Raw genomic sequence first — 56,792 nt, forward strand, 5'->3', positions numbered from 1 at the left:
CATCGCCGACCTGAAGGATGCCGAACGCCGGCTGGCCGACGACCGCAGCCGCGAGGGCGCGCTCGCCCGCGATGCCGCCGAGGCACTGGCGCGACTGGCCGAGGAAGTCACGACACTCGACCAGCGCATCGCCGGCGCGACCGAGCGGGTGCCGACGCTCGACACCGCGCTGGCCGATGCCGAGCGGGCCGCGCGCGACGCCGAAGTGGCGCTGGCGCAGGCGCTTGCGGCCCAGGCAACCGAGGCGGCGGAAGCGCGCGTCGCCGAGGCCGCGCTTGCCGCGGCCCGCGCCCGTGTCGAGCGCAGCCAGCGCGACCTGGCTCGGATCGATTCGGAGCGCCGCGCGCTGCCCGATGCCGAACCGCTCAAGGCCGAAAAGCTGCGCGCTGCCGAGGCACGCTCGCTGGCACTGCGCCAGGCCGAAACCGCGCGGACCGGCCTGACCCGGGCCGATGCGACCGAGCGCGGCGCGATCGACAGCCGCGACCGCGCCCAGTCGGCCCGTTCCGCCGCGCATGCCGAACTGGCCCAGCTCGACAGCGAGGCGCAGGCGCTGACGAAGTCGACTCGTCCGTCGGACAAGGATCGCGTGCTCGACAAGCTGCGCGTCGACGCCGGCTATGAACGCGCGCTCGCCGCCGCACTGGGCGACGATCTCGAAGCCGGGCTGGATCCCGGATCCGAGCGCTACTGGTCGGGCGCCGAAGCCCTGCCGGCCGACCCCGCCGAAGCGCAGGGAACCTCGCGGCTGTCCGCCCATGTCCAGGCACCGGCGCAGCTTGCCCGCCGCCTGGCGCAGACGCTGGTCGCAGACGCCGATACCGGCCAGACGCTGGCGGTCGGCCAGCGGCTGGTCACGCTGGCGGGCACGCTGCGCCGATGGGACGGCTATGTCGCCAGATCCGGCGGCGCCGCCGCTGCCGAGCGGCTGGTGCGGATCAACCGGCTGTCGGCGATCGAAAAGGCCCGCCCCGCGGCGGTCCGCGCCGTCGAATCCGCCGATGCCGAACTGGCCCGCATCGACGAGGCGATTGCCGAGGCGCGCCGCAATGCCAGCGACTGCCGCCGGCTGCTCGACGCCTCCGAGACCGCGGGACGCGACGCCGCGCGTGCCGAGGATCGCGCGACCGGCCAGCTCGAACGCCTCGAATCGCAGCGCACCGACCTGGAATCCCGCCGCGCCCGCGTGGTCGCCGAGCAGGACGAGGCCGCCGCCGAACTGGCCCGCGCCGAGGCTGCAAGGACCGCGCTGCCCGACGGCAGCGCCACCCGCGAGAAGGTTGCCCGGCTGTCGTCCGAGGCCGAGACCCGCCGCACCGCCGCCGCCTCTGCCCGGACCGAGCGCGGCACGCTGGAACGCGAGATCGCCCAGGCACGCGAGCGCCGCGCCGCCGCTGCCGCCGAAGCCAAGGGGTGGAACACTCGCGCCGGGGAGGCGGCCCGGCGATCGGCCGAGATGGACAAGCGCGCGGTCGAACTGGCCGAGGAGAGCGAGGCGCTGGTCGACCGTCCCGCCCAGCTCGATGCGAAGGTTGCCGAGGCGGAGGCGGCGGGCGAAGCGGCGCGCGCGGCGAGCGCCGCTGCCCAGGCCGCCGAGCGTGACGCCGAAGCGGCGGTTCGGGCAACCGAGGGTGAGGTGCGCGGCGCGAACGAAGCGCTGACCCAGGCGCGCGAGGCCCGGGCGGGCGCCACCGCACGCGCCGAGAATCAGGAGATGCGCCGGATCGAGATGGGTCGACTGTCGGGCGAGCGGTTCGAATGCCCGCCCCCGCTGCTGCCGCAGCGCGCCGGCTTCGACGAGGCCAATGTGCGCGAGCCGCAGGAGGAATCGACCGGCCACGACCGGCTGATCGCCGAGCGCGAACGGATCGGGCCGGTCAATCTGGTCGCGGAGAGCGAACTCGCGGAACTGACCGCCTCGGCGGAAAGTAGCGCGAAGGAGCGCGACGAACTCAGCCAGGCGGTGCATCGGCTGCGCGGCTCGATCGGGACGCTCAACCGCGAGGGGCGCCAGCGGCTGCTGGCGGCGTTCGAGGCGGTCGACCAGCATTTCCGCCGCCTGTTCACCGCCCTGTTCAACGGCGGCCAGGCGCATCTTGAACTCGTCGATTCGGACGATCCGCTCGAAGCGGGGCTCGAGATCATGGCGCAGCCGCCGGGCAAGCGCCTCCAGTCGCTGACGTTGTTGTCGGGCGGCGAGCAGGCACTGACCGCGGTTGCGCTGATCTTCGCGCTGTTCCTGACCAACCCTGCGCCGATCTGCGTCCTGGACGAGGTCGACGCCCCGCTCGACGACGCCAATGTCGAACGCTTCTGCGACCTGCTCGACACGATGACGCAGGAAACCCGCACCCGCTACCTGATCGTCACCCACAATGCCGCGACGATGAGCCGCATGCACCGCCTCTTCGGTGTGACGATGGTCGAGCGCGGGGTCAGCCGCCTCGTCTCGGTCGACCTTGGCGGCGCCGAAAGCCTGCTCGCGGCGGAATAGCGCCTTGTGCGCGCATCGCGGCTCGGCAAAATGGCCGGGTGGGGGATATTTGGCAAACGCTAGGCCTTGAGCCAACGGATGATCAGCGCGCGATACGATCGGCATATATCCGACGCCTGAAGGAGATCGACCCCGATCTCGAGCCCGAGCAATTCATCGCCTTGAGAGAGGCCTATGAGGCAGCCCGCGGGGAAGCCGAACAACCTGCGTCGGCCGATGCGACGGCACCATCGGCGAGCCTTCGACCCGCCGGAAGCGGTCCGACCATCATCGAAACCTCGACGCCTCAGCGGGCGAGCGATCGGATCGAGACGCTCCTTTCCGAACTCAGCGAACATGTTCTGATCCCGGACGTCCCGGTGGACGAGCCGGCGATCCGGCGACTTCTGCAGGAGCTGCTCTCACCGGCCACCCTGACTCGGGTCGATGATGCCATGCGCATCGAGGATGCGATACTCGATCTTATCGACCTCGGCGCGCTGCGCGCCGAGCCTCTGCTTGGCCCGGCGATACGCGCCTTTGGCTGGCGTGAGCTGCAATTCCCCTCCCCGACCGTGGAATGGGCGTTGGCCATGCACGTCGAGAACAAGATTCTCATCCGTGAGCCTGACCTGAAACCAGCCTATGACGCGCTTCGGAGCCCGTTTTCGAGACCAAATCCCTGGAAGGAGCGGCGGCTCCTGCCGCTGGTTGAGGCGTTGTTCGACCTGTCGGAGAAGCACTTCCCCAACCTGGCGGATGAACTGGACCCCGAAGCCTGGGCGTGGTGGCAGACGCGCCGCGGTCGGCCCCGTCTCCGCTTGATCGACCTGATGCAATCCTTGGCGATCGGATCCGCGGTCTCGATTGCCGCCTATCCGCTGGGATCGGCACGACAGGCGACCGAGGCGTTGCTCTTGTTGCTTACGGTGACCGCAGTCACCCTAGGCGGCGTTCTCGTCAGGCTGCGTTTCGAGAAATGCGCAGGCGAGCGCCGTGGGTTCACGCTCCTTGATATCTTGGCTCTGACTGTTGGGCTGTGCCTGCCGATCGCGGCAGCAGTCACGCCGCCGTCAATCGAAGCCATGCTCATACTGGCGGGCATCGCAGTGGTCACATTCGCGATGATCGGCAACGAGCATCGAAGCGCTGCATCTGTCGCTCTCGACGATGACGACGACTCTGAAGGCAGAGCCGTTACCGGGCCAGCCTTCGCCCTTGGGGTAGGGGGCCTCCTGCTTTACTTGTCGGACATCAAGGTTGGCGCCATGGCATTGGCGCCTCTCGTGACCGCCTCGTTCATCACCTACAAGAGCTTCCTGCGTATCGGGCCTCTCCCGGCAGAGAGGCGTATCCTCCGGATTGCATTGACCGTGATGGTTGTAATCCTTGGGGTCCTCGCCACCGCAGCGGTGGTTTATGGCGGCCTAGGCTACCCACCCTGCCTCATCGCGCTACCGCTGCTGATCCTGGTCCAGCACCTGGCCATCGGGCATGAGGAGGTTCCGATGCTCACGAGCTGGCATGCATGGTGCGTCGTTCCCGCGGCACTCCTCGTTGCAATCTGGTTCCCTTGGGAATCGGAGACGACCACGGGACCGTTGATTCTGGGACTACCCGCCACGTCGCTGATCACATATCGGGCAGCACGCCTGCTGTGGACCCGACGCTGATCGCTCAGCATTCGGGCAGGCGGCTCTTTCCATCAAGAACGAAGCGGCCATCGCGCCAGACATACCGATCGTCGAACGTCATCGAGCCGGTGAAGCGCATGGTGAAGCCCTTTCCGCGCACGATATCGACGATCTTTCCCTCGGCCGAGGTCGCGACGCCCTCGACTGCCCCGCCATTGGAATAGGCGGAACGGATCGACGCCACTTCGGCGGGTCCGTCGGGACGGAGTTCGGCAAGCGCGGTCATGCTGCAGCTATAGCCCTGCCAGGTGCCGCCGCCCTCGGCGACGATCACCGGAAGGCTGGTGAACCGGTCGGACACCGACCAGTCGCCGAGATCCCCCATGCTGCCGAGTTCGATCACCTTGGGGAAGCTGCGGGCGAGCGCGAAGCTGCCGTCGCGCTCGGTCAGGTAATCGACCCGGATCGTGCCGGCATCCGAGTGGCCGGCATCCTCGACATGACCATGGCTGACCAGCACCGGGCCGAAAGGCGCGTCGATCAATCGATGGTCGTCGAACTCCATCACGTTGAACTCCCTCGGGAACCGCGTACCCTTGGGAAAGGCGGCAGCAACCGCGCGGGCAAGGCGCGTTGCCGCATCGGGGGACGGCGAAGCCACCGGTGCGGGGGATGCGCTCGGCCGGGCGCTGGGCGTCCGAAACGGCGCCGGCTCCGACTCAGGCGACCGGGTGGCGAACCAGACGGTGGCGCCGGCGATCAGCGCCACGCCCGCCATCGCCGCCGCAATGGCTCGCCTCACTTGTCGCGCGCCTGCTCGTGGTGGCGAATCACCTCGTCGATGATGAAGCGCAGGAATTTTTCGGAAAATTCCGGATCGAGATCGGCGTCCTTGGCCAGCCCGCGGAGGCGCGCGATCTGGCGCTCCTCACGGCCCGGATCGGCCGCGGGCAGCTGATGCTTCGCCTTGTACGCGCCCACCGCCTGGGTCACCTTGAATCGTTCGGCCAGCATATGGACCAGCGCGGCATCGATATTGTCGATGCTCTGACGATAACGGCTCAGCACTTCGTCGCTCATGCGCGTCCTCCCAAAGCTCCTTTTGCGCGCGGGGGCATCTTGCGCAACCCCGCGCCCTTGCGTTTGCCGCACGCACAGGCCAGAGCGCCCGAATGAGCGCAACCATCCACCGCCTCACCTCCCGCGAGCCTTCGCTGGAGCCGATGATCTCTCTGGTGACGCCGGGGATGAACGCGGTGAATGCGGTGATCCTCGACCGGATGCAGTCCGACATCCCGCTGATTCCCGAACTGGCCGGCCACCTGATCGCCGGCGGCGGCAAGCGGATGCGCCCGATGCTGACGCTCGCGAGCGCCGAACTGCTCGGCTATTCGGGCAATCGCCATCACCGGCTGGCCGCCGCGGTCGAGTTCATCCACACCGCGACCCTGCTGCATGACGATGTCGTCGATTCGTCCGACCTGCGCCGCGGCCGCCGCACCGCCAACATCATCTGGGGCAACCCGGCCAGCGTGCTGGTGGGCGACTTCCTGTTCAGCCGGTCGTTCGAGCTGATGGTCGAGGACGGCAGCCTCAAGGTGCTCAAGATCCTTTCCAGCGCCAGCGCGATCATCGCCGAGGGCGAGGTCAACCAGCTTACCGCGGTGCGAAAGGTCGACCTGAGCGAAGAACGCTATCTCGACATCATCGGCGCGAAGACTGCCGCGCTGTTCGCCGCCGCCTGCCGCATCGCGGCGGTCGTCGCCGAGCGCGGCGAGGGCGAGGAAGCCGCGCTCGATGCCTATGGCCGCAATCTCGGCATCGCCTTCCAGCTTGTCGATGACGCGATCGACTATGTCTCCGACGCGGGGACGATGGGCAAGGACGCCGGCGACGATTTCCGCGAGGGCAAGATGACGCTCCCCGTGATCCTCGCCTATGCGCGCGGCAATGACGAGGAGCGCGCCTTCTGGAAGGCGGCGGTGACCGGCCACCGCAATTCGGACGAGGATTTCATCGAGGCGATCCGACTGGTTCAGGCCAGCCACTCGGTCGACGACACGCTCGCCCGCGCCCGCCATTACGGCCAGCGCGCAATCGATGCGATCGGCGCCTTCCCCTCGGGCAAGGCGAAGGACGCGATGGTCGAGGCGGTCGAATTCGCGGTCGCCCGCGCTTTCTGACATCGACGCCGGGCCTGGCGGCTCGCGAAAAAAGAAGGCCGCCGCATCGGGCGCATCCGACACGGCGGCCCAGGGGGCTCGATTCGGGGTCGAACCTATTGCCCGGCGGCGCGGGTCGCCTGATCCATCAGCGCGCGTGCAGTGCGGATCGCGTCGGCTTCCTTGATCTTGCCTGACTGGACCTCGTCGGCGATCTCCAGCAGGCGGCTGGCGATGACGGTTCCGGCCTCCGCCGCCTCGGTGATGCGGATACCGTTCTTGGCATCGCCGATCCGGGTCCATTCCGCGCGGATCGCCGCCCAATAGCCCTTGGTCGCCGCCCAGTAATCGTCGGCAGCCTTCGACGGATACGCCTCGAACCGGGTATAGCTGTTCAGGACATACTCCTGGACGACAGGCTTCAGCGCTCCGTCGAACTCACCCATCTTGATATTGTCCTGCCAGTGGATCCAGCCGGCGGGCGCGATCTGGTGGCGGTTGATGCCGTAATAGCGGTCATAGACCGGGCCGCGTACTGCGTCGCGTCGGGCCAGCGGACGCCAGGTGCCGTCCGATTCCCATCGCCGCACGCCGCCGACCGTCGTCCAGGCCCCGACCCCGCCATAGCGCGGGCTGTCGTCGACCTGCCACACGGTCTGCGACCATTTGCCCTTGCGCTCGGCATCGCTCAGCGCACGCCAGGTCCAGCTGTCCGGCCCGGAATAGACCAGCACCCGCGCCGGCTCATACTCCCAGTCCTGCCGCCAATGCTTGATCACATGGGTCTTGCCCTCGTGCTCGATGACCAGCAGGTGCTGGAGCGAGATGCGGCGGCCGCTGTCCTCGATCACGCGGACGCTTTCATGTCCGCCCGACACCTTGGCCTCGATCGGCGTGTAGTCGGCCCGCCACGCGGTCGATTCCTGCATGTCGAAGCGGACCTTGTAATTGCCCGCCATTGCCAGGATGTCGGCCCGGTCCACCTCATAGGAGGCGACGGGCGCCGTTGTCGTCGTCTGCGCCGCGGCCGACATGCCGGCTGCCGGAATGACCAGCCACGCAAGCGCCGCGGCCCGGATGAAATGATGCTTCATTGTCCCCTCCTCTTCAGAACCGGAAGCTCAGCGAGGCGCTCGCATTGCGGCCGGGCTGGGTATAGGCGTCCTTGATCGTCGAGCTGTCGGCCAGGCCGCGGACGTCGTTCCACATCGCGTATCTGCGATCGAAGAGGTTGAAGACGCCCGCGCGGACCGTGATGTCCCGCGTCACCTTGAAGAAGGCGGTCGCATCGAGGATCGTGAACGCGCCGGGCCGGTAGCAGGCGGTCGCACAGACACCGCGCGTCTGTCCCTCTTCCTTCTGCGCGGCATGGGTCGCGATCAGCTGGCCGCCGAAACGCCCGGCCGGATCGCGATAGCCGAGGCCGGCGACGACCTTCAGCGGATCGACCGTGGACAGCGAGCTTCGCGAGCCGTCGGGATCGGTCACCTCGCCCTTCGCCCAGGAGATCGACAGGTTGGCGGTCAGGCCCCAGCTTGCAGTGGCGCGGATCCGCGCTTCCGCGCCGCTGACCTCGGCGCGGTCGAGATTGACGAACTGGTAGATCGCCGGATTGGCCGGGGTGAAACCGCCGCCGACCACTTCCTGCGAGATGAAGTCGTCGAAATCGGCGTGGAACGCGGTCAGGTCGACATTGAGCCAGTCGAAGGCGAAGCGCACGCCGCCCTCGATGCTCCTGCTCGTCTCGGGGCCCAGATTCGGGTTGGGCCGCGAGGTATAGCCAAAGGCGATATTCTCGAAGAACTGGTTCACCTGTCCCGGCTCGGGCGCCTTGAACCCATGGGCATAGGTGCCGAACAGGCGGACATGGTCGCCCAGTTTCAGCACCGCGCCCAGCTTGGGCGAGACGCGCTGGCCGTCCTGCTGCGCACCGGTGAAGGCCGGCAGCAGGGGATCCTTCTCCGGCTTGAGATCATACGCATCGAAGCGGAGCGCCGGGTACAGCGTCAGCGGTCCCACCTCGACCTCGCCCGCCGCGAACAGGCCGGCGAGCATATAGTCGGTCTCCGGAAAGGCGCGGGTCGGGAAGACCTCGCCCGCCGGCGGCAGGACACCGTCGCGCAGCCCCTTCTGGTCGGTGAAGCTGAGGTCGCCACCGAACAGCAGCTTCATGCCATTGCCCGGTGCCAACCGCACTTCGCCCGACGCGCCATAGACGCGATTCTCGAACGTGTTCAGCCGCTCGCGATCCGCCGCGGGGGTGCGATCCTCGTCGGTGAACTGCACGTCCTCGGCATCCTGCCAGAAGGCGGCGAGCCGGGCATATTCGACCAGGCCCGCGCCCTGCCAGCTCCAGTCCGCCGCGATGCGGGTGCGTTTGCCGGTGTCGCGCGCCTGGAGCAGGTCGACCGTGCTGCTCAGGCCGGTCTGGACATCGGTATCCAGCCTTGTGTCGAGATATTCGCCGGTCAGCCTGAACCTGTGGCCAGTACCGGGCTCCCAGACGATCCGTCCAAGCGCCGCATTCGACCGGCCGTCCTGCGGGTTGGCGATGGTCCGCGCGGCACCGCGCCCGCCGACCGTCCCCTGGTTCTCCAGCTCGTTATAGTCGCGCCTCGTATAGGCGGCCATGACCGACCAGTCGCCCGAGCGACCGGCCAGGATCGCGGTTTCGGCGAATTCACTGTCGGCGGAGCTGTACGCTGCACGCACCAGCCCGCCGACGCTGTTGCCGTCGCGCAGGAAGTCGGCCGGATCGCTGGTGATGAAGCTCACCGCGCCCGACAGCCCGTCGCTGCCATAAAGCGCCGAGGTCGGTCCGCGCAGGATCTCGACCGACTTGATCAGGCCCAGATCGACATAGTCGCCGCGCCCCGCCGCCTGGGCGCCGAAGGTGAAGCCGTCGGGCACGCGGACGCCATCGACCTGGATCAGGACGCGGTTGCCGCCGATGCCGCGGATGATGAAGCCTTCATTTCCCGCCCGGCCGGTGACGCCCAGCGCCGCGCCGAAGCGGGTCGGCCCACGAGGGACGCTGACACCGGGTTCGAACCGCACCAGGTCCTTGATGTCGGTAGCCAGTTCGTCCGCGATCTGGCGATCGTCGATCACGCTGACCGTGGCGGGCGCGTCCTGCGTCGCGACAGGAATCCGCGTCGCCGTCACCGTGATCTGCCCCGTCTCGCCCGCACTCGCCATATCCTGCGCCTGCGCCGCGCCCGGCAGCGCTGCCGTCAGCGCGACGATGCCGGCGCCGGCCAGCAGCTTCACTCGTTCCCCGATGTTCATTTCCACCCTTCTCGATAATGCGACTGATTCGCATTATCTGCCGGTTAGGCGCTTGCGGGGGCGATCGTCAAGGCTGCGAGCGGGTGGATCGGCGCGCCAATGGCGGGGCGCACACCCCGCCTTGTGCCGGCACGGCGAAGCGCTAGGGTCCTATCCATCGACAATCGAAAGGCTTTTGCGTGGACCGCCGCTTCTTCCTGCACAGCACCAGCGCAGTCGCCGCGCTCGGCCTGTTTCCCTATGCGGCGCGTGCCGCGACCGGCGCGAGCGATGCCGCGCTGAACGCGGCGTTCGATGCCGCCTTTCGAGGATCGCTGCTGCTCTCGCCCGAAAGCGCAACCAGCCTCGGCCTCGACAAGGGCGTCGATGCGGGGCTGAAGTCGAAGCTCAGCCCGCGCACGCCGGAAGCACGCAGGGCCAGCCTCGACCAGTTGCGCAAGAGCATCGCCGCGATCGAGGCGATCGGCCCCGACGGCCTGTCGGATCAGGCGAAGCTCGATCGCGAAGTGGTGCTCTATTCGCTGAAGGGCCGGACCGTCGCGCCCGAGAAATTCGGCCTCGATTCGGCCGTGCGCCCCTTCACCATCTTCCAGCAGGGCGGTGCCTATTTCTCGATGCCCGATTTCCTGAACTCGTCGCATACGGTCACCAATGCCGCCGACGCCGAGGCCTATCTGAGCCGGCTCGACGCTTTCGCCACCGTGCTCGACCAGGAAACCCGCCAGCAACAGGCAGAGGCCGCGCGCGGCGTGGTCGCACCCGACTTCGCGCTCGAGCTGACGATCGGCCAGATGGAGGCGCTGCGCCGGCCCGCCGCCGCGCAGAGCGGCCTGGCCCAGTCGCTGGTCCGCCGCACCAGGGATATCCCCGGCGACTGGGGCAACCGTGCCGCGAAGATCGTCGAGACGCGGGTCTATCCCGCGCTCGACCGCCAGCTGGCGCTGATCCGCACGCTGCGCGCCAAGGCGCGGACCAGCGCGGGCATCTGGGACATCCCGCAGGGCGAGGCGATCTATGCCGCCGCGCTGGAAAGCTCGACCACCACCACATTCACCGCCGACGAGGTCCACCGCATGGGCCTGGAGCAGGTGGCGCAGATCACCGCCGAGCTCGACACGATCCTCAAGGCGCAGGGCTTCACCCAGGGATCGGTCGCCGAGCGGCTGACCGCGCTCAACGTCCGCCCCGAACAGCTCTATCCCGACACGGCGCAGGGCCGCGCGGAATTGCTCGAGGGTCTGAACCAGGGGTTGGCGCACGTCACGTCGCTGCTGCCCAAGGCGTTCCTCAACGTCACCAAGGCGCCGCTCGAGATTCGCGCGGTTCCGGTCGAGATCCAGGACGGCGCTTCCAACGGCTATTATCGCCGCGCCGCGCTCGACGGCTCGCGCCCGGCAATCTACTTCATCAACCTCAAGAGCGTCGGCGACTGGCCGAAATACACCCTGCCCTCGCTGACCTATCACGAGGGCCATCCCGGCCACCACCTGCAGATCTCGACCTCGCAGGAGGCGGAGGGGCCGCTGATCCGCAAGACCACCTTCTTCGGCGCCTATAGCGAAGGCTGGGCGCTTTATGCCGAACAGGTCGCCGACGAACTCGGTGCCTATGCCAGTCCGCTGGAGCGCGCCGGCTATCTCCAGTCCTTCCTGTTCCGCGCTGCCCGGCTGGTGATCGATACCGGCATCCACACCAAGCGGTGGAGCCGCGAGCAGGCGACCGATTACATGGTGAAGACGGTCGGCTTCGCCCAGCCGCGCTCGCAACGCGAGGTCGAGCGCTATTGCACCCAGCCCGGCCAGGCCTGCAGCTACAAGATCGGCCATATCAGCTGGGTGCGCGCCCGCGAGAAGGCCAGGGCGATCGCCGGCGACCGGTTCGACCTCAAGCAGTTCCACGAAGTGATCCGCTCGGGTGCCGTCCCGCTGACGATCCTGGAACGGCTGGTCGAGGAACGTGCGAAGTCGCTCGCATGACGCCGCAATAATCGTTAGGAGCGCGGCCCATGAAACGGCCCAGACTTTCCGTCGTCATCCCCTGCTATAATGAAGAGGCCTGCCTCGAGATGCTGCATTCGCGCGTCTCGGCAGCGGCGCGCGACGCGGTGGGCGAGGATTTCGAGATCGTCCTGATCAATGACGGCTCGCGCGACGGCAGCTGGTCGGTGATGCAGCGCTTATCCGAAGGCGATCCGCACCTGGTGGCGATCAACCTGTCGCGCAATCACGGGCACCAGCTCGCGCTGACGGCCGGGCTCGACCTGTGCTCGGGCGAGGAAATCCTGATCATCGACGCCGATCTTCAGGACCCGCCCGAACTGCTGGCCGACATGCGCGCGACGATGGCGGCGGAGGGGGCCGACGTCGTCTATGCGGTGCGCCGCAAGCGCGACGGCGAGAGCTTCTTCAAGCTGGCGACCGCCGCCGCCTTCTACCGGGTGCTCGACCGGGTCACCGACACGCCGATCCCGCTCGACACCGGCGACTTCCGCCTGATGACGCGCCGCGCGCTCGACGCCTTCCTGTCGCTGCCCGAACAGGCGCGCTTCATCCGCGGCATGGTCGCCTGGGTCGGCTTCCGCCAGGTGCCGTTTCTCTACGACCGGCAGGAACGCCATGCCGGCGAGAGCAAATATCCGCTCAGCAAGATGATCCGCTTCGCGCTGGACGCGGTCACCGGCTTCTCCACCGCGCCGCTGCGCTTCGCCAGCCATGTCGGCCTGGCGCTGACCGCAGCGTCGGTGCTGCTGATCCTCTACATCGCCATCGCCTGGCTGACCGGCAGCGTGATCCAGGGCTGGACCTCGACGATGCTGGTCGTCGTCATCCTCGGCGCGGTGCAGATGTTCGTGCTGGGCATGATCGGCGAATATCTCGGCCGCCTCTATGTCGAATCGAAGCGCCGCCCGCTCTATCTGGTCGCCGACGTCGCCGGCCCGGTAAAGGGTCACGCCCGGCTCGGCTACCGGTTCGAGGATAGCGACGAGGCACAGCATTTCGACCCGAGCCCGACCCCGTCCGAGCCCGCCGCCGCCTCGACGATCCCGCCGCTCCCCGATCCCCGTCGTCGCACGCCGCGCTGAGGCCGGCGTGCCTCAGCCCCTGGGCGAGGCGAGCACGATGATCGACAGGCCCGGCGTCATCGGCACGCGGCCCAGCAGATGCCGCTCGATGCGGAAGATCGCCTCGAACGCGGTGTTCAGCGCCTTGGGCGGCGGCGAATCGTCGCTGTCGTCCTTGCCGGTCAGCCTCCCCGCCACCCGCGCCGCGACCGCGGCCGGGAACAGCAGCGAATTGAACCAGCGCAGCTTCGTCCACCCCAGCCCCGCCTTGGCCAGCGCCGCCGTCAGCGTTCCCTTGGAATAGCGGCGCTTGTGGTGGTTCACGACATCGTGCGCGCTCCACATCCACTGATGCGCCGGCACGGTGATCAGGATCTTGCCGCCCGGCTTCAGCAGCTTCGCCATCGCCGCAAGCGCCGCGACATCGTCCTCGACATGCTCGACCACGTCGAGCACCGCGACCAGGTCGTAGCTTCCCGGCTGCACGCCCGTCAGCTCGGGCAGCGGCGAACTGCCGACCGGCTTGCCCAGCCGTTCGCTGGCAAAGGCGCGCGCGGTATCGTCGATCTCGATCGCGTCGATCTCGCCGAACTGCGCCAGCATCGGCAGATTGTGCCCCGTGCCGCACCCGATCTCGAGCACCTTCGCATCGGCGGGCAGCTGGCCGTAGCGTTTCAGATAGTCGGCCAGGATGTCGCGGCGGGCGCGGTACCACCAATGGGTGGAATCATGCGCGGCCATGCGGTCGTAGACGATGCGGTCCATGTTACTTGAATACCAGATAGCGGTTGAGCGCGAAGGTGATCAGCGGCGTGATGAAGATCACCGGCAGCAGGGGCACCCAGGTCGGCTGGTGCAGCGGCCCGGTGAACACCCAGGTGAAGCCGGCGTTCATCGCCATGCCGGCCGACTGGACCAGGAAGAATTTGGACTGGGTGCCGACGCCGCCATCGGCCTCGTGCCCCTTGAAGCTCCACCGGCTGTGAAAGACCCAGCCGAAGATCACCGCGACCAGGAAACCGGCAACCGACGCGAGCACCGGCGGGATCACATAGGTCGCCAGCGGCCAGTAGACCGCGGCATAGACGACCGTCGACAGCCCGCCGACGATTGCGAAGCGGATCAGCTGGCCGAGCACGCCGCTGTCGCGCAGCGTTTCGACCCGTCTAATGAGTGCAGTCACTGTTTGCCTTTGCCTCTTGGCGCGAGCGCGCGGTAAAGCGTCGGCCGATTTAAGGGAAGCAGTTTTGAAGCTCGGCACATCCGGCGGTTTCCGCCTCGACCAGGAACTCGATCGCAACTGGCTGACCTGGGGGCTGCTCTGCTGGGTGGCGGTGGTCCTGTGGTTCCTGTGGGATCGCCAGGGAAACATCTACTGGCTCGCGCTGGGCGATACCGACGACAATATGCGGCTGATGCAGGTCCGCGCCTGGTTGGGGGGCCAGGGCTGGTACGACCTGACCAACTATCGGCTCGATCCGGCGCTTGGCGGGTTCAACATCCACTGGTCGCGGATCGTCGACCTGCCGATCGCCGGGCTGATCCTGCTGCTCCAGCCGTTCATCGGCACCGCGGCGGCGGAGAAATGGGCGTGCGGCATCGCCCCGCTGCTGCCGCTGTCGATCGCGATGCTCGGCGTCGGGCTGACCGTGCGCCGCCTCGTCGCGCCGATCAGCTGGCCGATCGCCTTCATCGTCCTGATGGGCTGCACGTCGACGCTGATGATGTTCGCGCCGATGCGCATCGACCATCATGGCTGGCAGCTTGCCTGCCTGGCGATGACCGTCGCGGGCCTGGCCGACCCGGCGCGGGCGCGCGGCGGCGCGACGGTCGGCCTGTCGAGCGCGGTATCGCTGAACATCGGGCTGGAGATGCTGCCCTATTGCCTGATGGCCGGGGCGATCATCGCGCTGCGCTGGATCTGGGACCGCGAGGATGTGCGGCGGATGCAGGTCTATGGCCTGACCCTGGCCGCCGGCTGTTCGGGCGGGTTCGCCGCCTTCGCCTCCTACGCCAACATGGCGATGCGCTGCGACGCGCTGACTCCGGTCTGGCTGACCGTGATGCTGGCGGCGGGCGGATCGCTGTTCGCGCTGGCGTGGATCAACCCGGCCAATCGCTGGGTCCGGCTTGGCTTGGCCGCATTGGTCGGTGCGGCAATCGCGGGCGGGTTCGCCGGCCTGTTCCCGCAATGCCTCGGCCGGCCCGAAGGCGTGTCGCCCGAACTCCAGCGCGTCTGGCTCGACAATGTGCGGGAAGCGCGGCCGATCTATCGCCATGCGTTCGACGCGGCCTTTCCGATTGCGGCGCTGCCGGTGATCGGGGTGATCGGCGCCGCAGTGGCCACCTGGCGCGCGCGCCATGGCGACGCACTGGTCGGCTGGGCGGCGATTACCCTGTTCACCGCCTTTGCCGGCTTGATGCTCCTCTGGCAGATTCGCGCAGGACCCGCGGCCCAGCTGCTCAGCGTCCCGGGCTCGACCGCCCTGGTGTGGATCATCGTCCCCTGGTGCCTGCGTCAGCGCTGGATGGCGGTGCGGATCATCGGCTCGGTGCTTGCCTTCCTGCTGGTTTCGGGCCTGTTCGCCGGCTTTGCGCTCAAATATCTCCCGCGCGACGCGGCCAAGCCCAGCAAGGCCGGCGTCAATCGTTCCAACCAGGCAAGCGCCGCCTGCGCGCGGGCCACCTCGATGAACATGCTGCGGGCGATCCCGCCCTCGGTGCTGTTCACCCATGTCGATCTTGGGCCGCGACTGATCACCATGACCGCGCATAGCGGCATTGCCGGCCCCTACCATCGCAACGGCCGCGCGATCCTCGACGTGCATCACGCCTTTGGCGGCACCGCCGCCGGCTTCCGCCCGATCGCCAGGGCGCATGGCGCGCAATATCTGCTGATCTGCCCCAATCTGGCGGAAACGACCGTCTACCGCGCGCGCGCGCCGCAGGGTTTCTACGCCCAGCTCGCCCGCGGTTACGTGCCTGACTGGCTGATTCCCGTGCAGCTTCCCAAGGGCGCGCCTTACCGCTTGTGGCGGATCGACTATGCCATGCCCAACGGCCCTGAACCCGACTGGAAGCGTCCGGCTCCGTCGGCGACGCCTAGCGCGGATCGACATTCGGGATTCCCAAATGGGCTGATCGCTGATTCATAGGCATCCGTGTTGAGACGCGGAGCAAGTGATGTCGGTCAAGCGGTACGAACTGAGCGATGCGCAGTGGCAACGGATAGCATCGCTGTTACCTGGCAAGGTGGCGGATCCGGGGCGCTCGGGCACCGATAACCGATTGTTCGTAAACGGATGTTTGTGGGTGCTGCGCTCTGGCGCGCATTGGTGCGACCTGCCGGAGCGCTATGGGAAGTGGAAGAGCGTCCATCGCCGCTTCAGCCGATGGTGCCATGCCGGCGTTTGGGAACGGGTATTCGATGCGTTGACCGCCGACCGGGACAATCACTATCTGATGATCGACAGCACGATCGTCCGGGCACACCAGCATGCGGCGACCGGAAAAGGGGGGCGTGCGACCAGGCGCTGGGGCGTTCCAGAGGCGGACTGACGACCAAGGTCCACATGCTGGCCGACGCGCTCGGTCGCCCGCTGCGCTTCATCCTCACGCCTGGCCAAACCGGCGACATCACCCAGGCCCCGGCTCTGCTCCAGGGGCAGAGCGGCAATGCCGTGCTTGCCGACAAAGCCTATGACAGCAATGCCTTACGCGCCATCATCGCAGAGATGGGCGCCGAGGCCGTCATCCCCTCAAACCGCTCCCGAAAAGTCGCCATCCCCCATGACCCAATCGCCTACAAACACCGCAACCGCATCGAACGATGCTTTGGCCGCCTCAAGCATTTCCGGCGCTTTGCCACACGATATGATCGTCGCTCTATCCACTTCGCCGGCTTTATCCATCTCGCCGCCGCCATGATCTGGTTACGTTGAATGTCGATCCGCGCTAGTGCAGGCCCGCCGCGCGCCCCGCAACCAGGCTTGCCCGGATCCCGTCAATGACGAACTGAACCGCCAGCGCCCCCAGCAGCACGCCCAGCAGGCGGGAGATCACCGCTTCGATCTTCGCGCCCACGATCCGCATCAGTGCAGTCGAGGCAAGCAGCGCGGCCAAAGTCAGCGCCAGGATCACGACCAGCGCCGCCAGCACGACGACGCTGCGCCCGGTGCCGCTGTTCTGCGACATCAGCAGCATGATCGACGCGATCGATCCCGGGCCGGCGATCATCGGCATCGCCATCGGGAAGATCGAGACGTCGGTCACTTCCTCCGCCTTGATCTTCTCGGCGCGGTCCTCACGGCGTTCGGTGCGCTTCTCGAACACCATTTCCAGCGCGATCAGGAACAGCATGATGCCGCCGGCGATCTTGAAGCTTTCCAGGCTGATGCCCAGCGCGCGCAGCAGCGCCTCGCCGAACAGCGCGAAGACCAGCAGGATCGCCGCCGCCACCAGCACTGCGCGCACTGCCATCGCCCGGCGATGAACAGCGGTCGCGCCCTGGGTCAGCCCGGCAAAGATCGGCGCGCAGCCCGGCGGGTCGATAACGACGAACAGGGTAATGAAGGTAGAGACGAACAGTTCGATCATTTCGGAGCCCCCACCCGGTCCTGGATGACGGACTCGAAATCCTGCCCGTTCCACATATAAACGTCGAGCGAGCGGCTGCCGTCCGCCGCGACCTGCCACATCCAGGCAAGCGTGCCGTCGCTCGATTCGCCGCCGTCGCTGACGACCGAGGGATCAACGGGGTCCTGCGCCCGCGAGATCGGCGTATCGGCGCATGTGGCGACTCGCACCTTGGGTTCCGCAGGCCGCAGGCGCGGCGTCGTCAATGCATCGCCACCGTCATAGACCCATTTGTGATGCCCGTCGGCCTGACGGACCCAGATGGTCGTGAAAAATCCCTGGCTCTGCTGCAGCTTCCACGGCCCGGTATTCACCGCCGCACTGCCGTCGCATGCGACATAGCTTTCTGCCGGCCACCATTCGATCGCGTTCGGCGGATCCTTCTTCGGCAGCGCCTCGTGCGCCTTTTTCGGCTGCGGGGTGAAGATCACTGCGTCAGGCGTCGAATAGCGGCGGAACGCGGTCCATTGGCCATCGGTCTGCGCCGCCTGGGCAAAGGCGCGCTCCGCCTCGACCGCCGTCTCCGGATCGGCGGCGATCAGCAGCAGCGCCAGTGTCATCATCTCAGATCGAGTCTTCGTCGAGTGCCACGCCCTCGCGCCGATGCGCCGCGACCAGCGTGTTGCGCAGCAGGCAGGCGATGGTCATCGGCCCCACCCCGCCGGGAACCGGCGTGATCGCGCCCGCGACCGATGCCGCGCCGGCGAAATCGACATCGCCGCGCAGCGCACCATCGACGCGGTTGATCCCGACGTCGATCACCGTTGCGCCCGGCTTCAGCCATTCACCCTTCACGAAGTCGGCGCGGCCGACTGCGGCGACGACGATATCGGCATGGGCCAGATAATGCGGCAGGTTGCGCGTGCGCGAATGGGTCAGGGTGACGGTGCAGCTCTTCGCGGTCAGCAGCGCCGCCATCGGCTTGCCGACGATGTTCGAGCGCCCGATCACCACCGCGTCCAGCCCGGTCAGGTCGCCCAGCCGATCCTCGAGCAGCATCAGGCAGCCGAGCGGGGTGCAGGGGACGAAGCCCGGCAGCCCGGTGGCCAGCCGCCCGGCATTGAACGGGTGGAAGCCGTCGACATCCTTGTCCGGATCGATCCGCAGCAGCACCGCTTCGCTGTCGAGATGGCCAGGCAGCGGCAATTGCACCAGGATGCCGTCGACCGCGGGATCGGCATTGAGCTGGTCCACCAGCGCGATCAGCTCCTCCTGGCTCGTCTCGGCCGACAGGCGATGCTCGAAGCTTTCCATGCCCGCCTCACAGGTCATCTTACCCTTGGACCGGACATAGACGGCCGAGGCCGGATCCTCGCCGACCAGCACCACCGCCAGACCGGGGGCCCGGCCGGTGGCTGCCGCAAAGGCGGGGACCTGCTGTGCGACACGCGCCCTCAGGCCCGCAGCAAAGGCTTTTCCGTCGATCAGTTCTGCGCTCATGGCGCAGTCCCATAGAAGCTTGCGGCCCGCGCCGCCAGCGTCTCGGGATCGCCGGCGACGCGTAATCGCTTCACCCGCGCCGTCTCTCCGGCGATCAGCGTCACGTCACGCTTGGAACGACCGAATGCCTTGGCGACCAGCGGAACCAGCGCGGCATTGGCGGCGCCCTCGACCGGGGCGGCGGCCAGCCGGACCGCGAAATGCTCGTCGGTCCCGGCGGCGAACGCGTCCCGCCCGCCGCGCGGCGTCACCCGGACGTGTATCTCGATCCCGTCGGGCCGCACGCGCCACGGCCCCCGCCCGGACATTGCGCGGTTAAAGAACCGCGCGGGCGATCGCGGGGATGATCGCCGTCTGAAGGATCAGGATGATGACCAGCACCGCCATCGGCGCGAAATCCAGCGGCCGCGTGTCAGGCAGGATGCGCCGCAGCGGGCGGTAGAGCGGGTCGGTCAGCTTCTCCAGCCCGGTATAGAGCGAGCGGACGAAGTCGTTGTGCATGTTGACGACGTTGAACGAGATCAGGATCGACAGGATGACCTGAACGAAGATGATCCACCAAAGGACGTTCAGCAGGATCTGAAGAATTTGGATCAGGGCGAGCAAATCTGGTCTCCAGTGACATCCCGGTCTCGCGAACCTAGCGGAAAGCCGCCCGCGCCGACAAGGTGTTGTATTCGACTACGACACATGGTCATGGTCCGGTTGAATTCAAGCGTGGACCAGCGTGCCCGCGCCGCGCCGCGTGAAGATTTCCAGCAGCATGCCGTGCGGGATGCGGCCGTCGAGGATGACTGCCGCGTCGACACCGGACTTCACCGCGTTCACGCAGGTCTCGACCTTGGGGATCATCCCGCCCGAGATCGTGCCGTCGGCCTTCAGCGCCTCGATCCCCGCCGGATCCAGGTCGGTCATCAGCTCGCCGGACTTGTTCAGCACGCCCGCGACATCGGTCAGCAGGAAGAATCGCGACGCGCGGCACGCGGCGGCGATCGCGCCGGCCATCGTATCGGCGTTGATGTTGTAGGTGTGGCCATCCGCGCCCAGCGCGATCGGCGCGACCACCGGGATGAACCCCTGCCCGGCCAGCGTGGTCAGGATCAGCGGATCGACCGCCACCGGCTCGCCGACGAACCCCAGGTCGACATGGCGCTCGATCCCCTGCAGCGTGTCGGCCTCGTCGCGCTGTACCTTCCGCGCGGTCACCAGATTGGCGTCCTTGCCCGAAATGCCGACCGCGCGGCCGCCCGCCTCGCCGATCCAGCCGACGATTTCCTTGTTGATCGATCCTGCCAGGACCATCTCCGCAATGCGCGCGGTCTCCGCATCGGTGACGCGCAGGCCGCCGACGAACTGCGACTCGACGCCCAGCCGCTTCAGCATCGCGCCGATCTGCGGGCCGCCGCCATGAACCACGATCGGGTTGATCCCGACCGCCTTCAGCAGCACCACGTCCTCGGCGAAATCGCGCGCCAGCTCGGGATCGCCCATCGCGTGGCCGCCATATTTCACGACGAAGGTCGCGCCCTTGTACCGGTGCAGATAGGGCAGCGCTTCGATAAGCGTCTCGGCCTTGGCAAGCAGCGCCGGATCGGGTGCGTGGTTCGTCATGGCCGGCCTATTAGGGCCGCACGCCAGCGACAGCAACGGTTACGGCACAAGCGGCGTCACCCCATCAAGATCGAGTCCTGTTCCCCTTCTGGAAGGTAGAGGAATTCGGTCGGCCCCGTCGGCTCAGGAAGGCCGGGTGCCCAGCGCCCGGCCGATGCCGACGAACAGGTAGATCAGCGCGGGGATCAGCACGATCGACAGGACCACCTTGGCCACCATCTGTCCGACCAGCAGCTCGCCGATCGGGAATACGCCGTAAAAGGCGATGCTGATGAAGATCAGCGTGTCGACGATCTGGCTGAGCACGCCCGCCACCGCCGAGCGCAGCCAAAGCAGCGTGCCCCGGCCGCTCTTGAGCGCGCTGAAGATCGTGACGTTCAGCAGCTGCGAGATGCCATAGGCGACGATCCCGCCGGCCCAGATTCGCGGCGTGCCGCCCAGCATCATCTCGAACGCGTTCAGCCGCGCCGGCTCCATGTGCGACGACGCCGGCAGCGACAGCACCAGCAGCGAGAGCAGAATCGAGAAGATCAGCGGGATGAAGCCGAACATGACGAGCCGGTTGGCGGTTCGCCGCCCGTGCAGCTCGGCCACCGCACTTGATACCGCGACCAGCAGCAGGAAGGCGAAGATGCCCGCCTCGACCGCCAGCGGCCCCACCCCGACCCAGGTTCCGATCTGCGACACCGGACCCAGCGACACCTGCTTGTTGCCGAGGACACCGGCGATGCAGACCATCCCGCCATAGAAGATCGAAAGCACGAAGAGCGAGCGCGGGACCGCGGGCGATTGGGTATCCATCGCCCGACGCTAGCGAGATTGCCCGCGCGGTAAAACCCCCGGACGTCACTACGTGCTTCAACGGCTTGCCAATGCCGCGCCCGACCGCCAAGCTGTCCGGCCTGTTCAGGGGATTCCATTACATGCGCTTCAATCGGTTCGGCTTCGGAGACACGTGCGCGTGAACGGTTTTCCGATCGGTATTCTGGGGATCTTCGCGATCCTCGCCATCGCGTTCCTTCTGTCGAGCAACAAGCGCGCGATCAACCTTCGCGTGGTCGGGGCCGCCTTCGCGCTCCAGGCCGGCATCGCCGTGCTCGTCCTCTACGTGCCGATCGGCCGGACGATCCTCGAGGGGATGGCCACCGGCGTCACTGCGCTGCTGAAATATGCCGATGAAGGCACGCGCTTCGTCTTCGGGCCGCTGGCCCGGCCGGAAAGCGGCGGCACCAGCTTCGCGATCGCCGCGCTGCCGGTGATCATCTTCTTCGCCAGCCTCGTGTCGATCCTCTATCATCTGGGCGTCATGCAGGTCGTGATCCGCTGGGTCGGCGGCGCGATCGAATTCGTTACCGGCGTGACCAAGGTCGAATCGCTGTGCGCGGCGGCCAACATCTTCGTAGGCCAGAGCGAATCACCGCTCGTCATCCGCCCCTATCTGTCGCGCCTGACCCCGTCACAGCTGTTCGCCGTGATGACCGTCGGCATGGCCGGCGTCGCCGGCACGATCCTCGCCCTTTATGCCAGCTTCCTGAAACCCGAGGCGCTGCCTTATCTGCTTGCCGCGTCGTTCATGGCCGCCCCGGGCGGCCTGCTGATGGCCAAGATCATGATGCCCGATCTGGCGGAAAAGCCCGGTGAGCTGCCGCTCGAAGACCAGCCCGCCGAGGACCAGGTCATCAAGGCGGTCGAACACGATATCGAGGAAGAGCGCGCTGCCAACATTATCATGGCGGCGGCCTCGGGGGCGACGACCGGCGTCAAGATCGCGGTCGCGGTCGGCGCGATGGTGCTTGCCTTCGTCGCGCTGATCGCGCTCGCCAACGGCATTCTCGGCGGAATCGGCGGCTGGTTCGGCTATCCCGGCCTCAGCTTCCAGCTGATCCTCGGCTGGATCTTCCAGCCGCTGATGTTCCTGGTGGGCGTGCCGTGGAACGAGGCGAGCATCGCCGGCGGGCTGTTCGGCACCAAGATGGTGGTGAACGAGGTCGTCGGGTTCGCCGAGCTCGCCAAGCTGCCCGACCTGTCGCAGCGCACCGTGACGATCGTCACCTTCGCACTGTGCGGTTTCGCCAATTTCTCGTCGATCGCGATCCAGATGGCCGCCACCGGCAGCCTCGCACCCAACCAGCGCCCGGTCATCGCGAAACTGGGCATCCGCGCCCTGGTCGCCGGCAGCCTCGCCAATCTGATGAGCGCCGCGCTGGCAGGACTGTTGCTGTCCTGACCTTGATCGTCGCCTCCCCCGGGCTCCGGCCTGGGGGAGGCAGGCGCCTCAGCGGGTCGGCACGGGCTCGGCGCCCGAATAGTCATAGAAGCCGCGCCCGGTCTTGCGACCGAACCAGCCCGCCTCGACATATTTGATCAGCAGCGGCGCCGGACGGAACTTGGGATCGCCGGTGCCCTCGAACAGCACGCGGCAGATGTCGAGGCAGGTGTCGAGGCCGATGAAGTCGGCCAGCGTCAGCGGCCCCATCGGGTGGTTCAGGCCCAGCTGCACCGCGGCGTCGATGTCCGAAATCGTCGCGACGCCCTCGCCCAGCGCGAAGCAGGCCTCGTTCAGCATCGGCAACAGCACGCGATTGACGATGAAGCCCGGCGCGTCATTGGCGTGGACGATCCGCTTGCCCAGCGTCTTGCCATAGGCCTCGACCGCGGTGACGGTCGCGTCCGACGTGGCCAGCCCGCGGATCAGTTCGATCAGCCCCATGACCGGCACCGGGTTGAAGAAATGCACGCCCATGAACCGCGCGGGATCGGGCGAGGCCTGCGCCAGCCGCGTGATCGGGATCGACGAGGTGTTGCTCGCCAGGATCGCGTCGTCGCGCAGCACCTTGCCGACGGTCTCGAAGATCGTGCGCTTGATCGCCTCGCGCTCGGTTGCGGCCTCGATCACCAGATCGCACGGTCCGAACGCCGAGACGTCGTTGACCGGCTCGATATTCGCCAGCGCCGCGTCGCGATCGCCGGCGGTGATCTTTTCCTTGTCGACCGCGCGGTTCAGCTGCTTGGCGATGCCCGCCTTGCCAGCCTCGGCGCGCGCCTGGTCGACATCGCTCAGGAGCACGCGATAGCCCGCCTGGGCGGAAACCTGGGCGATGCCCGCACCCATCTGTCCTGCGCCGATCACGCCAATTGTCTTCATCGCTTGCTCTCCAAAGGTTTTGCGGCCTCTAACCGCTGCAACCCGGTTTCGCTAGGAGCAGCCCCGTGCCGATCTTCCCGCTCATGCTTGTCCTCGCCTCCGCCCAGGCGGCACCCGGCGCATCGGAGCCGGATCGCACGGTGAAGATCTTCGGCGACTGGGCGGTGGGATGCGACAATGGCGCCTCTTGCGAGATGACCTCGCTCCTGCCCGAGGGCGAGGAGGGTAACGAAGCCTATCAGGACGTCTTCGTCTCGCTCGGGCGCCTGCCGGGCGCCGGCGGCGCGCTCACCGTGCTGCTCGAACTGCCGAATTGCAACGGGCGGACGCTGTCGCTGCGCATCGATGGCGTTTCACTCGCCTCGCAGGCGGTCCGGAACGACAGCGCGCGGTTCGAGGGCGACCCGGCGCTGCGCATCGCCCGCGCGATGGTTGCCGGCAAGACGATCGAGGTGGCCGACGCGTCAGGCGCCGCGGTCGGCACGGTATCGCTGAGCGGTGCATCGGCGGCGCTGCGCTTCATCGATGCCGGCCAGGGCCGGGCCGGCACCGTGACCGCGATCGTGGCCACAGGCAGAAAGCCGGCCGCGTCGGTACCGGCGCCCCCGCCGATTGCGACCATCCGCTCGATCCGCCCGTCCGGCACCCCCGAGCGGATGGACCGGGCCCTGCGCGAGCGCCTCGATGCCGAGAGCGGGTGCGGTGCCGAGTTCGAGGGCGACGTCGGCTCCCTGCCGGAAGTCGACACCTTCGCGCTGGGCGGCGGCAAGACGCTCGCGCTGCTGCCGTGCGGCCGGGCCGCCTATAATGTGCCGAGCGTTCCCTATATCCTCGCCGGCGGAAAGGCCGAGATCGCCGGGTTCGATTCGTCCCCGGACGACACCGGGGCGGCGGGCGATGCGCCCGCGCTGATCAATGCCTGGTTCGACTCGAAGACGGGCATTCTCGGCAGCCGTTCCAAGGGCCGCGGGGTCGGCGATTGCGGAAGTTCCGCCAGCTACGTGTGGGACGGCAGTATTTTTCGCCAAATTGAGGAGCGTGACATGCCCGACTGTCGCGGCTCGGCCAACTGGCTCCGCACCCTGCGGGCCAATACTGTCCCGAAATAGGTCACTTTCTGACTATCGACAGGAAAATAGCGCGCCGTAATGACAGCTGTCATGCTGTTTACCATGATGCTCGCCCTCGCCGCACAACCTGCCGGCGAGAAGTTGTACGGCAATTGGGCCGTGACTTGCGACAATGTCGCGCGGTGCGAGGCGACGGCACTTCAGCCCGCCGGACGGGACGTGGACAGTTACCGCGAGATGCGGCTCTCGCGTGAGCCGGGGCCGACGGGCATGATGAATATCGAATTCTGGCCGGCGGCGCGGCTGACCGGACTCGTCGACATTCTCATCGACGACCGGCTGCTCACCACGGCGACCCAGCGCGGCGACACCGTGCGGGTCAATGGCGCGACCGCCGAGGGGCTGGCCCGGGCGATGGCGAGCGGCCGGGTGCTGACGCTGCGATCGAACCGGCAGGTCGTCGCGACCGTATCGCTGATCGGATCGGCAGCGATGCTGCGCCATATCGACGACCAGCAGGGGCGTGCCGACGGCGTCACCGCACTGGTGGCGCGCGGTCGCCGGCCCGCGTCCTGGGTTCCCGCGTCGCAACCGCTACCGCGCATCGCCGCGCTCCGCCCGCCGCGCACCGCGACGCGGCCGCTGTCGGCATCCGCCCTGCGCGGGCTGCCCGGCCTGGCCGGCTGTCGTCCGGGGGGCATGACGACGGGCTATCACCGGCTCGATTCGCGCACGACGCTGGCGATGATCCCGTGCGTGGCGGGTGCGACCAATACCCAGCACCTCGCCTTCCTGGTGCGCGACGGTCGGGCGACCCCTGCCCGGTTCGACCGCACGCCCGACGACCAGGGAGCGGCCGGGGTCGTCGGCATCACCAACTACGAATGGTCGAACGGCGAGCTGGTCAGCAGCGTGCGCAACAATACCGGCGATTGCGGCAACGCCCATATCTGGGTTTGGGACGGCGAGCGCTTCCGCCAGACCCTGTCGAACGAGCTCGGCGCGTGCTGGCGCGGGGGCGTCTGGCTCACCAGCTACCGCGCCGATCCGATCTGGCGCTGAACGCCTAGGGCGCGCGCCGGATCGGCTGGGCCTCGCACAGGATCAGCGCGAACCAGTCGTCCGGATCGGTCCATTCGCGCACCGGCGTCCACCCGCCCGCCCGCAACAGCATGCGGCCGCCATTGGGCCCGTATTTGTGGCTGTTCTCGGTGTGGATCGTCTCCCCCGCGGCGATCGCGAAGGGGCGGCCGTCGACCTCGAACGCCACGTCGCGCTGCGCTTCCAGATGCATCTCGATCCGCGCCGCATCGGCGTTCCAGATCGCGCGGTGGCGAAACGCATCGACGGGGATCGTACCGCCCAGCTCGCGGTTGATCCGCTCGAGCAGGTTGAGGTTGAACGCCGCGGTCACGCCCTGCGCATCGTCATAGGCTGGGACCAGCACGTCGGGCGACTTGACCCGGTCCATGCCGATCAGCAGCTGCGCACCCTCGCCCAGCCATTCGCGCATCGCCCGGAGCAGGTCGACCGCGTGCCAGGCGTTCATGTTGCCGATCGTCGATCCGGGAAAGAACCCCAGCTTGGGCAGGTCGGCGACCTGCGCCGGCAGCGGCACCGGGCGCAGGAAATCGGCCTCGACCGGATGGACCGGCAGGCCGGGAAAGGCCTGGCCCAGCTCGCGCGCGGACTGGCGCAGGAAGTCGCCCGAAATGTCGATCGGCACATAGGCGGCGGAATCGATCGCGGCGAGCAGCGTCGGCGTCTTCACCGACGATCCCGACCCGAACTCGACCACCGCCGCGCCCGGGGCGATGCCCAGCCGCGGACAGACCTCGCGCAGCAGCGCGGTTTCGGTGCGGGCGGGATAATATTCGGGGAGCTGGGTGATCTCCTCGAACAATTCCGACCCGCGGCGATCGTAGAACCAGCGCGCCGGAATCGCGCGCGGGCGCGCCGACAGGCCGGTGAGCACATCGGCGCGGAAATTCGGATCGACCAGGCTGGCCTGGCCGTCCTCGGCTTCCTGTTTCAGCATTCAGAGATCCTTGGCGAGGCGCAGGCCGGTGAACTGCCAGCGCTGATGAGGGTAGAAGAAGTTGCGGTAGCTGGCGCGGGCATGGCCGCGCGGCGTGGCGCAGCTGCCGCCGCGCAGCACGAACTGCCCGCTCATGAACTTGCCGTTATATTCGCCGACCGCACCCTCCGCCGCGCGGAAGCCGGGATAGGGGCGGTAGCTGCTGCCGGTCCACTCCCAGACGTCGCCGAAAAAGGCCGGGCCGCCGGTCGAGGGCCGCGGCTCGACCGCGCCGGCGCTGTCGAGCTGGTTGCCGCCCGCGGGATCATGGGCAGCGGCCGCCGCCTCCCATTCGAACTCGGTCGGCAGGCGCGCGCCCGCCCAGCTGGCATAGGCGTCCGCCTCGAAGAAGCTGATATGCGTGACTGGCGCGGCGGGATCGATCGGCCGGCGACCGTCCAGGCCGAAGCGAGTCCAGCCCTCGCCATTGCCGTCGCGCTGCCAGTATAGCGGTGCCTCGATCCCCTGCGCCTGGACCCAGGCCCAGCCGTCGGACAACCAGTGGGTGGGGGTGCGATAGCCGCCATCGGCGATGAACGCCGCCCATTCGCCATTGGTTACCGTACGGTCCGCGATCGCGTGCGGATGCGACACGGTTCGGTGTCGCGGTCCCTCGCAATCGTAGGAAAAATCCTGCGAGTTCTGCACAATCGAGCGGCCGATCTCGACGTCGCCGACGACCCCCTCGATCCACCCGATCGGACCCGGCATCGCCACCGGCACCTTCGGATCGCCGGGCCAGACCGCAGGCTGGAGCGGATTGACCGAGAAATGATGGAGGATGTCGGTCAGCAGCAATTCCTGATGCTGCTCCTCATGATGGCAGCCGAGCTGGACCAGCGCCTGCCCCTCGGGCGAAAGGCCGGGCAGCGCGTCGAGCAGCGCGGCATCGACCGCGCGGCGATAGGCCAGCACCTCGTCGAGGCTGGGCCGCGAGAGCATGCCGCGGCTGGGCCGGGCGTGGCGCACCCCCTCGGCCTCGTAATAGCTGTTGAACAGGAACGGCCAGCGTTCGTCGTGCAGCCGGTAGCCGGGCACGTGATCGCGCAGCACGAACGTCTCGAAGAACCAGGTGACGTGCGCGAGATGCCATTTGGCGGGCGAGGCATCGTCCATCGACTGAATCGTCGCGTCGGCGTCCGACAGCGGCGCCGCCAGATCGACGCTGAGCCCGCGAACCTGGCGGAAGCGGGTCGATAGGGCGGCATCGACCGGAAGAGGGTTCGTTCGCATTACGTTCTCCTTTTCCGGGTCGCATCCGGTCAAGTCAATCCGAGATCGGAACGGTCCCGGAGTGAATCAAGGAGATCAGCCTGCCCGCGATGCCCCTGGCACCCATAGAACGTCGCCGCCCCCGTTTTTGTTCACCGCGCGCGACGCGACAAACAGGAAATCCGACAGTCTATTCAGATAGATCAGCGGCTCGGCCCGGATATCGGACGCGGCGCTGGCGGCGACCGCCGAGCGTTCGGCGCGCCGCGTGATCGCCCGCGCGAGATGCAGCGCCGCCGCGGCCGGCTCCCCCGCGGGGAGCACGAAGCTGCGCAGCGGCTCGAGATCGAGGTTCATCCGGTCGATCGCGCCCTCGAGCCACTCGGCCTGCGCGGCGGTGACGCGCAGCGCATAGCTCTGGTCGCCCGCCAGCGGGGTAGCCAGATCGGCGCCGAGATCGAACAGGTCGTTCTGGATGCGCGCCAGCATCCGGTCGAACGCGCCATCGGGATCGAGATGCGTCCGCGCGACGCCGATCGCCGAATTGGCCTCGTCGACATCGCCGATCGCCGCCATCCGCGGATCGGACTTGGCGACGCGCGATCCGTCGACGAGGCCGGTGGTGCCGTCGTCGCCGGTGCGCGTGTAGATCTTGTTGAGCTTTACCACGCGGCTGCGCGGATCACTTGCCGGCCTGTGCGATCAGCAGCAGCAGCGCGAGCAGCAGGATCGCGCCGGCCTGAAAGATGATGCGCTGCTGCATCAGCTTGTTCGATCGCTTCGCGCGCTCGCTCGGCCCCTGGTCGTCGCCCTCCAGTTCGGTGGTGGTCGTACCGGCCATGTTCACCAGGCCGCGGATGAGGACGAACCCGGTCGCGAGCATTGCGGCGAGCGCCAGCAGGGAGAGGAAAAGTGCCATGCCCCTATCTATGCCTTCGCAGGTCCGATTCCAACCGGAAGCTCACCCCGGCGCACGCTTTCCGCGAGCGCACGTCCGTCCTGCCCGGCAAGCCGCAACGCCTCCAGCGTCGGCGCGCCGTGACGCTTGGCAAGGCGTTCCCCATCGGGACCGGTCAGCAGCGCGTGATGGCGATAGTCGGGGACCGGCAGATCGAGCAGCGCCTGCAGCAGCCGGTGGACATGGGTGGCGGTGAACAGGTCGCGCCCGCGCACGACATGGCTGATCCCCTGCGCCGCATCGTCGATCGTCACCGCCAGATGATAGGAGGCGGGCGCATCCTTGCGTGCCAGCACGACGTCGCCGTGCGACATCGGATCGGCCGCCACCCAGCCCGCGGCATCGTCGTGCCAGCGCAGTCCCGCGCCGCGCTCCGGCAGGCCGGCAAGCGCCGCCGCGGTGTCGAGCCGCCAGCAATGCGGCTCGCGCGCCAGCCGTTCGGGATCGGGCGGCAGCGCGCGGCAGGTGCCGGGATAGAGCGCCCCCTCGGGCCCGTGCGGCGCGGTCAGGCTGGCGGCGATGTCGGCGCGGGTGCAGAAACAGGGATAGAGCAGCCCGGCACCGCGCAGCCGGTCGAGCGCCGCCTCGTACAGCGCCAGCCGCTGCGACTGGAACACCACCTCTCCGTCCCAGCCCAGCCCGAGCCAGTCGAGATCGGCGAGGATCGCCGCGACATGCTCCGGCCGACTGCGCGTGCCGTCAATATCCTCGATCCGCAGGGTGAAGCGGCCGCCGCGCTCGCGGGCGAAATCATGCGCCAGGATCGCCGACCAGGCATGGCCCAAATGCAGCCGCCCGGTCGGGCTGGGCGCGAATCGGGTGTGGATAACCATCAAACCGGCCCTTGACCGCGAGTCGCGCGATATGCTGTCATGACGGTGTCACGCTGCCGGGCGACTGGAGCGGGCGCAATCGAAGGGGACATGGCACTGGCATGTATCATCCCGATCTGATCCGTCACCCGGACAGTTGTCCTGCGCTCGTGCTGAATGCGGACTATACGCCGCTGAGCTATTATCCGCTGAGCGTGTGGCCCTGGCAGACCGCGATCAAGGCGGTGTTCCTCGACCGCGTGGACATCGTCTCGCACTATGAACGCGAGATCCGAAGTCCCAGCGCGAGGCTGAAGCTGCCTTCGGTCATCGCGCTCAAACACTATGTCAAACCGTCCCAGTTCCCCGCCTTCACCCGGTTCAACCTGTTCCTTCGCGACAAGTTCGCCTGCCAATATTGCGGCTCTCCGAAGGACCTGACCTTCGACCACGTCATTCCCCGCGCGCAGGGTGGCCGGACCACCTGGGAAAATGTCGCGACGGCCTGTGCGCCCTGCAACCTCAAGAAGGGCGGGCGCACCCCGAAACAGGCGGCGATGCCGCTGATGATCCAGCCGATCCGGCCGACCAACTGGCACCTCCAGGAACATGGCCGCCGCTTCCCGCCGAACCATCTGCACGAGACCTGGCACGACTGGCTGTACTGGGATGTGGAGCTGGAGGCTTAGCGCCGGGGCCCTGCCCTTTCCATAACTGTCAGGTGACCCTTTTCCTCCCCCGGATGCTGCGCATCCGGGGGAGGGGGATCATTCGCGCAGCGAATGGTGGAGGGGGTTCACAACATCTGTTGCAGCCCCCTCCACCACGCCCTTCGGGCGCGGTCCCCCTCCCCCGGAGCCGCAGGCTCCTGGGGAGGAGACGTAACCCCGATCGCTTCCAGTTTTTCTCCCCCAACCCACGCTGGCACCGCATCGCGGGTCCGGCTAAGCATCCGCCATTGCGGCGGGAGTGGGTCGATGAGCGGGTTTGAGGTGAATCGCAGGCAGGCGCTGGCCCTGTCGCTGGGGAGCGCGGCGGCGCTGGCGGTGCCGGGCTGGGCCTGGGCGGCGGCGGCGGAACTGGACGAGGCCGGCGTGGACGCGCTGGTGCGGCCGTTCATGGCGGCGTTCGAGACGCCGGGAATCGGGGTCGCGATCGTGCGCCCGAACCTGCCGCCCTTCCTCAAGGGCTATGGCGTTCGCACCCTGGGCAAGGCGGGGGCGGTCGATACGCATACCCGGTTCGGCATCGCGTCCAATTCGAAGAGCTTTACCGCAGCCGCACTGGCGCTGCTGGTCGAGGAGAAGAAGATCGGCTGGGACGACCCGGTCGTGAAGCACCTGCCCGAATTCCGCATGTACGACCCCGCGGTCACGCAGATGATGACGGTGCGCGACCTGCTGGTGCATCGCAGCGGCCTGCCGCTGGGCGCGGGCGACCTGATGTTCTTTCCGGCATCGACCCATGTCGCGCCCGACGTGTTGAAGGCATTGCCCTATCTGAAGCCCGCGCGCGGATTTCGCGCCGGCTATGATTACGACAACATCCTCTACATCGTCGCCGGCGTCCTGATCGAACGCGTCTCGGGCATGCCCTGGGACCGGTTCGTCGCGACGCGGCTGCTGGCGCCGCTGGGCATGAGCGACGCGGTGCCGACGCGCGGGCAGCTGACCGGCGACAATGTCGCCGGGCGTCACGCCCGGCTGGGACCGCCGATCCGCGGCATGGGACCGATGAAGGTCATTCAGCCCGACGAGGGCCCGATGGTGGACGCCGCCGGCGGAATCAACGCCAGCGTCACCGACATCGCCAAATGGCTGCAGGTGCAGATGGCCGGCGGGCGCCTGCCCGACGGCAGGGCGCTGTGGGGCCCGGAACAGGCCAAGGCGATGTGGACGCCCGAGACGATCGTGGCATCGAGCGACGGCCCCACGCCCGAGAATCCGACGCGAGCGGTCACCTCGACCTATGCGCTGGGCTGGTTCGTCCAGGATTATCGCGGCATCCGCATGGTCTCGCACAGCGGCGGCCTGTCGGGGCAGGTGACCCAGACCGCGATGATCCCGTCGCGCGGCATCGGCGTGGCGGTGTTCAGCAATGTCGAGGACGGCGTGTCGGGCGGGATCCGCAACGCCCTGCTCGACGCGCTGATCGGCGCGCCGGCGTTCGACTGGGTGTCGAGCTATGTCGGTCGCACGAAGAAGGCACAGGAATCGGCACTTGCCGAGGTATCCGGCGGGATCGACACCGCACCGCCGGGCACGCCTTCGTTGCCGCTCAAGGCCTATGCCGGCCGCTACCGCGACCCCTGGTATGGCGACGTCGTGATCACCGAGGCGCGCGGCAGGCTCGCGATCCAGTTCGTGCCGACCGCGGCGTTCAAGAGTGCGCTGGAACCCTGGGGGCCGGACGCGTTCCGTACCCGCTTTCCGGCCGGCGCGGGCGAGGATGCGGTGCTGAGCTTCGAGGTGAAGGACGGTGCGGTCGTGCGGCTGACGATGAAGGCGCTCTCGCCGCTGGCCGACTTCAGCTACGACTTCCACCATCTCGACTTCGCCCCGGTGCGCTGAGCGGGATACGCCCTATCCCCAATGGGTCGGGGCATGCGGATCGGCTAGGAATTGCGCGCAGCCGCCAGGCGTATTATACCAGCAATACAGTTATTCGAGCATAGATGCCCAACAACGACGATCAGGACCGGCGATTTCCCCTGAGGCGCCCCGCGACGCCTCAGGAGACGCCGCGCGCGCGCCCGGTGCCGGCGCCGGCCATGCCGCGCGACCTGTGGCAGCCGGTGGGCGGCGTGCCGAATCCGTTGCCGGAGCCCGCACCCGCGCTCGCCCGCGGCCTGGCGATGCTGCAGGGCTGGCTGGGATCGCGACGGACTGCCCCGGCGGGCGGCGGCGGCGCCGTCCCTCCCGCGTCCCCGCCCGGCCCGCCACCGGTATCGCCCCCGCCCCTGCCCGACGACGAGACGGGCGACCCGCAGCGGCCGCGCCGCCGGATCAACTGGTGGCGCTGGACGATGCGCGCGCTGGGCGCGTTCATCATCCTGTTCATCCTGACGGTCGCCTGGCTTGCCTTCACCGCGCCGCTGTCCAAGTCGCTCGAGCCGCCGGCGCCGCCATCGATCACGCTGCTCGCCGCCGACGGCACGCCGATCGCGCGGCGCGGGGCGATCATCGGCGACCCCATAGACGCGACCAAGCTGCCGGCGCACGTCGCCGACGCCTTCATCGCGATCGAGGATCGCCGTTTCGCCAGCCATTGGGGAATCGATCCGCGCGGCATCCTGCGTGCGCTGGTGCATAACATCAGCAGCGACGGCGGATCGCAAGGCGGCAGCACGATCACCCAGCAGCTCGCCAAGAACGCCTTCCTGACCTCGAAGCGGACCGCGGGGCGCAAGTTCCAGGAAGTGCTGATCGCCTTCTGGCTGGAGGCCTGGCTGAGCAAGCAGGAGATCCTGTCGCGCTACCTCAGCTACGTCTATTTCGGCGACAATGTGTACGGGCTGCGTGCCGCCGCGCGCCATTATTTCAGCTGTGAGCCCGAGGAACTGACCGTCAGCCAGGCGTCGATGCTGGCCGGCCTGGTCCAGGCGCCGTCGCGGCTCGCCCCCACCGGCAACCTGGCCGGGGCGCGCGCCCGGCAGAAGCTGGTCGTCGGCGCGATGGTGGATGCCGGCATGCTGACCAAGGCCGAGGCAAGCCGGGTGCGTCCGGCGGTGCTGAAGCCGTACAAGGTCAAGCAGCTGCCCAATGGCGGCTATTTCGCCGACTGGGTCCTGCCTCAGGCACGCGACCGCGCCGGCGAGATCGCCACGCAGCAGACCGTCCGCACCACGCTGGAGACCAAGGCCCAGCGTGCCGCCGAGCGCGCGGTGAAGGCGGCGGGCCTGAAGAAGACCCAGATCGCGCTGGTCGCGATGCGTCCCGACGGGCGTGTCATCGCGATGGTCGGCGGCAACAGCTATTCGGGCAGCGCGTTCAACCGCGCGACGCAGGCGCGCCGCCAGCCGGGATCGACCTTCAAGCTGTTCGTCTATCTCGCCGCGCTGCGCGCCGGCATGACTCCCGACACGATGGTCGAGGACACGCCGCTGAAGATCGGCGACTGGTCCCCGGCGAACAGCGGCGGCCGGTATTCGGGGTCGATCACGCTGCAACAGGCATTCGCCAAGTCGAGCAACGTCGCGGCGGTCCGCATCGCGCAGCGCGTCGGCATCCCGAACGTGATCAAGGCCGCGCGCGACCTGGGCATCTCGACCCCGATCGCCGACGAGGCATCGATCGCGCTGGGCACCTCGACCGTCTCGCTGCTCGAACTGACCTCGGCCTATGCCTCGGTCGCCGAGGGAAGCTATCCGGTGCGGCCGCGCGGTCTCGCTGCCGAGGACGAGGACCAGGACTGGCTGGGACGCACGCTGAGCGGCCCGAGCGACTATCCCGACCGCACGCTGGGCGACATGCGCCAGCTGCTGTCGTCGGTCGTCACCTCGGGCACCGGGCGGGGCGCGGCGCTGTCGATCCCGGCGTTCGGCAAGTCGGGCACGTCGCAGGACGGCCGCGACGCCTTGTTCATCGGTTATTCGGGCGGGCTCGTGGTCGGGGTGTGGATCGGCAATGACGACAATTCGCCGATCCCCGGCCTGTCGGGCGGGGGCACCCCGGCGCGGGTGTGGCGTGACTTCATGACGCGCACGCTCGACATCCCCGCCGCCGCAGCGCCCGAGCCGGTGGTCGAGGAAGAGGCGACCGACAACGGCACGATCCTCGACGATATTCTCGACGCGATCGACCGGGGCGAGATCGAGACCCAGGTCGCCCCCGACGGGCGCGACGTGCCGCCGCCGCTGCCGCCCGAGGATCGCCGCCGCGAGGATGCGATGCCGACGCCGCGGGGCAGCTTCGACGATCGCGGTCCGCGGCGCTCGCAAGGCGACGACATACGTCCCGACGACCGCTTCTGACCGGCCGGCGCGACGCGCGGTTGACCTTGGACGACAGCGGCAGCAAGGGCGCGTCATGCGCTTCTTCTCCGACAACGCCGCCCCCGTCTCCCCCCAGGTGCTCGACGCGCTCGCGCAGGTGAACGTGCTCGACACCGCCTATGACGGCGACCGGTGGAGCAAGGAACTGGACGGACGCTTCTCCGACCTGTTCGGCACGCAGGTCCGCGCGCTGTGGGTCCCGACCGGCACCGCGGCGAACAGCCTGGCGCTGGCGGCGCTCTGCCCCTCCTATGGCGGCATCGTCTGCCACCGCGACGCCCATATTCAGGTCGACGAGGCCGGCGCGCCGGTGTTCTACACCAATGGCGCCACGCTGCTGCTCGGCGAGGGCGATGGCGCGAAGCTGACCCCCGATGCGATCCGCGTGGTGATCGATCCGATCCGCGCAGACGTGCACCAGATCCAGCCGCATGCGGTGTCGATCACCAATGCGACCGAATATGGCCTGGCCTATACGCCGGACGAGGTCGCGGCGATCGGTGCGGTGGCGAAGGACCGCAAGCTGGGCTTCCACATGGACGGCGCGCGCTTCGCCAATGCGGTCGCGCGTCTCGGCTGCGATCCGGCCGATGTGACGTGGCGCGCGGGCGTCGACGCGCTGAGCTTCGGCTTCGTCAAGAATGGCGGCATGAGCGCCGAGGCGCTGATCTTCTTCAAGCCCGAGCTGGCCGATGCGACGCTGGTGCGGCGCAAGCGCGCCGGGTTGCTGTTCTCCAAGGGCCGCTATCTCGCGGCGCAGATCCTGGCGATGCTCGACAATGACCTGTGGCTGACAAATGCGCGCGCGGCCAATGCGGGCGCACAGCTGCTGGCGCAGGCGGCAGGCGAACGGCTGGTCCATCCGGTCGAGGCGAACGAGGTGTTCCTCAAGGTGTCGGCGGCGGAAGCGGCCAGCCTTCGCGCGCTGGGATTCGACTTCTACGACTGGGGTGTGGGCGAGGCGCGGCTGGTGATCTCGTGGAACCAGCGCGCCGAGGACATCCGGCCGCTGGCAGACGCGATCGCAGCGCTGGCGTGAACGCGCCGCCGCCCAGCTCCTCGCGCCTGTCGGTGCTGATCCCCTTCGCGATCGTCACGCTGATCTGGGGGACGACGTGGATCGTGATCCGCGACCAGCTGGCGCATGTGCCGCCCAGCTGGTCGGTCAGCTATCGCTTCGCGCTGGCGGGCATCGTGATGCTCGGCTGGGCGAAGCTACGCGGCGAGAGCGTCAATCTCGGCGCGCGCGGCATGGCCTTCGCGCTTGCGCTGGGCGCGATGCAGTTCGTGTTCAATTTCAACTTCGTCTACCGCGCGGAGCAGCACATCACCTCGGGCGTGGTCGCGATCGTGTTCGCGCTGCTGCTGGTGCCCAATGCGATCCTGTCGCGCATCTTCCTGGGCCAGCGGATGGGCCGACAGCTGCTGATCGGGTCGGCGATCGCCATTGCCGGGGTCGCGCTGCTGTTCGTGCGCGAGGCGCGGCTGAGCCCGGTCGGGCCGGCCGAGGCGCTGACCGGGATCGCGCTGGCGCTGGCGGGCGTGATGTCGGCCTCGACCGCCAATGTGATGCAGGCAAGCGAAACCGCGAAACGCTATCCGATGGCGGCAATGATCGGCTGGGCGATGCTGCTGGGGGCGATGGTCGATGCCGGCTTCGCGCTGATTACCTCGGGCCCGCCGGTGTTCGACTGGCGGCCGAGCTATCTTGCCGGGCTGCTGTACCTCGCGGTGCTGGGATCGGCCTTGAGCTTCAGCCTGTATTTCCGGCTGATCCGCGAAATCGGCCCGGCCAAGGCGGCCTATACCAGCGTCGTGATCCCGGTGGTCGCGATGTTCTTCTCGACGATCTTCGAGAATTACCGCTGGTCGCTGCTGGCGGTGGCCGGCGCGGTGCTGGTGCTGGCCGGGCTGGTCGTGGCGCTGAGGGCGCGCAGGCCCAACCGATAGTCGGGGTAGCGCGGCCGCCAGCCGAGCAGCCGCTTCGCCTTGCCGTTCGCCACGCGGCGATTCTCGCGCCAGAAGCCTTGCGCCGCCGGGCTGAGCTCGGCCTGCTCGATCGGGACCAGCGGGGGCAGCGGGCGGCCGAGCAGCGCGCAGGCATAGCCGATCACCTCATGCTGCGGCGCGGGCAGGTCGTCGGCGAGATTATAGGCGCCGGCCGGTGCATCGAGCGCGGCGAGGACGCCGGAGACGATGTCGTCGACATGGACGCGGCTGAACTTCTGTCCCGGCTTCACCACCCGCTGCGCCGGGATCCGGTCGAGTGGCGAGCGGCCGGGACCGTAGATGCCGGGCAGGCGGAACACCCGCGCGCCGAGCGCCAGCCATTCGGCATCGGCGGCCGCACGCGCGGTGCGGCGGCCGGTCCCGGTCGGAGCGCTCTCGTCGACCCAGGCGCCCTGCACGTCGCCATAGACGCCGGTGGAGGACAGATAGCCGAGCCATGCGCGGCCGGCGGCCAGCGTGTCGCGATAGGCGTCGAGAACGGGGTCGGTCTCGCCTGGCGGGACCGAAGACAGGATATGGGTCGCGGCGGCAAGATCGGACTCGCGGCCGGCGAAGCTGTCGCGCGTGGTGCCCGTGACGCGCCAGCCCTGGGTGCGCAGCGCGTCGGCGAGACGGGTGGCGGTGTAGCCGGTGCGGCCGAAGAGGAAGAGGGTGCCGGGCATGGGGTGGGCTTCCGCTTGTCTGTACGATCGCCCTCTCCTCCCCCGGATGCTGCGCATCCGGGGGAGGGGGACCATGCGAAGCTTGGTGGTGGGGGTCCACAACAGCCGTGGTAGCCCCCTCCACCACGACGCTGCGCGTCGCGGTCCCCCTCCCCCGGAGCCGCAGGCTCCTGGGGAGGAGAGGAGTTGCCGCCCCTATTTCGCGCCGTAGCCGTCGAACAGGGTGCCGAAGAAGTCGCCCTTGTTCCAGCTCGGGCGCGCGTCGTCGTCGGCCAGGGCGCGGGCGACGGCGTAGTTGATGCGCACGAAACGGGCGGCCGAGGGCCAGTGGAACGGCAGGTCGATCTGGTCCGACGGCTTGTGGTAATTTTCCTCGAGGAACTTCTTCTGCGCGACCGCGCCCTCGCCGCCGGGACCGGTATCGACCGAGACCGCAGGGATGCCCGCCTTGACGAAGCTGTAATGATCGGAGCGGACGAAGAACATTTCCTCGGGCGTGGGATCGGGGACGACCGCCAGCCCCTCGGCCGCGGCTGCCTTCGCGACGGCCGGGCCGATGCTGGAGCGTTCGCCGCCCTGCACCACCAGGTCCTTCACGTCATAGGTCATGATCGGCATGTCGAGATTGATGTCGGCGACCAGGCTGTCCTTGGCCACGGTCGGATAATGGACGAAATAGTCCGACCCGATCAGCCCCTTTTCCTCGGCGGTCAGGGCGATGAACAACAGGCTGCGGCGCGGCGCCTTGCCCGATGCCTGGAAGCTGCGCGCGACCTGGAGGATCGAGGCGATGCCCAGCGCATTGTCCATCGCGCCGTTATAGATGCGGTCGCCATTGACCGCCTCGCCCACGCCGACATGGTCGAGATGGGCGGACAGCACGACATATTGCGCCTTCAGCGTCGGATCCGACCCTTCAAGCAGGCCGATCACGTTGCGGCTGGCGACGGTGCGCACATTGGTCTTGGTCGAGACCGCGGCAGTGCCGACCAGATTGCCGGTCGGCATCCGCCCGCCCGACGCCTCGGCCGCGAGCACGTCGGCGAACTTGATCTTCGATCCGGCGAACAGCTTTTCGGCGCCCGCCTGACTGACATAGGCGGCGACCGGCGCGCCGGGGGCGGTGTCGTGGGCCTTGCCGTCGGGACCGGCCCAGGTCGTGCGCTGATATTCCCAATAGGGAACGATCGCGTCGAACGGGAAATTCTTCCGATTCTCGCCCGATTCGAGGATCAGCACGGCGCGGGCGCCGCGGGCCTGGGCGATGCGGGCCTTCTGGTCGTCGTCGCTGAGATGCGCGGTGACTTCGGTGGGCAGGCCCTTGGGCACGCCCGGCATCATCACGACGATCTTTCCCTTCACGTCGAGCCCGCGATAATCGTCGCGCTTGCCCTCCGGATAGACGATCCCCCAGCCGACAAAGACCATGTTGCCGGTCACGCTGAACTCGGGCGAACTGGGCACCGGCGAGGGCAGATAGTCCTTGCCGTGCACGAGCGGTTCGGCCGCGGCGCCGCGGGTCAGGGTGAAGCTGCCCTTGCCGGTCGGGTTGAACGAGGCGAGGCTGACCGGCTGGAACCAGCTGCCGTTCGCGCCGCCCGGCTTCAGCCCGGCGGCCAGCATCTGCGCCGCGGCATATTCCGCCGCCACGTCGAAGTCGCGCGTTCCCGCCTCGCGCCCGCGCATCGCATCCGATGCGAGGAACTGGACATGCGCCTTGATCGCCGCCTGGTCGGGCGGAAGCGTCTGCGCCGCCGCGATCGGGGCGACGAGCAGCAGCGGCAGGGCAACCAGGGTACGCAGCATCGGGCGCCTTTCGCGGCACGCGGGCGACGGAAAGTCCGCCGCCCGCGCTGGGTTTCAAGCTCGTGGAGAACGAGGCGCGATCATTTTGCGCCGGGGCCCCCGAAAAGCGTACCGAAGAAGTCGCCCTTGTTCCAGACCGGCCGCTGATCGGCATCGGCGATCTCGCGCGCGATCGCATAGTTCACGTCGATGAAACGCACGCCCGACTCCCAGTCGATCGCCGGATCCTGGACGATCTCGTCCGAGGGTTGGTGATAGTTGGTCGCCAGGAACTTCTCGACCGCCGCCTTGCCCGGGCCCGCCGTGCCGGGCCACAGGAAGACCGAGGGAATGCCCTGCTGGACGAAGCGATAATGGTCGGAACGGACGAACAGCCCCTCGTCCGGCATCGGATCGGGCGAGATGGTGACGTTGATCCCCTTTGCCGCGCGATCGACGATCGGGCCGAGGGTCGAGCGCGGCGCGCCGAACACGATCACGTCGCTGAACTTGTAGGTGATGATCGGCATGTCGAGATTGACGTTGGCGACCAGCCGGTCCTTCGGGACGGTCGGGTTCCGGGCGAAATAGTCCGCGCCGACCAGGCCTTTTTCCTCGGCGGTGACCGCCAGGAACATGACCGTGCGGCGCGGCGCCTTGCCCGACGCCTTGAACCGCTTGGCCTCCTCGATCAGCGAGGCGATGCCGACGGCATTGTCCATCGCGCCGTTATAGATCGTGTCGCCCTTCGCATCCGCCTTGCCGACGCCGACATGGTCGAGATGCGCGGTCAGCACGACCACTTCGCTGCCGACGGACGGATCGCTGCCGGGGATGATGCCGGCGACATTGTAGCTGACCACCGGCTTCGTCTCGGTCTTCAGCGTGACGCTGAGCGTGCCGGGCAGGACCTCTGCCTTGTATTTCGGGTTTTCGCCTTCGGCGAGCTTCGCCACCTTTGCCCAGGGCGTGCGGGCGCCGGCGAACAGCTTCTCGGCGGCGACCATGCTGATGCTGCCCAGCTGTGGCGTGCCGGGCGCGGCGAAGAAGCCGGTGCCGTCGGGGCGCTGCCAGGTCATGCGGACGCGGTCATAGCCGGTCGCGCCGGCGGCGAAGGCGCGCGCCTTGGCCGCGGCGGGCGTTTCGATCGTGATGAAGCCGATCGCGCCATGTTCCTTCGCGATCACTGCCTTGGTCGAGGCACTGCCGAGATGCGCACGCTCCTCGCCCGGAAGGCTGGACGGGGCGCCGGAGAAGAAGGCGACGATCTTTCCCTTCGCATCGACGCCGCGATAATCGTCGCGACCCAGCGTCGGCGCGGTGATGCCGTAGCCGACGAACACCACCTGGCCGCTGACCTGCGTTTCGGCCTGGGTCGGATCTGCGGTCGGCAGATAGTCCTTGCCGAACTCCAGCGCGATCGGCGCGGCGCCCTTGCCCTTTGGCGTCAGGGTGAAGCTGCCCTTGTCCGCCGGCTTGAACGACAGCAGCGGCACGCGCTGGAGATAGCTGCCCTCGTCGCCGGCCGGGCGCAGGCCCGCAGCGTAGAATTGCGACGCGACATATTGCGCGGCGATGTCATATTCCGGGCTGCCGGCGTCGCGGCCTCGCAGCTGGTCCGACGCGAGGAACATGACATGCGCCTTCATCGCCGCCTGGTCGGCGGGAAGCTCGGCGTTGATATAGGCGTTCTTCTCGGCCGGGGTCGGCGCGGCGGCGGCGGTGGGCGCGGCCTGCTGCGCCGATGCGGGAAGGGCGAGCGCGACGAGCGTCAGCGGGGCGGCAAAGCGAAGGATCATCGAATTCCTCGAAAGACTTAAGCGTGGCGCAGCGGTAGCACGCGACCCGCCGCGCGCAAGCGCCGGAACAGGCCGGCGCGCAAAGCGCGGGGGAGCAGGATTGGGCTAGCGGCGTCGTGGCCCCGCCCTATATGCAGGACATCATGGCAGACATTCACAGTGCAGCCGAGGCGCCCCGGATCACGCGGCGCGAGGACTATCGCGAGCCCGACTGGCGCGTGCCCGAGATCGAACTGGACTTCCAGCTCGATCCCGCCGCGACCCGAGTGGTCGCCCGGCTGTGGGTCCAGCGCAGCAGCGAGCATGACCGGCCGCTGGTGCTGGACGGCGACGGGCTGACCGCATCGCGCGTGCGCGTCGACGGGGTCGAGGTGCCGGTCGAGATGGACGGGCCGAACCTGGTCGTGCGGCTTTCGGGCAGCGCGCATCTGGTCGAGACCGAAGTCGAGATCGCGCCCGAGCGCAACACCCAGCTCCAGGGGCTGTACGCGTCGAACGGGATGCTGTGCACCCAGTGCGAGGCCGAGGGCTTTCGCCGGATCACCTTCTTCCCCGACCGGCCCGACGTGTTGAGCCGCTACAAGGTGCGGATGACCGCGGACAAGGCGCGCTTCCCGGTGCTGCTGTCGAACGGCGATCCGGTCGGGTCGGGCGCGCTGGACGACGGGCGCCACTGGGCCGAATGGCACGACCCCTTCCCCAAGCCGAGCTATCTGTTCGCGCTGGTCGCGGGCGACCTGGTCGCCAACCGCTCGACCTTCACGACGATGAACGGGCGCGAGGTCCAGCTGGGCATCTGGGTGCGCGCGGGCGACCTGGAGCGGACGCACCATGCGCTGAACGCGCTCGAGACGTCGATGCGCTGGGACGAGCAGGTCTATGGCCGCGAGTATGACCTGGACGTGTTCAACATCGTCGCGGTCGACGACTTCAATTTCGGCGCGATGGAGAACAAGGGGCTGAACGTCTTCAACAGCCGCTACATCCTGGCCGACCCCGACATCGCGACTGACTATGACTATGACGCGATCGCCGCGGTGGTGGCGCATGAATATTTCCACAACTGGTCGGGCAACCGGATCACCTGCCGCGACTGGTTCCAGCTGAGCCTGAAGGAAGGCTTCACCGTCTTTCGCGACCAGGGATTCTCGGCCGATCAGGGCTCGGCCGCGGTCAAGCGGATCGAGGATGTCCGCGGGCTGCGCGCCAGCCAGTTCCCCGAGGATGCCGGCCCGCTGGCGCATCCCGTCCGCCCCGACAGCTATATCGAGATCTCGAACTTCTACACCGCGACGATCTACAACAAGGGCGCCGAGGTCATCCGGATGATGGCCACGATCCTGGGCCCGGAGAAGTTCCGCGCCGCGACCGACCTGTATTTCGAGCGGTTCGACGGCACCGCCGCGACGTGCGAGGATTTCGTGCGCTGCATGGAGGATGCGGGCGGGACCGACCTGACGCAGTTCCGTCGCTGGTACAGCCAGGCGGGCACGCCGCGCGTCACCGCCAGCCTGAAGCAGGAGGGCGGCCGCGCCCGGCTGACGCTCAGCCAGACGGTGCCGCCGACGCCGGGCCAGCCCGACAAGCAGCCGATGGTGCTGCCGCTGAAGCTGCGGCTGTTCGGGTCGGTGACCGGCCGGCCGCTGTGCGACGAGCAGCTGATCCAGCTGCGCGACCCGACCGCGGAGATCGTGTTCGAATCGATCCCCGAGCCGCCGGTGCTGTCGATCAACCGCGGCTTTTCCGCCCCGGTGGTCGTCGACACCAACCGCAGCGCGCGCGATCTGGCGTTCCTGTCGGCGCATGACGACGATCCGTTCGCCCGGTACGAGGCGATGCAGCAGCTGATGCTGGACACGCTGGTCGCGTCGGTGACCAGCGGCCGGCCGGACCATGACGCGGTGATCGACGCGGTGCGCAACACGCTGACCGATCCGGCGCTGGACCCGGCGTTCGTCGCCGAAGCGGTGCTGCTGCCCTCGGACAGCTTCATCGGCGACCAGATGGCGCTGGTCGATCCTGACGCGATCTTCGCCGCGCGCGAGGCGCTGCGCCGCGACCTGGGCCGCGAGCATGAGGCGCTGTGGCGTTCGGCCCATGAGGCGGTGCGCAACAACCGCTTCGAATATTCGCCTGCGGGCAAGGGCGCGCGGCGGATCAAGAACGTGTCGCTCGGCTATATCGCCGCCAGCGGCGCGCGCGATGCCGCCGACCTGGCGCTGGCGCAGTTCGAGGCGTCGGACAACATGACCGACCGCCAGGGCGCGCTGGGCGTGCTGGTGAGCTCGACCGCCACCGAGCAGCGCGCGACCGCGATCGATGCCTTCTACCGCCGCTATGCCGACAATGCGCTGGTGCTGGACAAGTGGTTCCAGACCCAGGCGCTGTCGAGCCGCGACGATACCGCTCAGGCGGTCGAGGCACTGGCCGCGCATCCGGCCTTCACGCTGGCCAATCCGAACCGCGCGCGATCGCTGATCGGCGCGTTCGGCGTCAACCAGCGCGCCTTCCATGACGTGTCGGGGCGCGGCTATCGCTTCCTGGCGGACCAGCTGCTGGCGCTCGACAAGCTCAATCCGCAGACCGCGGCGAAGCTGTTGCCGCCGCTGGGCCGGTGGAAGCGCTTCGATGCGGGCCGCGCTGCCAAGATGCGCGCCGAGCTGGAGCGGATCGTGGCCACGCCCGGCCTGTCGAAGGACATGTTCGAACAGGCATCGAAGAGCCTCGACTGAACCCGGCGCAACGCGGAGCGGAGCCAAGCGCGCCGCTCCGCGTTTCCCTGTCGTGGCATCACGACGAACTCCCGCATGATCAAGCTGCTGGCGGCTACGACGCGCGACCGCGCGCGGCTGAGCGAAATCCTGGGCGTGGCGACGCGCTTCGGCCTGGGCTGGCTGCTCGGCCGGATCGGGATCGGCTCGCCGGGCGATGCCGATCAGGATGCCGCGACCCTGCCCCGTCGGACGCGCGAGGCGCTGGAGGCGCTGGGCCCCACCTTCGTCAAGATGGGCCAGATCCTGGCGACGCGCGGCGACCTGATCGGTCCCGAATGGACCAGCGAGCTCGACCAACTGCACAGCGATGCCCCGCGCCTGCCCTTCGAGGCGATCCGCGACGCGGTCGAGGCGGCGCTGGGCGAGCCGCCCGAGACGGCATTCGCGAGCTTCGATCCCGAGCCGCTGGCGGCGGCGTCGATGGCGCAGGTCCACCGCGCGACGCTGCGCGACGGTCGCGAGGTGGTGCTCAAGATCCGCCGGCCCGGCATCCGGCCGCAGATGGAAGCCGACCTGCGGCTACTGGCCGGACTGGCCGAGGCGATCGAGGCGTCGAATGCCGAGGCGCGGCGGTTCCAGCCGCTGGCCATGGCGCGCCAGCTTGCCCGCGCGCTGCTCGAGGAACTCGATTTCACCCATGAGGGGCGCAACGCCGACCGGCTGCGCGAGGATCTGGCGCGCAATCCCGATGTCGTGGTGCCGGTGATCCACTGGCAATGGTCGTCCGAGACGTTGCTGGTGATGGACCATGTCGCCGGGGTGAAGCCCGATTCGGCGGAGCGGCTGGTCGAGGCGGGAATTGATCCGCAGGCAATCGCCGATCTGGGCGCCGACCTCGTGCTGGAAATGGTGATGATCAACGGGCGCTTCCACGGCGATCCGCATCCCGGCAACCTGCTCTGCCTGCCCGGCAACCGGCTGGCGCTGCTCGATCTCGGCTCGGTCGGCCAGGTCAGCGCGCGGCGGCGCGACGAATTCGTCGGCTTTCTCCAGTCGCTCCAGTCGGGCGACCCCGCCGCGCTGGCGGACACGCTGGCGGTCTGGTCGGCGGATGCGAACGTGCCGCGCAGCCGGATCGAGCGCGCAGCGGGCGAGGTCGTCGCGCGGCACGGCCAGGGACCGCTGGTCATGTCGAAGCTGGTTCCGGATTTCCTGCGGTTGCTGCGCGAGGACGGACTGGTGATGCCGCCCGACCTGCTGCTGATGTTCAAGGCGCTGATGACGATGGACGGCGTGCTGACGCGGATCGCACCCGGTTTCGACCTGTCGGCGGCGATGCGCCGCGCGCAGGGGCGGATCCTGGCCGATCGGCTGTCGCCCGAGCGCTGGGCGGCGACGGCACAGGCAATGGTGTGGGAGCTGAGCCGGATCGGCAACGGTGCGCCGCGGCTGATCCAGGCGGCGGTCCGCAGGCTCGAGGCCGAGCCGCCGGCCCAGGCAAGCAGCGGAGCGGCGATCCTGACCGCCGGCCGCTGGATCGCCTGGTCGATCCTGGGCGGTGGCGGCCTGATCGCCGCCGCGCTGATCGTCAGCTAGGCGTCACGCGCTCATCACATTGCGGCCGCGCATCACCGTCGCGCGGTGGCCGATCGTAGCCTTGAGCAACCGCTGGGTGATGGTGTCGACGAATACCCAGTCGTTGGTCACCCGATCGGGCATCAGCATCGTCGCCATATAGCCGCGCCGGCTCGTGTCGCACCATTTCAGCTCCGGATTGTGCCGCACCATCGCCGCGGCGACGGTCTTGGGATCGGTGCCCACCGCGCTTTCATATCCCGGAGAGGTGACCGCATGGCCGGCGAATTCGACCCCGGCCGCCCGGCCGTCCTGGGCCAGGTCATAGGCCCAGGCATTGTGGCTGTCGCCCGAGATCACGATCAGGTTGGCATTGACGGCCTGCGCCGATTTGAGGAACCGCTCGCGGGCCGCGGGGAAGCCGCCCCAATTGTCCATGTCGCTGGGCAGGCCAGCCTTGCCGGCGGTCACCCCGGCCGTGACATAGGCACGGGTGCGCGCATCCGAATCGGGCTTCAGCCAGTCGAGCGCCTCGACCGGGGCGAGCGTGTTGCCCATGATCGTGCCGAACCCGGCCATCTGCCAGCGCTGGCCGCGGCGAACCGAGTCTGCGAGCGCATGGCCGAGCCACGCCTCTTGTTCGCTGCCCAGCATCGAGACGCTGGGATCGTGATAGGCACCGTCGCGAAAGGCGGCGAGCGCCTTTGCCGGATCGGGATCCCTGAGGAATTTGGTGAGCGAGCGTTCGGGCGTGCGCCCCAGCAGCCGGCTCTCGGTGCGGAACAGGGTGACCAGCGTGCCGATATCGTAGCTGCCGAACGGCCGGTCGGACACCGGCATCCACTCGCGCCATGCCTGGAGCGCCGCGCCGCGCCGGACCGACCAGTCGCCTTCGTTGGGCTGGTGGTTCTGGGCACCGCCTTCCCAGCTGTTGTTGGCCGATTCGTGATCGTCCATCTGCGCCAGCATCGGCTTGGCGGCATGAAGCGCCTGCAGGTCGGGATCGGCGCGATAGCTGGCATAGCGCAGGCGATAGTCGGCCAGCGTCAGCGTCTCGTTGTCCGGTTGCGGGTAGCGGCCGTCGACCGGCCCGCCGGCGGGCGCATAGCCGGTCTTCGAATATTCGTAGAAATAGTCGCCGAGATGGACCGCAAGATCGATGTCTTCGCGCGCGGCGGCATGACCATAGGCGTTGAAATAGCCGAAGGGCAGGTTCGAGCAGGAGAAGATCGCGATGCCGAAGCGCCGCACATTCCCCTCGGGAAGCGTCTTTGTCTGGCCGACCGGCGACCGGGTCCCGTCGGGCGCGATGAAGCGATAGAAATAGCGCGTGCCGGGCTTCAGGCCCTGGACCACCGGCTTGACCGTCCAGTCGCGCCAAGGCCCGGTCTCGACCTCCGCGCCCGCGACGATCCGCGAGAAATCGGCCTGTTCGGATATCTCGGCGCGGACTCGAACCAGATCGCTGCCCGTCGCGACATAGCGCGTCCAGAGCAGCATCGTGTCGGTGCCGGGCTCGCCGCTGGCGACGTTATGGGTGAAGCCGGTCAGGTCGGCGACGGTGCCGGCGTGGGCGAAGCCCGGGATCGACAGGGCGCCCAGGCCGAGGCTGCCGGTGAGGACGAAGGAACGACGATCGATCGAGACGGTCATGAGCTCGGTTGCTCCCTTTCATCGACCGCTGTGCGCCCGTCCCGTGTCGAGATCGTGACAGCGGCGCCCGACCGGGCTAAGGGCCTTGATGGGGGCTCGGTTTCGAACGAGCTAGAGGGAATATCGGATGATCGCAGCGTCGCCGGCCATCGTGTCGCGCGCCTATGGCGCAGTGCCGCGTTGGGCCACGCTTCTGTTCGTGGCGGTCCTCGCGCGGATGATCACGTTCGGGAATCCGATCGTCCATGTCGACGAGGATTTCTATTTCACGACCGCGACTCGCTGGCTCGAAGGGGCGTTGCCCTATGTCGATGTGTGGGATCGCAAGCCCGTCGGGCTGTTCCTGATCTACCTGCCCGCCGCGGCGCTGGGCGTTCCGCTCGGCATCTATGCCTATCAGTTGATGGCGCTGGCCAGCGTGGTGATGACCGCGCTGCTGATCGCGAGAATCGCCGATCGCGCCGGCTGGCAGTCGGGTGCAACCACCGGCGCCGTGCTGTACATCCTGTTCCTGAATTTCGCCGACGGCCAGGGCGGCCAGTCGCCGATCTTCTACAACCTGCTGGTGATCGCCGCCTTCGCGGTGGTGCTGCCGCGCGTCGAGGACCGGCTCGACGACCCGCGCCGATTCGCGCGCGCAGCGGCCGCGATGCTGCTGTTCGGCCTGGCGATGCAGGTCAAATATTCAGCCATGTTCGAGGGCGCGTTCCTGGGCCTGTGGCTGTTGTGGCGGGAACACCGTTTGGGCGGGTCGCCGGCGCGCATCGCGCGCATCGCGCTGCCCCTGGTCCTGCTTGCCAGCCTGCCGACGATCGTCGCCTGGGCCAGTTTCGCCGCGATCGGCCATGGCGACGACTTCCTCTACGCCAATTTCGGATCGATTCTCGATCGCCGCAGCGACCTCTGGTACCTGCTGCTCCTCAATTTCCTCAAATGCGTACTGATCCTCGCCCCGCTGCTGTGGCTGGCCAGCCGGACATGGAAGATGCCGGTCGGCAACGCCCCCGCGGGAGCAGTCCGTGATCTCGCCTTTGGCTGGCTTGCCGCCTCGCTCTTCGGCTTCCTGGTCTTCGGATCCTGGTTCAACCATTATACGCTGCCGGTGATGGTGCCGGCAGCGATCTGCGCCAGCGGTTTCATCGGCAGCGACGGGCTGGGGCGGCGGCTGGCGCTGCCGCTGGTGATCGGATCGCTGGCGATCGGCCAGATCGTCGTGATCAGCTCGATCCTGATCCGCGGCACGGATCATCAGATCGAGGCGTTCGCCCAAGCGATCGGACGGGGTCCCGGCTGTCTCTATCTCTATTCGGGCAATTCCGCGCTCTACACCTATACCCGGCGCTGCGCCGTCACGCGCTGGACCTTTCCGAGCCACCTGACGCGCAACCGCGAAGAAGGCGCGGTGGGTGTCGATCAGGCGCAGGAGATCGACCGCATCTTCGAAAAGCGTCCGGAGTTCGTCGTGATGCGGCCGCCCTATCCGGGCGAACGTCCGGAAATCCGCGCCCGCGCCATCGCCCATCTGAAGCAGGATTATCGGCGACGCGGCGAATGGCCCGTCGGCAATCTGATGGTCGACCTCTACGAGGCGAAGGAGACACCGGCGCGCTGACCGCCACCGGCGCGTCGGGCATCGAGCAGGGTCTGGTAATAGTCCATCAGCGCAATCGCGTGGTCGCGGTCGGTTCGCACCTGTCCCGCGGCATGAATGCTCGCCGCCCGGAGGATGGCGGGTTCGCGGCGGAACAGGCGACGGATCGCATCGGCAGCCGAGCGCGCGTCGCGCGCGCGATAGGTCTCGGCAAATTCGGGTTCCGCGATCTCGGCGCATCCGCCCTCGTCCGGGACGATCAGCGGCAGGCCGGACGCGACCGCCTCGGAAGCGACCAGGCCGAATGGTTCGGCGTCGGAGCCGTGGATCAGCGCATCGCAGCTCGCCATGATCCGCGCGAGCCGTTCGCGATCATAGACCGGCCGGAACATGCGGATGTGCGGGCTGCCCGCCACCCGCGCCTCCAGCCGGCCGCGATCCATCCCGTCGCCCAGCATGATCAACCCCACCGGCATGTTGGCACCCGCCGCCTCGACCGCGTCGATCACCAGCGACCAGCGCTTTTCACGGTGATGGCGCCCCATACCGAGCAGCAGATGCCCCTCGGGCGGAAGGCCGATCTGGGCGAGGATCGATGCGCGCAGCCGTTCGTCGCGCAGATCGGGCGAGAAATAGCCGCGCTCGATGCCCAGCGGCATCGACGCATGCACGGTCAGCCCCCGCCTCGTGTAGCGCTTGGCCAGCGCGGGGCCGTTGGTGACGAAGACGTCGTAAAGCTGGAGGAAGCGCGCCATGTAGCGTGTGTACCAGCCGAACGCCTTCTCCACCTGCTCGGTGGTCGCGAGGCCGTCGAGCCAGCGTTGCGGATAGGCGCCGATATTGTCGTTATGCGCGAAGCAGACCTTCAGCGCATCGCCCTGCCATTTGCCCACGGTCCAGGCCGGACGGTGCGGCGCGGCGTTCTCGACCACGTCGGGCCGCAATTCGTCGAGCAGCCGCCAGATCGGCTCGTCATGGACGAAGATCGAATAGTTGCGATCGACGATCAGCGACGGCGACTTCACCCAATAGATACGGCCACCACCCGGGCGCTCCTCGACGCCGTCCCTGGGCCCGGGGGCGATGACGATCAGTTCATGACCCAGATCGGCCATGATCCCCATCTTGCGGTCGAGATAGGTCCGCACGCCCCCGCCGGTGGGCGAGTAATATTCGTTGACGTCGACCACCCGCATGACGGGTACCTTACTTCACCGGAGAAAAACCTGCGAGTCCGCTGACATATTGCGCGCGGATCGTGATCGAGGTGCCGGTCGCCGGCACGTTCACGATCGCCTGGCCGACCTTGGGGCGGCTGCGCCCGATCTTCTGGCCGCTGACGACGCCGACGCCGTCCTTCCAGATGTTGAACTTGTTCTTGCCGTCGCGGTCATGGGTGAAGAGGATCGCGAAGCGACCGGCGCGCGGCGCGCGGATGCACAGATTGACTGCGCCGCTCTGCGGCGTCTGCGCCCAGATTCGGGCGAAGTCCTTGTGCTCCTTCACCAGGTCGCGATCGTCCTTCAGGAAATCGGCCTCGGTTGCGGGATAGAGTTCGAGTTTCAGGCGACCGGCGCGGTCCTGCAGGCCGACGACCGATACGCGGATCGCCGGTCCGCCCTGGGCAGAGCAGGACGCAGTGGCCGGCTGGGGAGACTGGGCCGCAGCCGGGATCGCAGCAAAAACGCCCGCGATAACAAATGCTTGAGGAACTATTTTCATCATATCCAGCCTAAGCGCTTCGCGGCTGACTGTACGCTGAACACGCCGAGCAGGGCGATGTGCGCCAGCAGGCTGAGCGCCGCGACCAGTGCCATCAGCTCGCTGAGCGAATCCCCGGACCCGATCAGCCAGATCGTCGCGGTGGCGAAAATCGCTTCCTTGTTCGGCAAGAGCGGCACACGCGAGGCGAGCATCCGGACTGCCGCAAGGAACAGCCAGGTGCCGACCGCGACCTCGGGCATGGCGAAATGCCAGGCGAAGGCGAGCGACATCGTGCCGACGCTGAGCCGCAGCATGTGGATCGAGAAGATCCACACCAGCCTGCCGCGCGGCAGCGAGAAGACGCGCTTCGAGAACAGCACGAAGGGCAGGCACATGGCGATGATCACCGCCGCGGAAATCGCAACCGTCTTCGGGTTGACGATGTCGCGCGGCAGCATGTCCATGAACGGGATCAGCAGCAGGATCAGCAGGAGCGTGAAGACGTTGCCGGCGATCGCCGACTGGATCGTCACGTCCTTCACCGCGCCGAACGGGGCCGCGACCATCTGGGTCCGCTGGCGCGCCCAGGCGTAGAAATAGGCCTCGCCCGAATAGCCGACCACTGCCTCGTTCGCGATGCGCTTCTTGTGAAGCGCCGCCATCCCGCTGAGCGGAATGCCCCAGAGACGGCGGTAGATGAGATAGTCGAAGGTCGGCGGCCCGAGATAGAAGATCGCGATCGCGACGTAGAACAGCGGATGGGTCGGGATCGTCTGCTGCAATCCCGCCAGCCCCGATCCGAACAGTTCGCGGCCGAGCGCGGCGATCATCAGCACCGTCAGGACACCGGCCACCGCCAGCGGCCAGCGGCGCTTGATCTTCTCGATCGGTTCCAGTCCCGCAAGGTCGGGCGTGTTCTGCAGCGCCGCATCGACCGGATTGGTCAACGAGGCGTCGGTTCCGGGACTAGTCACCAAGCCAAAATTCCGCTTCGAGATGAAACATTCGCGACACGATCGGCATCAACTGCGTATATTCCATTGGGGTCCGCGACCTCCCACTGGAAACAGATTGCGGTTTCCTTGGGGGTGGATTTGGGCGTTAGAAAGGCGTCTCGCAAGACCATGCTGCAGCGCAAACAAGGCGAAGCGCATCATATCCTGTCGTTTGCGCAACGATTGCAGGGGGGCGGGGTAGAACGCGCGCTGATGCGTCTGGCGCTGGGCTGGCAGCGTGCGGGGCGCCGGGTGACGCTGATCATCGGCGATGGCGACGGTCCGCTGGCGCGCGAGATTCCCGAAGGGGTGACGGTCCATCGCCTGAACGATGGCAGCTATGCGGCACTGGCCCGCGCGGTGGCGGATATCGCGCGGCGCGAGCGGCCCGATATCCTGTTCTGCCCGGGCAATCATTATTCCGCCGTCGCAGGCTTCGTGCGGCTCAAGCTGGGCCGCGGGACGCCGCCGATCGTCGCCAAGATCTCCAATGCGCTGGTGCGGCCCGACATGACGGGCCTGTCCGCCTGGAGCTATCGCCGCTGGTTGCACCTGCATCGCCGGTTCCTCGATCACGTCGTCGCGATGACCCCGGCGACCGCGGCGGAAGCGCGGCGCGAGATGCGGCTGCACTCCGACCGGGTGAGCGTCATTCCCAATCCGCCTGCCGTCCCGATCCCGGGCGCGCCCGTCCTCGCCCTGCCCGATCGCCCGTTCCTGCTGGGGATCGGCCGACTGGAGCCGCAGAAGCGGTGGGACCGGCTGATCGAGGCGCTCCCGTCGCTCGAACGCGGCGATGTACGGCTCCTGATCCTGGGCGAAGGGAGCCTTCGCGGCGCGCTGGAGGCGCAGGTCGCGGCATTGGGGCTGGGGTCGCGGGTGTCCCTGCCCGGCCATGCCGCCGATCCGCTCCCGGCGCTGCGCGATGCCGCGGTGCTGGCGCTCACCTCCGACTATGAAGGCGTGCCGGGGGTGATTCGCGAAGCGCTGGCGCTGGGCACCCCGGTGGTGGCGACCGAGTCGAGCGTGGCGGTGCGCGAGCTCATCGCCGGCCCCGGCCACGGCGATGTGGTGGCGCGTGACGACCGGCATGCGTTGGTCGCCGCGCTGGATCGATGGCTCCGCCCCGATGCCGTCCGTCCGAGCCCCGTCGGGCCCGACGGCAGCGACCCGGTGTCGGCCTATCTCGACCTGTTCGACCGGGTCGCTCAGCGCGCGCCGGCGTAGCTCAGCCCGATCCACAGCGTCCGCGGGCTCGCGCGCTCGACCAGCCCGGGGCCGCTGATCCCGGCCTCGACCCGCGCGTCGAACAGGTTCTCGCCGCGAAGCTGAACCGCCAGGCCGCCGGTCACGGGCATGCGAACCGCCCCGTCGAGCGTGAACGCGCCGCGAAGCTGGCGCTGGTTCTGATCGTCCTCGAACTGCGGCCCGACATAGCGCGCGGTCAAGGACGCGCCCTTGCCGCCCCGCGCCCAACCGAGCGTCGCCGACCCCTGGTGCATCGCCGTCTGGGCGGGGCGCAGCCCGTCCAGCGGCGCGGACAGCCCGGCACCGCGCACCCGCGCATCGGTGAAGGCATAGGATGCGCCCACGCTGAACGACCCGAGCTGCCAGCGGATGTCGCTCTCGATCCCGCGAGCCTCGACCGCATCGAGATTCTCGCGCCGGCGATAGACCCCGGCAGCCGACACGAAGCCGACGCCGGGAAAATTGCCCGGGCCGGTGGCGACGGTCACATTGGCGATCGCACCGTCGATCCGGCTCCAATAGCCGGTGGTGCGCAGCGTGACATCGGGCAGCGGCGTGAGATCGAGCCCCAGCTCCGCCCCGATCAGCCGTTCGGGATCGAGCGCGGCATTGGCGGCGGTCGCATCGGCGCCGACGCGGAAGGGGCGGTACAGCTCGTTCAGGGTCGGCAGCCGCCAGCCGCGATAGCCGGCCGCGCGCACCGCCACCGCGTCGTCCAGGCGGAGCGCGGCCCCGAGCCGCCCGGTCGCCTCGATGCCGCTGCGATCGGCAAAGGTCAGATCGGTCAGCGCCGCCCCGCCCGCCAGCGGGGTTTCGCGCAGCATGCCGCCGGCAATCGTCCAGCCGTCCAGCCGGCCGCCGGCGTTGAGCGTCAGCGCCCCGGCCTCGTAGCTCAGGTCGGCAAAACCGCCATAGGTCGCGCTGCGCCCGCCCGCCTCGCGCCGCCGGGTCGGCGCACCCGCGACATAGGTGTAGCGCTCCTGCGTCCGGCCCTCGGTCGCGCGCACGTCGAGCCCGACGCGCAGCGTCGCGCCGCCGCCCAGCGGCGGGGCGATCTCGATCCGGCCGCCGATGCCGGTCGCCGGCACGCTATACTGGTCGAGCGTCGGGGTGGCGACGGTCCGGCCGTCGTTGACGCTGGCGAAGCCGCTCGCGAACTGGCGTGCCTGGACATAGGCAAGCGCCGACCATGCCCAGTCGCCTCGCCCGACGATGCGCAGGCTGGCATCGACCCCGTCGCTTGCCACCGGCGTGAAGTCGATGCCGCGATCGCGCCGGTCGCGGAAGCCCGACAGGTTCGCCTGAAGCTCAGCACCGCCAAGGTCGATGACCCCGCGCAGGGCGAGGCTGGCCTGTTCATAGGGCGCCGCCCGGTCGACCGGCCCGCGATCCTCCTCCACGATCGGGATGAAGCCGTCGCCCCGCGCATATTGGGCGGCGACCATCGCGAAGCCACGGTCGTTGCCGGCCGAGGCGACCAGGCTGGCATCGATGCTGTCGCGGTTGCCATAGGCAAGCTGCGCCGCCAGCGGTAGACGGGTCGCGCTGATCAATTCGATCGTACCGGCCAGCGCGCCTGGACCGGCATAGCCGCTGCCCCCGCCCCGGGTGATCCGCACCGCCGCCAGCCGCGACGGCAGATAGGCCGGGAAGGCGACCCAGCCGCCGAACGGATCGGCCTGGGGCACGCCGTCGAGCAGCAGCAAGGCGCGGCTGGACGCATTGCCGCCGAGGCCGCGCAAGGTGATCCCCTGGGCGGTCGGATGCGACGAGCGCGAATCGGAACGGCGGAACTGAGCAAGGCCGGCAGCGTCGCGCAGCGCATCGTCGAGGCGGTTGCTCGCCGTGCCCGCCAGCCGCTCGGCATCGATCGTCGTGACGGCATAGGCCGCCTCCCCCGGCGGCGCGTCGAGCCCTCGCCCGGTGACGACGATCTCCGCCACCGGCTCGCCGTCCTGCTGCTGCGCCTGGGCAGCGGCGGGCACGACCAGGCCGGCGGCGACCAGCCCTGCGATCCGCCTCACGTCGCGGTGCGATCGGGATGCGCGGCGGCGAATGCGGGCAGCGCCTGTGCCGCCGCATCGATCGCGACGAGCCGGGGAAAGGCGTCGAGCGGAACCTCGAACCGGCGGGCATTGTACATCTGCGGCACCAGGAAGATGTCGGCGATGCCCGGCGCGTCGCCGCCGAGATAATCGCGGTCGCCGGCCATCGCCTCCAGCGCCCCGAACCCCTCGGCGATCCAGTGGCGCGTCCAGGCGTTGCGCTGCTCCTCGTCCGCGCCCAGCTCGCGGCCGAGATAGCGCATCACCCTGAGATTGTTCAGCGGATGCACGTCGCAGCCGACCACCAGCGCCTGGGCGATCGCCGCGGCGCGGGCGGCCGGATCGGAGGGGATCAGCCGCGGGTCGGGATGGGTCGCATCGAGCCAGTCGATGATCGCCAGGCTCTGCGTCAGCACCAGCCCATCGACCTCCAGCGCGGGGACGAACCCCTGCGGGTTCAGCCGCAGATGCTCCGGGCTGCGCTGCTGATTCTCGAGCAGCATGACGTCGCGCCGCTCATAGGCCAGTCCCTTGAGGTTCAGCGCGATGCGCACCCGATAGGCGGCGGAGGAGCGGAAATAATCGTGGAGCAGCATGGCCTTGGCCTTAGCGACTGTTTGAAAAATCGCGAAAGGGCGATTTTTGGTCCGGCACCGGCCCGCAAGGCGCCCACAGGCGCATCCCCAAACGGTCTCCTAGCTGCCCGATCCCCGCTCCGCCGCTTCCTCGGCGGCGTCGCGGCGCCAGCGGAAGCGGCGCTCGCGGGCGATGCCCGCCTTTGCCGCGCGTTCCGATTCGCGTTGCAGCGCGACCTTGATCATCGCGACCATCGGATCGGCGAGGGCCAGGCCCATGAGGCCGAACAGCGTGCTGGCCAGGATCTGCGCCGACAGGGTCAGGGCAGGCGGCAGGTCGACGGTGCGCTTCGCCACCAGCGGGATCAGGACATAGCCGTCGAAGGTCTGGACCCCGAAATAGATGCCGATCGCCCAAAGCCCCTGTTCATAGCCGGCACTGAACCCGACCGAGACCATCAGCACGCCCGAGACGAACGCGCCGATATTGGGCACGAAGGCGAGGATGCCGGTGATGATCCCCAGCAGCAGCGCCATCGGAACCCCGGCATACCAGAGCAGCAGCCAGGTCAGCGTCCCTTCGAACAACATGCCGAGCAGCCGCCCGGCCAGCAGCACGCGCAGCGTGCGCGCCATGCGGGCGAGCGTGACGGCGAACTCGTCGCGCGCATCGATCGGCACCATCCATTGCAGCCCACGCTCGTACAGCCGCGGCTCGATCGCGATGAACAGGCCGATCGTCACGATCATCAGGAAGCTGCCGGCGACGCCGAGCACGGTGCCGACCGCCGAGGTGAGCTTGCCGATCGATCCCAGCGCCTGCTGGGCGATGCCGGTCAGGTCGGACCGGCCGGGCATCAGCCCCGTCTGCGCGATCCAGCCGGTCACCCGCTGCGCCTGGACGTCGAGCGTCGAGCGCAGCTGCTCGACCTGCTGGGCGATCTGGACGCCGGCCAGATAGAAGGTACCGATGACGAAGACGGCCACCAGCACCACGACGATCAGCAGCCGCAGCCCGCGCGGCAGCGGCGCGACCTTGCCGAGCAGGCGCACGCCGCCGTCCAGCATCGAGGCGAACACCAGCGCGCCGAAGATGATCAGCAGCGGCTGGATCAGCAGCACGATCAGGGCGATGCCGATCGCCAGGCCGAACCACACCGAGGCGCGGCGAAGTTCGGCGCGCACGACCGGGTCGCGCATCTCGTTGGGCCCGGGCTCGTGGACGATATCGACCGATTCGGCCGCTGCGGTCCGGGCCGATTCGTCGCTCATGGCGCGGCCGGCGCCGGAGTCGGGGTGGCGCTCGGGTGAAGCGACTGGCCGGTGCGGCCGGGGCGGAGCGATCCGAACCAGGTGAGCGGGTTCCAGCTGGCGCTGCCGTCGAGCGAGAAGGTGATGAATTCGGCGCGGCCGCCGATATTCTCCCACGGCACCGGCCCGCCCAGCCCCTTGAGCTCGAGCGGGTAGCGGCTGTCGGCGCTGCGATCGCGATTGTCGCCCATCAGGAACACATGATCCTTGGGAATGGTCCGCTCGGCATAGGTGTCGTTCGGCATCACGCCCAGGTCGACCGTATCGTAGGACACGCCGTTGGGCAGCGTCTCGCGATAGATCGGCAGGCTGCAATAAGGCTTGCCGTCGGCGCCCTCGACCCGCCGCCCGGGATATTCGATCGGGTCACAGCGCGTGTTCCCATCGATCGGGATCAGCCGGTCGCCCGTATAGCGCCGCGGCACCGGCTTGCCGTTGAGGAACAGGATCCCGCCCTGCACCGCCAGCCGGTCGCCCGGCAGGCCGACCACGCGCTTGATATAGTCGGTATCGGATCCCGGCGGGGTGACGATCACCACGTCGCCGCGCTCGGG

General features: G+C 68.3%; 49 protein-coding genes (2 of these 49 cut by a window edge). 19 read left to right on the plus strand and 30 right to left on the minus strand.

The window, feature by feature from the left end; translation table 11 throughout:
• Nucleotides 1-2,494, plus strand: partial view of a chromosome segregation protein SMC gene (gene smc, locus TPR58_RS00510; protein ID WP_346244641.1) — the 3' portion only. Its footprint begins 914 nt before the window's first position; 2,494 of the gene's 3,408 nt are visible here — the last part of the coding sequence; its start codon lies beyond the left edge, outside the window; the stop codon is at nt 2,492-2,494.
• Nucleotides 2,495-2,532: 38 nt separating this feature from the next.
• A complete protein-coding gene (locus TPR58_RS00515) occupies nt 2,533-4,146 on the plus strand; it encodes a J domain-containing protein (RefSeq protein WP_346244642.1) in 1,614 nt (537 codons plus the stop codon).
• Between the two features lie 4 nt (nt 4,147-4,150).
• On the opposite strand, the gene TPR58_RS00520 is transcribed toward TPR58_RS00515, so the two are convergent.
• Together TPR58_RS00520 and TPR58_RS00525 are read right to left on the minus strand one after the other, a co-directional pair.
• A complete protein-coding gene (locus tag TPR58_RS00520) occupies nt 4,151-4,909 on the minus strand; it encodes a hypothetical protein (RefSeq protein ID WP_346244643.1) in 759 nt (252 codons plus the stop codon).
• Nucleotides 4,906-5,187, minus strand: coding sequence for a chorismate mutase (locus tag TPR58_RS00525; protein ID WP_346244644.1), 282 nt, complete (start codon nt 5,185-5,187; stop codon nt 4,906-4,908). Before TPR58_RS00525 ends, TPR58_RS00520 begins: the two co-directional genes overlap by 4 nt.
• A 92-nt stretch (nt 5,188-5,279) precedes the next feature.
• On the opposite strand from TPR58_RS00525, the gene TPR58_RS00530 reads away from it, so the two are divergent.
• Nucleotides 5,280-6,290 (plus strand): polyprenyl synthetase family protein, encoded by a 1,011-nt coding sequence (locus TPR58_RS00530; RefSeq protein ID WP_346244645.1) that lies wholly within the window; start codon nt 5,280-5,282, stop codon nt 6,288-6,290.
• Nucleotides 6,291-6,385: 95 nt separating this feature from the next.
• On the opposite strand, the gene TPR58_RS00535 is transcribed toward TPR58_RS00530, so the two are convergent.
• Both TPR58_RS00535 and TPR58_RS00540 read right to left on the minus strand, forming a co-directional pair.
• Nucleotides 6,386-7,363 (minus strand): DUF6607 family protein, encoded by a 978-nt coding sequence (locus tag TPR58_RS00535; RefSeq protein WP_428835676.1) that lies wholly within the window; start codon nt 7,361-7,363, stop codon nt 6,386-6,388.
• A gap of 13 nt (nt 7,364-7,376) precedes the next feature.
• Nucleotides 7,377-9,557, minus strand: coding sequence for a TonB-dependent hemoglobin/transferrin/lactoferrin family receptor (locus TPR58_RS00540; RefSeq protein ID WP_346244646.1), 2,181 nt, complete (start codon nt 9,555-9,557; stop codon nt 7,377-7,379).
• A gap of 179 nt (nt 9,558-9,736) precedes the next feature.
• Here TPR58_RS00540 and TPR58_RS00545 point away from each other — a divergent pair, with 179 nt between their 5' ends.
• Nucleotides 9,737-11,533, plus strand: coding sequence for a DUF885 domain-containing protein (locus TPR58_RS00545; RefSeq protein ID WP_346244647.1), 1,797 nt, complete (start codon nt 9,737-9,739; stop codon nt 11,531-11,533).
• A 29-nt stretch (nt 11,534-11,562) separates the two neighbouring features.
• Complete coding sequence (locus TPR58_RS00550) at nt 11,563-12,639, plus strand: glycosyltransferase family 2 protein (RefSeq protein ID WP_346244648.1); 1,077 nt, start codon at nt 11,563-11,565, stop codon at nt 12,637-12,639.
• A 12-nt stretch (nt 12,640-12,651) separates the two neighbouring features.
• Here the strand turns inward: TPR58_RS00550 and TPR58_RS00555 are convergent, their stop codons facing one another.
• Nucleotides 12,652-13,383, minus strand: coding sequence for a class I SAM-dependent methyltransferase (locus tag TPR58_RS00555; protein ID WP_346244649.1), 732 nt, complete (start codon nt 13,381-13,383; stop codon nt 12,652-12,654).
• Nucleotide 13,384: 1 nt separating this feature from the next.
• The gene (locus TPR58_RS00560) at nt 13,385-13,801 is read right to left on the minus strand and encodes a GtrA family protein (RefSeq protein WP_219994149.1); all 417 of its coding nucleotides are present in this window, start codon (nt 13,799-13,801) and stop codon (nt 13,385-13,387) included.
• Nucleotides 13,802-13,865: 64 nt separating this feature from the next.
• Here TPR58_RS00560 and TPR58_RS00565 point away from each other — a divergent pair, with 64 nt between their 5' ends.
• On the plus strand, nt 13,866-15,773 hold the full coding sequence (locus TPR58_RS00565; protein WP_346244650.1) for an AcrB/AcrD/AcrF family protein: 1,908 nt from the start codon (nt 13,866-13,868) through the stop codon (nt 15,771-15,773).
• A 28-nt stretch (nt 15,774-15,801) separates the two neighbouring features.
• Nucleotides 15,802-16,559, plus strand: a protein-coding gene (locus tag TPR58_RS00570; protein WP_346244651.1) for an IS5 family transposase whose coding sequence is annotated in 2 segments (ribosomal slippage) — nt 15,802-16,123 and nt 16,123-16,559 — 759 coding nt in all. Because the reading frame shifts where the segments join, the coding sequence is not laid out codon by codon here.
• Nucleotides 16,560-16,572: 13 nt separating this feature from the next.
• Here the strand turns inward: TPR58_RS00570 and TPR58_RS00575 are convergent.
• The 7 genes from TPR58_RS00575 to TPR58_RS00605 form a co-directional block, all read right to left on the minus strand.
• The gene (locus tag TPR58_RS00575) at nt 16,573-17,214 is read right to left on the minus strand and encodes a MarC family protein (protein WP_346244652.1); all 642 of its coding nucleotides are present in this window, start codon (nt 17,212-17,214) and stop codon (nt 16,573-16,575) included.
• Entirely contained in the window at nt 17,211-17,816 is a 606-nt protein-coding gene (locus tag TPR58_RS00580; protein ID WP_346244653.1) for a Cif family virulence factor, read from the minus strand. The genes TPR58_RS00575 and TPR58_RS00580 overlap by 4 nt, the downstream gene beginning before the upstream one ends.
• A gap of 1 nt (nt 17,817) precedes the next feature.
• Nucleotides 17,818-18,693 carry a bifunctional methylenetetrahydrofolate dehydrogenase/methenyltetrahydrofolate cyclohydrolase FolD gene (folD, locus tag TPR58_RS00585; RefSeq protein WP_346244654.1) on the minus strand — a complete coding sequence of 292 codons (876 nt, stop codon included), beginning with the start codon at nt 18,691-18,693 and terminating at the stop codon, nt 17,818-17,820.
• A complete protein-coding gene (locus TPR58_RS00590; RefSeq protein ID WP_346244655.1) occupies nt 18,690-19,001 on the minus strand; it encodes a DUF167 domain-containing protein in 312 nt (103 codons plus the stop codon). Before TPR58_RS00590 ends, folD begins: the two co-directional genes overlap by 4 nt.
• Before the next feature lie 7 nt (nt 19,002-19,008).
• Nucleotides 19,009-19,299 carry a YggT family protein gene (locus TPR58_RS00595; protein WP_346244656.1) on the minus strand — a complete coding sequence of 97 codons (291 nt, stop codon included), beginning with the start codon at nt 19,297-19,299 and terminating at the stop codon, nt 19,009-19,011.
• Between the two features lie 105 nt (nt 19,300-19,404).
• Entirely contained in the window at nt 19,405-20,304 is a 900-nt protein-coding gene (gene argB, locus TPR58_RS00600; RefSeq protein ID WP_346244657.1) for an acetylglutamate kinase, read from the minus strand.
• Between the two features lie 123 nt (nt 20,305-20,427).
• Nucleotides 20,428-21,105, minus strand: coding sequence for a queuosine precursor transporter (locus TPR58_RS00605; RefSeq protein ID WP_346244659.1), 678 nt, complete (start codon nt 21,103-21,105; stop codon nt 20,428-20,430).
• 160 nt (nt 21,106-21,265) lie between these two features.
• Here TPR58_RS00605 and TPR58_RS00610 point away from each other — a divergent pair, with 160 nt between their 5' ends.
• The gene (locus TPR58_RS00610) at nt 21,266-22,531 is read left to right on the plus strand and encodes a NupC/NupG family nucleoside CNT transporter (RefSeq protein WP_346244660.1); all 1,266 of its coding nucleotides are present in this window, start codon (nt 21,266-21,268) and stop codon (nt 22,529-22,531) included.
• Between the two features lie 48 nt (nt 22,532-22,579).
• Here the strand turns inward: TPR58_RS00610 and TPR58_RS00615 are convergent, their stop codons facing one another.
• Nucleotides 22,580-23,449, minus strand: a complete 870-nt coding sequence (locus TPR58_RS00615) for a 3-hydroxybutyryl-CoA dehydrogenase (protein ID WP_346244662.1) — start codon at nt 23,447-23,449, stop codon at nt 22,580-22,582.
• A gap of 65 nt (nt 23,450-23,514) precedes the next feature.
• On the opposite strand from TPR58_RS00615, the gene TPR58_RS00620 reads away from it, so the two are divergent.
• Together TPR58_RS00620 and TPR58_RS00625 are read left to right on the plus strand one after the other, a co-directional pair.
• The gene (locus TPR58_RS00620; protein WP_346244663.1) at nt 23,515-24,558 is read left to right on the plus strand and encodes a DUF1176 domain-containing protein; all 1,044 of its coding nucleotides are present in this window, start codon (nt 23,515-23,517) and stop codon (nt 24,556-24,558) included.
• A 51-nt stretch (nt 24,559-24,609) separates the two neighbouring features.
• The gene (locus TPR58_RS00625; protein WP_346244664.1) at nt 24,610-25,581 is read left to right on the plus strand and encodes a DUF1176 domain-containing protein; all 972 of its coding nucleotides are present in this window, start codon (nt 24,610-24,612) and stop codon (nt 25,579-25,581) included.
• Nucleotides 25,582-25,585: 4 nt separating this feature from the next.
• On the opposite strand, the gene egtD is transcribed toward TPR58_RS00625, so the two are convergent.
• The 5 genes from egtD to gluQRS all read right to left on the minus strand — a co-directional run bounded on the left by egtD (nt 25,586) and on the right by gluQRS (nt 29,599).
• A complete protein-coding gene (gene egtD / locus TPR58_RS00630) occupies nt 25,586-26,557 on the minus strand; it encodes an L-histidine N(alpha)-methyltransferase (RefSeq protein WP_346244665.1) in 972 nt (323 codons plus the stop codon).
• On the minus strand, nt 26,558-27,829 hold the full coding sequence (gene egtB, locus TPR58_RS00635) for an ergothioneine biosynthesis protein EgtB (protein WP_346244666.1): 1,272 nt from the start codon (nt 27,827-27,829) through the stop codon (nt 26,558-26,560).
• 75 nt (nt 27,830-27,904) lie between these two features.
• A complete protein-coding gene (locus TPR58_RS00640; RefSeq protein WP_346244667.1) occupies nt 27,905-28,477 on the minus strand; it encodes a cob(I)yrinic acid a,c-diamide adenosyltransferase in 573 nt (190 codons plus the stop codon).
• A 13-nt stretch (nt 28,478-28,490) separates the two neighbouring features.
• On the minus strand, nt 28,491-28,727 hold the full coding sequence (locus TPR58_RS00645; RefSeq protein ID WP_346244668.1) for a twin transmembrane helix small protein: 237 nt from the start codon (nt 28,725-28,727) through the stop codon (nt 28,491-28,493).
• A gap of 8 nt (nt 28,728-28,735) precedes the next feature.
• Nucleotides 28,736-29,599, minus strand: a complete 864-nt coding sequence (gene gluQRS / locus TPR58_RS00650) for a tRNA glutamyl-Q(34) synthetase GluQRS (protein WP_346244669.1) — start codon at nt 29,597-29,599, stop codon at nt 28,736-28,738.
• 101 nt (nt 29,600-29,700) lie between these two features.
• On the opposite strand from gluQRS, the gene TPR58_RS00655 reads away from it, so the two are divergent.
• The 5 genes from TPR58_RS00655 to TPR58_RS00675 all read left to right on the plus strand — a co-directional run bounded on the left by TPR58_RS00655 (nt 29,701) and on the right by TPR58_RS00675 (nt 36,521).
• A complete protein-coding gene (locus TPR58_RS00655; protein WP_346244670.1) occupies nt 29,701-30,267 on the plus strand; it encodes an HNH endonuclease in 567 nt (188 codons plus the stop codon).
• Nucleotides 30,268-30,555: 288 nt separating this feature from the next.
• The gene (locus TPR58_RS00660; protein WP_346244671.1) at nt 30,556-32,148 is read left to right on the plus strand and encodes a serine hydrolase; all 1,593 of its coding nucleotides are present in this window, start codon (nt 30,556-30,558) and stop codon (nt 32,146-32,148) included.
• A gap of 284 nt (nt 32,149-32,432) precedes the next feature.
• Nucleotides 32,433-34,550: a transglycosylase domain-containing protein gene (locus TPR58_RS00665; RefSeq protein WP_428835684.1), complete on the plus strand. Its 2,118-nt coding sequence runs from the start codon at nt 32,433-32,435 to the stop codon at nt 34,548-34,550.
• A 55-nt stretch (nt 34,551-34,605) separates the two neighbouring features.
• A complete protein-coding gene (locus tag TPR58_RS00670; protein ID WP_346244673.1) occupies nt 34,606-35,610 on the plus strand; it encodes a threonine aldolase family protein in 1,005 nt (334 codons plus the stop codon).
• Nucleotides 35,607-36,521, plus strand: coding sequence for a DMT family transporter (locus tag TPR58_RS00675; RefSeq protein WP_346244674.1), 915 nt, complete (start codon nt 35,607-35,609; stop codon nt 36,519-36,521). Before TPR58_RS00670 ends, TPR58_RS00675 begins: the two co-directional genes overlap by 4 nt.
• Here the strand turns inward: TPR58_RS00675 and TPR58_RS00680 are convergent.
• From TPR58_RS00680 to TPR58_RS00690, 3 genes are all read right to left on the minus strand, one after another.
• Nucleotides 36,431-37,243 carry a Rossmann-fold NAD(P)-binding domain-containing protein gene (locus TPR58_RS00680; RefSeq protein ID WP_346244675.1) on the minus strand — a complete coding sequence of 271 codons (813 nt, stop codon included), beginning with the start codon at nt 37,241-37,243 and terminating at the stop codon, nt 36,431-36,433. The two genes, TPR58_RS00675 and TPR58_RS00680, sit on opposite strands and share 91 nt — an antisense overlap.
• 195 nt (nt 37,244-37,438) lie before the next feature.
• Nucleotides 37,439-39,049: a M28 family metallopeptidase gene (locus TPR58_RS00685; RefSeq protein ID WP_346244676.1), complete on the minus strand. Its 1,611-nt coding sequence runs from the start codon at nt 39,047-39,049 to the stop codon at nt 37,439-37,441.
• Nucleotides 39,050-39,129: 80 nt separating this feature from the next.
• The gene (locus tag TPR58_RS00690) at nt 39,130-40,827 is read right to left on the minus strand and encodes a M28 family metallopeptidase (protein ID WP_346244677.1); all 1,698 of its coding nucleotides are present in this window, start codon (nt 40,825-40,827) and stop codon (nt 39,130-39,132) included.
• A gap of 143 nt (nt 40,828-40,970) precedes the next feature.
• On the opposite strand from TPR58_RS00690, the gene pepN reads away from it, so the two are divergent.
• Together pepN and TPR58_RS00700 are read left to right on the plus strand one after the other, a co-directional pair.
• Nucleotides 40,971-43,559 (plus strand): aminopeptidase N, encoded by a 2,589-nt coding sequence (gene pepN / locus TPR58_RS00695; RefSeq protein ID WP_346244678.1) that lies wholly within the window; start codon nt 40,971-40,973, stop codon nt 43,557-43,559.
• Nucleotides 43,560-43,634: 75 nt separating this feature from the next.
• Nucleotides 43,635-45,137: an ABC1 kinase family protein gene (locus TPR58_RS00700; RefSeq protein ID WP_346244680.1), complete on the plus strand. Its 1,503-nt coding sequence runs from the start codon at nt 43,635-43,637 to the stop codon at nt 45,135-45,137.
• A 3-nt stretch (nt 45,138-45,140) separates the two neighbouring features.
• On the opposite strand, the gene TPR58_RS00705 is transcribed toward TPR58_RS00700, so the two are convergent.
• Complete coding sequence (locus TPR58_RS00705) at nt 45,141-46,769, minus strand: alkaline phosphatase D family protein (protein WP_346244681.1); 1,629 nt, start codon at nt 46,767-46,769, stop codon at nt 45,141-45,143.
• Between the two features lie 127 nt (nt 46,770-46,896).
• Here TPR58_RS00705 and TPR58_RS00710 point away from each other — a divergent pair, with 127 nt between their 5' ends.
• Nucleotides 46,897-48,381 carry a hypothetical protein gene (locus TPR58_RS00710; RefSeq protein WP_346244682.1) on the plus strand — a complete coding sequence of 495 codons (1,485 nt, stop codon included), beginning with the start codon at nt 46,897-46,899 and terminating at the stop codon, nt 48,379-48,381.
• Here TPR58_RS00710 and TPR58_RS00715 read toward each other — a convergent pair.
• Genes TPR58_RS00715 through TPR58_RS00725 form a run of 3 tightly spaced genes read right to left on the minus strand, consistent with a single transcriptional unit; the run spans nt 48,351 to nt 51,038 of the window.
• The gene (locus TPR58_RS00715) at nt 48,351-49,556 is read right to left on the minus strand and encodes a glycosyltransferase (RefSeq protein ID WP_346244683.1); all 1,206 of its coding nucleotides are present in this window, start codon (nt 49,554-49,556) and stop codon (nt 48,351-48,353) included. The genes TPR58_RS00710 and TPR58_RS00715 overlap by 31 nt on opposite strands.
• Before the next feature lie 10 nt (nt 49,557-49,566).
• Nucleotides 49,567-50,082 (minus strand): DUF2141 domain-containing protein, encoded by a 516-nt coding sequence (locus tag TPR58_RS00720; protein ID WP_346244684.1) that lies wholly within the window; start codon nt 50,080-50,082, stop codon nt 49,567-49,569.
• A complete protein-coding gene (locus TPR58_RS00725) occupies nt 50,082-51,038 on the minus strand; it encodes a hypothetical protein (protein ID WP_346244685.1) in 957 nt (318 codons plus the stop codon). Before TPR58_RS00725 ends, TPR58_RS00720 begins: the two co-directional genes overlap by 1 nt.
• Nucleotides 51,039-51,272: 234 nt before the next feature.
• On the opposite strand from TPR58_RS00725, the gene TPR58_RS00730 reads away from it, so the two are divergent.
• Nucleotides 51,273-52,286 carry a glycosyltransferase gene (locus tag TPR58_RS00730; RefSeq protein WP_428835677.1) on the plus strand — a complete coding sequence of 338 codons (1,014 nt, stop codon included), beginning with the start codon at nt 51,273-51,275 and terminating at the stop codon, nt 52,284-52,286.
• Here TPR58_RS00730 and TPR58_RS00735 read toward each other — a convergent pair.
• From TPR58_RS00735 to lepB, 4 genes are all read right to left on the minus strand, one after another.
• Nucleotides 52,268-54,331 carry a TonB-dependent receptor gene (locus tag TPR58_RS00735; protein ID WP_346244687.1) on the minus strand — a complete coding sequence of 688 codons (2,064 nt, stop codon included), beginning with the start codon at nt 54,329-54,331 and terminating at the stop codon, nt 52,268-52,270. The two genes, TPR58_RS00730 and TPR58_RS00735, sit on opposite strands and share 19 nt — an antisense overlap.
• The gene (gene maiA, locus TPR58_RS00740) at nt 54,328-54,948 is read right to left on the minus strand and encodes a maleylacetoacetate isomerase (RefSeq protein WP_346244688.1); all 621 of its coding nucleotides are present in this window, start codon (nt 54,946-54,948) and stop codon (nt 54,328-54,330) included. Before maiA ends, TPR58_RS00735 begins: the two co-directional genes overlap by 4 nt.
• A 99-nt stretch (nt 54,949-55,047) precedes the next feature.
• On the minus strand, nt 55,048-56,199 hold the full coding sequence (locus TPR58_RS00745; RefSeq protein ID WP_346244689.1) for an AI-2E family transporter: 1,152 nt from the start codon (nt 56,197-56,199) through the stop codon (nt 55,048-55,050).
• Nucleotides 56,196-56,792 carry the 3' portion of a signal peptidase I gene (lepB, locus tag TPR58_RS00750; protein ID WP_346245108.1) on the minus strand. It continues 273 nt past the right edge of the window, so the window shows 597 of its 870 coding nt (coding positions 274-870); its start codon lies off the right edge, out of view; its stop codon occupies nt 56,196-56,198. The genes TPR58_RS00745 and lepB overlap by 4 nt, the downstream gene beginning before the upstream one ends.

The organism is Sphingomonas rustica, assembly GCF_039652585.1.
In the GTDB taxonomy this organism is placed as follows: Bacteria; Pseudomonadota; Alphaproteobacteria; order Sphingomonadales; family Sphingomonadaceae; genus Sphingomonas; species Sphingomonas rustica.

What these genes read in the sequence shown, in the direction of transcription:
- TPR58_RS00525 (WP_346244644.1), bottom strand. Translation starts at nt 5,187, where the DNA reads ATGAGCGACGAAGTGCTGAGCCGTTATCGTCAGAGCATCGACAATATC.
- TPR58_RS00530 (WP_346244645.1), top strand. Translation starts at nt 5,280, where the DNA reads ATGAGCGCAACCATCCACCGCCTCACCTCCCGCGAGCCTTCGCTGGAG.
- TPR58_RS00535 (WP_428835676.1), bottom strand. Translation starts at nt 7,363, where the DNA reads ATGAAGCATCATTTCATCCGGGCCGCGGCGCTTGCGTGGCTGGTCATT.
- TPR58_RS00540 (WP_346244646.1), bottom strand. Translation starts at nt 9,557, where the DNA reads ATGAACATCGGGGAACGAGTGAAGCTGCTGGCCGGCGCCGGCATCGTC.
- TPR58_RS00550 (WP_346244648.1), top strand. Translation starts at nt 11,563, where the DNA reads ATGAAACGGCCCAGACTTTCCGTCGTCATCCCCTGCTATAATGAAGAG.
- TPR58_RS00555 (WP_346244649.1), bottom strand. Translation starts at nt 13,383, where the DNA reads ATGGACCGCATCGTCTACGACCGCATGGCCGCGCATGATTCCACCCAT.
- TPR58_RS00575 (WP_346244652.1), bottom strand. Translation starts at nt 17,214, where the DNA reads ATGATCGAACTGTTCGTCTCTACCTTCATTACCCTGTTCGTCGTTATC.
- TPR58_RS00580 (WP_346244653.1), bottom strand. Translation starts at nt 17,816, where the DNA reads ATGATGACACTGGCGCTGCTGCTGATCGCCGCCGATCCGGAGACGGCG.
- folD (WP_346244654.1), bottom strand. Translation starts at nt 18,693, where the DNA reads ATGAGCGCAGAACTGATCGACGGAAAAGCCTTTGCTGCGGGCCTGAGG.
- TPR58_RS00590 (WP_346244655.1), bottom strand. Translation starts at nt 19,001, where the DNA reads ATGTCCGGGCGGGGGCCGTGGCGCGTGCGGCCCGACGGGATCGAGATA.
- argB (WP_346244657.1), bottom strand. Translation starts at nt 20,304, where the DNA reads ATGACGAACCACGCACCCGATCCGGCGCTGCTTGCCAAGGCCGAGACG.
- TPR58_RS00605 (WP_346244659.1), bottom strand. Translation starts at nt 21,105, where the DNA reads ATGGATACCCAATCGCCCGCGGTCCCGCGCTCGCTCTTCGTGCTTTCG.
- TPR58_RS00615 (WP_346244662.1), bottom strand. Translation starts at nt 23,449, where the DNA reads ATGAAGACAATTGGCGTGATCGGCGCAGGACAGATGGGTGCGGGCATC.
- TPR58_RS00625 (WP_346244664.1), top strand. Translation starts at nt 24,610, where the DNA reads ATGCTGTTTACCATGATGCTCGCCCTCGCCGCACAACCTGCCGGCGAG.
- egtD (WP_346244665.1), bottom strand. Translation starts at nt 26,557, where the DNA reads ATGCTGAAACAGGAAGCCGAGGACGGCCAGGCCAGCCTGGTCGATCCG.
- egtB (WP_346244666.1), bottom strand. Translation starts at nt 27,829, where the DNA reads ATGCGAACGAACCCTCTTCCGGTCGATGCCGCCCTATCGACCCGCTTC.
- TPR58_RS00645 (WP_346244668.1), bottom strand. Translation starts at nt 28,727, where the DNA reads ATGGCACTTTTCCTCTCCCTGCTGGCGCTCGCCGCAATGCTCGCGACC.
- gluQRS (WP_346244669.1), bottom strand. Translation starts at nt 29,599, where the DNA reads ATGGTTATCCACACCCGATTCGCGCCCAGCCCGACCGGGCGGCTGCAT.
- TPR58_RS00655 (WP_346244670.1), top strand. Translation starts at nt 29,701, where the DNA reads ATGTATCATCCCGATCTGATCCGTCACCCGGACAGTTGTCCTGCGCTC.
- TPR58_RS00660 (WP_346244671.1), top strand. Translation starts at nt 30,556, where the DNA reads ATGAGCGGGTTTGAGGTGAATCGCAGGCAGGCGCTGGCCCTGTCGCTG.
- TPR58_RS00665 (WP_428835684.1), top strand. Translation starts at nt 32,433, where the DNA reads ATGCTGCAGGGCTGGCTGGGATCGCGACGGACTGCCCCGGCGGGCGGC.
- TPR58_RS00670 (WP_346244673.1), top strand. Translation starts at nt 34,606, where the DNA reads ATGCGCTTCTTCTCCGACAACGCCGCCCCCGTCTCCCCCCAGGTGCTC.
- TPR58_RS00680 (WP_346244675.1), bottom strand. Translation starts at nt 37,243, where the DNA reads ATGCCCGGCACCCTCTTCCTCTTCGGCCGCACCGGCTACACCGCCACC.
- TPR58_RS00685 (WP_346244676.1), bottom strand. Translation starts at nt 39,049, where the DNA reads ATGCTGCGTACCCTGGTTGCCCTGCCGCTGCTGCTCGTCGCCCCGATC.
- TPR58_RS00690 (WP_346244677.1), bottom strand. Translation starts at nt 40,827, where the DNA reads ATGATCCTTCGCTTTGCCGCCCCGCTGACGCTCGTCGCGCTCGCCCTT.
- pepN (WP_346244678.1), top strand. Translation starts at nt 40,971, where the DNA reads ATGGCAGACATTCACAGTGCAGCCGAGGCGCCCCGGATCACGCGGCGC.
- TPR58_RS00700 (WP_346244680.1), top strand. Translation starts at nt 43,635, where the DNA reads ATGATCAAGCTGCTGGCGGCTACGACGCGCGACCGCGCGCGGCTGAGC.
- TPR58_RS00705 (WP_346244681.1), bottom strand. Translation starts at nt 46,769, where the DNA reads ATGACCGTCTCGATCGATCGTCGTTCCTTCGTCCTCACCGGCAGCCTC.
- TPR58_RS00710 (WP_346244682.1), top strand. Translation starts at nt 46,897, where the DNA reads ATGATCGCAGCGTCGCCGGCCATCGTGTCGCGCGCCTATGGCGCAGTG.
- TPR58_RS00715 (WP_346244683.1), bottom strand. Translation starts at nt 49,556, where the DNA reads ATGCGGGTGGTCGACGTCAACGAATATTACTCGCCCACCGGCGGGGGC.
- TPR58_RS00720 (WP_346244684.1), bottom strand. Translation starts at nt 50,082, where the DNA reads ATGAAAATAGTTCCTCAAGCATTTGTTATCGCGGGCGTTTTTGCTGCG.
- TPR58_RS00730 (WP_428835677.1), top strand. Translation starts at nt 51,273, where the DNA reads ATGCGTCTGGCGCTGGGCTGGCAGCGTGCGGGGCGCCGGGTGACGCTG.
- maiA (WP_346244688.1), bottom strand. Translation starts at nt 54,948, where the DNA reads ATGCTGCTCCACGATTATTTCCGCTCCTCCGCCGCCTATCGGGTGCGC.
- TPR58_RS00745 (WP_346244689.1), bottom strand. Translation starts at nt 56,199, where the DNA reads ATGAGCGACGAATCGGCCCGGACCGCAGCGGCCGAATCGGTCGATATC.